This window comes from Pseudomonas sp. KCJK9000, from assembly GCF_046230725.1.
GTDB lineage: Bacteria > Pseudomonadota > Gammaproteobacteria > Pseudomonadales > Pseudomonadaceae > Aquipseudomonas > Aquipseudomonas promysalinigenes.
This window is the reverse complement of sequence record NZ_JBJJLN010000001.1, coordinates 115,344-173,014: the sequence shown is the minus strand read 5'-3', so window position 1 is coordinate 173,014 and position 57,671 is coordinate 115,344. Positions and strand designations below refer to the sequence as shown.

46 protein-coding genes and 1 riboswitch (2 of these 47 cut by a window edge) are annotated in these 57,671 nt (G+C 62.0%); of the genes, 20 read left to right on the top strand and 26 right to left on the bottom strand.

What is annotated here, in order from left to right; all coding sequences use genetic code 11:
* The 3 genes in view from ACK59H_RS00730 to asd are tightly spaced (at most 44 nt apart) and all read left to right on the top strand, a layout consistent with a single transcriptional unit that may run on beyond the window.
* Nucleotides 1-897, top strand: partial view of an HDOD domain-containing protein gene (locus tag ACK59H_RS00730; RefSeq protein WP_261744247.1) — the 3' portion only. Its footprint begins 639 nt before the window's first position; only the last 897 of its 1,536 coding nucleotides appear in the window; the start codon falls outside the window, past its left edge; its stop codon occupies nt 895-897.
* Between the two features lie 44 nt (nt 898-941).
* Complete coding sequence (locus ACK59H_RS00725; RefSeq protein WP_060479246.1) at nt 942-1,751, top strand: rhodanese-like domain-containing protein; 810 nt, start codon at nt 942-944, stop codon at nt 1,749-1,751.
* Between the two features lie 14 nt (nt 1,752-1,765).
* Complete coding sequence (asd, locus tag ACK59H_RS00720; RefSeq protein ID WP_060479247.1) at nt 1,766-2,629, top strand: archaetidylserine decarboxylase; 864 nt, start codon at nt 1,766-1,768, stop codon at nt 2,627-2,629.
* Nucleotides 2,630-2,679: 50 nt separating this feature from the next.
* Here asd and serB read toward each other — a convergent pair whose 3' ends face one another.
* On the bottom strand, nt 2,680-3,894 hold the full coding sequence (gene serB, locus ACK59H_RS00715) for a phosphoserine phosphatase SerB (RefSeq protein ID WP_060479281.1): 1,215 nt from the start codon (nt 3,892-3,894) through the stop codon (nt 2,680-2,682).
* A gap of 134 nt (nt 3,895-4,028) precedes the next feature.
* On the opposite strand from serB, the gene ACK59H_RS00710 reads away from it, so the two are divergent.
* The gene (locus tag ACK59H_RS00710) at nt 4,029-5,486 is read left to right on the top strand and encodes a hypothetical protein (RefSeq protein WP_060479248.1); all 1,458 of its coding nucleotides are present in this window, start codon (nt 4,029-4,031) and stop codon (nt 5,484-5,486) included.
* Between the two features lie 271 nt (nt 5,487-5,757).
* On the opposite strand, the gene ACK59H_RS00705 is transcribed toward ACK59H_RS00710, so the two are convergent.
* The 9 genes from ACK59H_RS00705 to ACK59H_RS00665 form a co-directional block, all read right to left on the bottom strand.
* On the bottom strand, nt 5,758-6,468 hold the full coding sequence (locus ACK59H_RS00705) for a membrane integrity-associated transporter subunit PqiC (RefSeq protein WP_060479249.1): 711 nt from the start codon (nt 6,466-6,468) through the stop codon (nt 5,758-5,760).
* Between the two features lie 175 nt (nt 6,469-6,643).
* Nucleotides 6,644-8,902, bottom strand: a complete 2,259-nt coding sequence (parC, locus tag ACK59H_RS00700) for a DNA topoisomerase IV subunit A (RefSeq protein WP_060479250.1) — start codon at nt 8,900-8,902, stop codon at nt 6,644-6,646.
* Nucleotides 8,903-8,912: 10 nt separating this feature from the next.
* Nucleotides 8,913-9,431, bottom strand: coding sequence for a TIGR02281 family clan AA aspartic protease (locus ACK59H_RS00695; protein WP_409264167.1), 519 nt, complete (start codon nt 9,429-9,431; stop codon nt 8,913-8,915).
* Nucleotides 9,428-10,414: an esterase-like activity of phytase family protein gene (locus ACK59H_RS00690; RefSeq protein ID WP_409264166.1), complete on the bottom strand. Its 987-nt coding sequence runs from the start codon at nt 10,412-10,414 to the stop codon at nt 9,428-9,430. The genes ACK59H_RS00695 and ACK59H_RS00690 overlap by 4 nt, the downstream gene beginning before the upstream one ends.
* The gene (parE, locus tag ACK59H_RS00685; RefSeq protein ID WP_060479253.1) at nt 10,411-12,315 is read right to left on the bottom strand and encodes a DNA topoisomerase IV subunit B; all 1,905 of its coding nucleotides are present in this window, start codon (nt 12,313-12,315) and stop codon (nt 10,411-10,413) included. Before parE ends, ACK59H_RS00690 begins: the two co-directional genes overlap by 4 nt.
* A gap of 35 nt (nt 12,316-12,350) precedes the next feature.
* A complete protein-coding gene (locus tag ACK59H_RS00680) occupies nt 12,351-12,959 on the bottom strand; it encodes a YqiA/YcfP family alpha/beta fold hydrolase (protein WP_060479282.1) in 609 nt (202 codons plus the stop codon).
* A gap of 145 nt (nt 12,960-13,104) precedes the next feature.
* Nucleotides 13,105-13,908 (bottom strand): 3',5'-cyclic-AMP phosphodiesterase, encoded by an 804-nt coding sequence (cpdA, locus tag ACK59H_RS00675; RefSeq protein ID WP_060479254.1) that lies wholly within the window; start codon nt 13,906-13,908, stop codon nt 13,105-13,107.
* 85 nt (nt 13,909-13,993) lie between these two features.
* Nucleotides 13,994-14,446 (bottom strand): DUF1249 domain-containing protein, encoded by a 453-nt coding sequence (locus ACK59H_RS00670; protein ID WP_060479255.1) that lies wholly within the window; start codon nt 14,444-14,446, stop codon nt 13,994-13,996.
* A complete protein-coding gene (locus ACK59H_RS00665; RefSeq protein ID WP_060479256.1) occupies nt 14,437-15,054 on the bottom strand; it encodes an NUDIX domain-containing protein in 618 nt (205 codons plus the stop codon). Before ACK59H_RS00665 ends, ACK59H_RS00670 begins: the two co-directional genes overlap by 10 nt.
* 186 nt (nt 15,055-15,240) lie before the next feature.
* Here ACK59H_RS00665 and ACK59H_RS00660 point away from each other — a divergent pair, with 186 nt between their 5' ends.
* Entirely contained in the window at nt 15,241-15,987 is a 747-nt protein-coding gene (locus tag ACK59H_RS00660) for an RsiV family protein (RefSeq protein WP_060479257.1), read from the top strand.
* On the opposite strand, the gene cytX is transcribed toward ACK59H_RS00660, so the two are convergent.
* Both cytX and thiC read right to left on the bottom strand, forming a co-directional pair.
* Nucleotides 15,956-17,239, bottom strand: a complete 1,284-nt coding sequence (cytX, locus tag ACK59H_RS00655) for a putative hydroxymethylpyrimidine transporter CytX (protein ID WP_060479258.1) — start codon at nt 17,237-17,239, stop codon at nt 15,956-15,958. The two genes, ACK59H_RS00660 and cytX, sit on opposite strands and share 32 nt — an antisense overlap.
* A gap of 102 nt (nt 17,240-17,341) precedes the next feature.
* Nucleotides 17,342-19,222, bottom strand: coding sequence for a phosphomethylpyrimidine synthase ThiC (gene thiC / locus ACK59H_RS00650; RefSeq protein ID WP_060479259.1), 1,881 nt, complete (start codon nt 19,220-19,222; stop codon nt 17,342-17,344).
* A gap of 155 nt (nt 19,223-19,377) precedes the next feature.
* Nucleotides 19,378-19,484, bottom strand: a riboswitch (TPP riboswitch).
* A 163-nt stretch (nt 19,485-19,647) separates the two neighbouring features.
* Here thiC and ACK59H_RS00645 point away from each other — a divergent pair.
* Together ACK59H_RS00645 and ACK59H_RS00640 are read left to right on the top strand one after the other, a co-directional pair.
* Entirely contained in the window at nt 19,648-21,090 is a 1,443-nt protein-coding gene (locus tag ACK59H_RS00645; protein ID WP_060479260.1) for a TolC family outer membrane protein, read from the top strand.
* A gap of 106 nt (nt 21,091-21,196) precedes the next feature.
* A complete protein-coding gene (locus ACK59H_RS00640) occupies nt 21,197-22,387 on the top strand; it encodes a delta-60 repeat domain-containing protein (RefSeq protein ID WP_060479261.1) in 1,191 nt (396 codons plus the stop codon).
* A 73-nt stretch (nt 22,388-22,460) separates the two neighbouring features.
* Here the strand turns inward: ACK59H_RS00640 and waaA are convergent, their stop codons facing one another.
* Both waaA and ACK59H_RS00630 read right to left on the bottom strand, forming a co-directional pair.
* The gene (waaA, locus tag ACK59H_RS00635) at nt 22,461-23,735 is read right to left on the bottom strand and encodes a lipid IV(A) 3-deoxy-D-manno-octulosonic acid transferase (RefSeq protein ID WP_409264164.1); all 1,275 of its coding nucleotides are present in this window, start codon (nt 23,733-23,735) and stop codon (nt 22,461-22,463) included.
* Between the two features lie 11 nt (nt 23,736-23,746).
* Nucleotides 23,747-24,637, bottom strand: a complete 891-nt coding sequence (locus ACK59H_RS00630) for a LysR family transcriptional regulator (protein WP_060479263.1) — start codon at nt 24,635-24,637, stop codon at nt 23,747-23,749.
* Between the two features lie 86 nt (nt 24,638-24,723).
* Between ACK59H_RS00630 and ACK59H_RS00625 the strand changes: the two genes are divergently transcribed.
* Genes ACK59H_RS00625 through ACK59H_RS00610 form a run of 4 tightly spaced genes read left to right on the top strand, consistent with a single transcriptional unit; the run spans nt 24,724 to nt 28,111 of the window.
* Nucleotides 24,724-25,056: a multidrug efflux SMR transporter gene (locus tag ACK59H_RS00625; RefSeq protein WP_060479264.1), complete on the top strand. Its 333-nt coding sequence runs from the start codon at nt 24,724-24,726 to the stop codon at nt 25,054-25,056.
* Nucleotides 25,057-25,102: 46 nt separating this feature from the next.
* Complete coding sequence (locus tag ACK59H_RS00620) at nt 25,103-26,278, top strand: FAD-dependent oxidoreductase (protein ID WP_060479265.1); 1,176 nt, start codon at nt 25,103-25,105, stop codon at nt 26,276-26,278.
* Nucleotides 26,275-27,087 carry an aldo/keto reductase gene (locus tag ACK59H_RS00615; RefSeq protein ID WP_060479266.1) on the top strand — a complete coding sequence of 271 codons (813 nt, stop codon included), beginning with the start codon at nt 26,275-26,277 and terminating at the stop codon, nt 27,085-27,087. The genes ACK59H_RS00620 and ACK59H_RS00615 overlap by 4 nt, the downstream gene beginning before the upstream one ends.
* Before the next feature lie 55 nt (nt 27,088-27,142).
* Nucleotides 27,143-28,111: a hypothetical protein gene (locus ACK59H_RS00610; protein ID WP_060479267.1), complete on the top strand. Its 969-nt coding sequence runs from the start codon at nt 27,143-27,145 to the stop codon at nt 28,109-28,111.
* Nucleotides 28,112-28,144: 33 nt separating this feature from the next.
* Here ACK59H_RS00610 and hldE read toward each other — a convergent pair whose 3' ends face one another.
* From hldE to ACK59H_RS00595, 3 genes are all read right to left on the bottom strand, one after another.
* Nucleotides 28,145-29,566: a bifunctional D-glycero-beta-D-manno-heptose-7-phosphate kinase/D-glycero-beta-D-manno-heptose 1-phosphate adenylyltransferase HldE gene (gene hldE / locus ACK59H_RS00605; protein ID WP_060479268.1), complete on the bottom strand. Its 1,422-nt coding sequence runs from the start codon at nt 29,564-29,566 to the stop codon at nt 28,145-28,147.
* Between the two features lie 129 nt (nt 29,567-29,695).
* A complete protein-coding gene (gene msbA / locus ACK59H_RS00600; RefSeq protein WP_060479283.1) occupies nt 29,696-31,504 on the bottom strand; it encodes a lipid A export permease/ATP-binding protein MsbA in 1,809 nt (602 codons plus the stop codon).
* A gap of 15 nt (nt 31,505-31,519) precedes the next feature.
* Nucleotides 31,520-32,701 carry an O-antigen ligase family protein gene (locus ACK59H_RS00595; RefSeq protein WP_060479269.1) on the bottom strand — a complete coding sequence of 394 codons (1,182 nt, stop codon included), beginning with the start codon at nt 32,699-32,701 and terminating at the stop codon, nt 31,520-31,522.
* A 99-nt stretch (nt 32,702-32,800) separates the two neighbouring features.
* Between ACK59H_RS00595 and ACK59H_RS00590 the strand changes: the two genes are divergently transcribed.
* Nucleotides 32,801-33,406, top strand: coding sequence for a hypothetical protein (locus ACK59H_RS00590; RefSeq protein ID WP_060479270.1), 606 nt, complete (start codon nt 32,801-32,803; stop codon nt 33,404-33,406).
* Between the two features lie 2 nt (nt 33,407-33,408).
* Here ACK59H_RS00590 and ACK59H_RS00585 read toward each other — a convergent pair whose 3' ends face one another.
* The 7 genes from ACK59H_RS00585 to ACK59H_RS00555 all read right to left on the bottom strand — a co-directional run bounded on the left by ACK59H_RS00585 (nt 33,409) and on the right by ACK59H_RS00555 (nt 41,780).
* The gene (locus ACK59H_RS00585; protein ID WP_060479271.1) at nt 33,409-34,500 is read right to left on the bottom strand and encodes a glycosyltransferase; all 1,092 of its coding nucleotides are present in this window, start codon (nt 34,498-34,500) and stop codon (nt 33,409-33,411) included.
* A 111-nt stretch (nt 34,501-34,611) separates the two neighbouring features.
* Nucleotides 34,612-35,568: a glycosyltransferase gene (locus ACK59H_RS00580; RefSeq protein ID WP_060479272.1), complete on the bottom strand. Its 957-nt coding sequence runs from the start codon at nt 35,566-35,568 to the stop codon at nt 34,612-34,614.
* 37 nt (nt 35,569-35,605) lie between these two features.
* A complete protein-coding gene (locus ACK59H_RS00575) occupies nt 35,606-37,009 on the bottom strand; it encodes a PIG-L deacetylase family protein (protein WP_060479273.1) in 1,404 nt (467 codons plus the stop codon).
* A complete protein-coding gene (locus ACK59H_RS00570; RefSeq protein ID WP_060479274.1) occupies nt 37,006-37,902 on the bottom strand; it encodes an antimicrobial resistance protein Mig-14 in 897 nt (298 codons plus the stop codon). The genes ACK59H_RS00575 and ACK59H_RS00570 overlap by 4 nt, the downstream gene beginning before the upstream one ends.
* Nucleotides 37,902-39,032, bottom strand: coding sequence for a glycosyltransferase (locus tag ACK59H_RS00565; protein ID WP_060479275.1), 1,131 nt, complete (start codon nt 39,030-39,032; stop codon nt 37,902-37,904). The genes ACK59H_RS00570 and ACK59H_RS00565 overlap by 1 nt, the downstream gene beginning before the upstream one ends.
* Nucleotides 39,016-40,773, bottom strand: a complete 1,758-nt coding sequence (locus ACK59H_RS00560) for a carbamoyltransferase (RefSeq protein WP_060479276.1) — start codon at nt 40,771-40,773, stop codon at nt 39,016-39,018. Before ACK59H_RS00560 ends, ACK59H_RS00565 begins: the two co-directional genes overlap by 17 nt.
* Nucleotides 40,774-40,943: 170 nt before the next feature.
* Nucleotides 40,944-41,780 (bottom strand): 23S rRNA (adenine(2030)-N(6))-methyltransferase RlmJ, encoded by an 837-nt coding sequence (locus ACK59H_RS00555; protein ID WP_060479277.1) that lies wholly within the window; start codon nt 41,778-41,780, stop codon nt 40,944-40,946.
* Between the two features lie 144 nt (nt 41,781-41,924).
* Here ACK59H_RS00555 and ACK59H_RS00550 point away from each other — a divergent pair, with 144 nt between their 5' ends.
* Nucleotides 41,925-42,191 (top strand): hypothetical protein, encoded by a 267-nt coding sequence (locus ACK59H_RS00550; RefSeq protein WP_060479278.1) that lies wholly within the window; start codon nt 41,925-41,927, stop codon nt 42,189-42,191.
* A 48-nt stretch (nt 42,192-42,239) separates the two neighbouring features.
* Here ACK59H_RS00550 and putP read toward each other — a convergent pair whose 3' ends face one another.
* Nucleotides 42,240-43,718 (bottom strand): sodium/proline symporter PutP, encoded by a 1,479-nt coding sequence (putP, locus tag ACK59H_RS00545; RefSeq protein WP_060479279.1) that lies wholly within the window; start codon nt 43,716-43,718, stop codon nt 42,240-42,242.
* 358 nt (nt 43,719-44,076) lie between these two features.
* On the opposite strand from putP, the gene putA reads away from it, so the two are divergent.
* Complete coding sequence (gene putA / locus ACK59H_RS00540; protein ID WP_060479280.1) at nt 44,077-48,030, top strand: trifunctional transcriptional regulator/proline dehydrogenase/L-glutamate gamma-semialdehyde dehydrogenase; 3,954 nt, start codon at nt 44,077-44,079, stop codon at nt 48,028-48,030.
* Nucleotides 48,031-48,480: 450 nt separating this feature from the next.
* Here putA and ACK59H_RS00535 read toward each other — a convergent pair whose 3' ends face one another.
* Nucleotides 48,481-49,164, bottom strand: coding sequence for a hypothetical protein (locus ACK59H_RS00535; RefSeq protein ID WP_155500262.1), 684 nt, complete (start codon nt 49,162-49,164; stop codon nt 48,481-48,483).
* Between the two features lie 434 nt (nt 49,165-49,598).
* Between ACK59H_RS00535 and ACK59H_RS00530 the strand changes: the two genes are divergently transcribed.
* The 6 genes from ACK59H_RS00530 to ACK59H_RS00505 all read left to right on the top strand — a co-directional run.
* Nucleotides 49,599-51,401, top strand: a complete 1,803-nt coding sequence (locus tag ACK59H_RS00530) for an acyl-CoA dehydrogenase (RefSeq protein ID WP_409264163.1) — start codon at nt 49,599-49,601, stop codon at nt 51,399-51,401.
* Between the two features lie 31 nt (nt 51,402-51,432).
* A complete protein-coding gene (locus ACK59H_RS00525) occupies nt 51,433-52,875 on the top strand; it encodes a TldD/PmbA family protein (protein WP_060478128.1) in 1,443 nt (480 codons plus the stop codon).
* Complete coding sequence (locus ACK59H_RS00520; RefSeq protein ID WP_060478129.1) at nt 52,875-54,194, top strand: TldD/PmbA family protein; 1,320 nt, start codon at nt 52,875-52,877, stop codon at nt 54,192-54,194. The genes ACK59H_RS00525 and ACK59H_RS00520 overlap by 1 nt, the downstream gene beginning before the upstream one ends.
* 88 nt (nt 54,195-54,282) lie before the next feature.
* Nucleotides 54,283-55,710, top strand: coding sequence for a multidrug transporter subunit MdtD (gene mdtD / locus ACK59H_RS00515; RefSeq protein ID WP_060478130.1), 1,428 nt, complete (start codon nt 54,283-54,285; stop codon nt 55,708-55,710).
* 112 nt (nt 55,711-55,822) lie between these two features.
* The gene (dbpA, locus tag ACK59H_RS00510) at nt 55,823-57,157 is read left to right on the top strand and encodes an ATP-dependent RNA helicase DbpA (RefSeq protein ID WP_230849756.1); all 1,335 of its coding nucleotides are present in this window, start codon (nt 55,823-55,825) and stop codon (nt 57,155-57,157) included.
* 119 nt (nt 57,158-57,276) lie between these two features.
* Nucleotides 57,277-57,671, top strand: the start of a protein-coding gene (locus ACK59H_RS00505) for an NAD(P)/FAD-dependent oxidoreductase (RefSeq protein WP_060478195.1). It continues 787 nt past the right edge of the window; 395 of the gene's 1,182 nt are visible here — the first part of the coding sequence; its start codon is at nt 57,277-57,279; its stop codon lies beyond the right edge, outside the window.

Here is a 57,671-nt window from a genome sequence, read left to right as displayed (position 1 = left end):
CGCCTGCTGCTCGAAGAGCGCGACCAGTTGGCCCTGGTGCTGAACATTGCCCGCGAGCAAGACCTGCTCACCCAGCAGCACCGCCTGGATGAGGCCCCTGGCCTGCGCCGCTGGTTCAACGAGCCGGCCAACACCGTGCTGCTGGCCAACAACCTGGCGCTGGCAGCGCAGGTTGGCTGGGACAACCCTCATCTGTTGCGCTGGCAACTGCTGACTGCACTTTACTTGCAGACATCGCTCGAAGATGTGCAACAGCAAGTGCACCAACAAGCTGCCGCCAGTGCCCGGCGTCACGCCAGTCACGCAGTGTTCCACCCTGCAGAAGCCTTGATCTGGCCATGGGACCAGCGCCGCCCGCACCCAGACATGCTGACGCCACCGCCCCCGTCCAGCGAGGACCTTGGCCGTTGGCGCAAGCTGTGCCAGCAACTGTTGGCACAACCAAGCCCATTCACCAATGCCGTTCACCTGGCCACCCACGCGCGCGAAGCCATGCTCGCCTGCGGCATGCAGCGGGTCATGCTGCTATCGCTGGACGGTGCCCGCGAAACCCTGCGCGTGCAACAGACTGCCGGCCTGCCTAAAGAGGCCGGGGCCATCAGCTTGCCGCTCGCGCAGCACAAGCTGCTGCACAAGCTCATGGCCAAGGCCGGCCAGCTGCGCCTGACACCCGCCAACCACGGCCAATTTTCGGCATTACTGCCAGCGCCGTTGCGGGCGCTGTTCCCCAGCGAGCACATGCTGCTGCGTTCCCTTGCGGTGGGTGACCAGGTCTTGATGCTGGTCGTTGCCGACCAAGGCGGCAAGCCGCTGGCCGATGTCAGCACGCAAGCCTTCGGTAAGACTTCGCAATGTATCGAGCGTGCTCTGGCGGTCTTCGGCAACCGCGGAGCCTGAGCCTTGCGCTACAATCGCTGCTCTTTCCACACTGGAGAACGTGGATGACTGACTTTTCCGGCTTGCCTTTGGTGATCGAGGCCGCTGACTTGCTACCGCGCCTGGACTCACCGCAGTTGATCCTGGTCGACCTGAGCAGTGCCAACCGCTATGTCAGCGGCCACATCCCCGGCGCCCGTTTCGTCGAAGGCAAGCGCACCCAGCTCGGCCAGCCCCCGGCCCCCGGCCTGCTGCCGACGCTGGCCGACCTGGAAAGGCTGTTCAGCGAGCTGGGCCACCGCGATGACGCAGTTTACGTGGTGTACGACGATGAGGGCGGTGGCTGGGCCGGCCGCTTCATCTGGCTGCTGGATGTGATCGGCCATCATCGCTACCACTACCTCAATGGCGGCATCCAGGCGTGGCCAGCAGACAAGCTGTCCACTGACCTGCCAGCTCCCGCCAGTACGCCCGTACACCTGCAATTGCACGCCGAACCTACTGCCACCCGCGAGTACCTGCAAAGCCGCCTGGGCGCTGATGACCTGGTTATCTGGGATGCCCGTGGCCCGCAGGAATTCTCCGGCGAAAAAGTCCTGGCCGCCAAGGCTGGGCATATTCCCGGCGCCATCAATTTCGAGTGGACTGCCGGCATGGACCTCAACGATCACCTGCGCATTCGCAAAGATATCGCTCAAGTGCTCGAGCAACTGGGCATCACCCCTGACAAGGAAGTGATCACCCACTGCCAGACCCACCGCCGCTCCGGTTTCACTTACCTGGTGGCCAAGGCCCTCGGTTATCCACGCATCAAGGCTTATGCCGGCTCGTGGAGCGAATGGGGCAACCACCCGGACACGCCTGTCGAAGTTTAAGGACATTCAACGCAATGAAATCCCGCCTGTTCATTCTCAGCCAGTACCTGTTACCGCACCATCTGCTGTCGCGCCTGGCTGGCTGCATCGCCGAGTGCCGCGTGCGCTGGTTCAAAAACGCCTTCACCGCTTGGTTCGCCAAGCGTTACCAGGTGAACATGAGCGAAGCGCTGGTCGAAGACCTGACCGCCTACGAGCACTTCAATGCCTTCTTCACCCGCGCTCTGAAGCCAGGCGCTCGCCCGCTGGATGAAACGCCGGGCGCAATTCTGTGCCCAGCCGACGGCGCCGTGAGCCAGTTAGGCCCGATCGAGCACGGCCGTATCTTCCAAGCCAAGGGCCACAGCTACAGTGCCCTGGAACTGTTGGGCGGCGACCCAGCCCTGGCCGCGCCATTCATGGGCGGCCAGTTTGCGACCATCTACCTGTCGCCCAAGGATTATCACCGCGTGCACATGCCACTGGCCGGTACCCTGCGCGAGATGGTGTATGTGCCAGGCCGGCTGTTCTCGGTCAACCAGACCACGGCCGAAAACGTGCCTGAACTGTTCGCCCGCAACGAGCGCGTGGTGTGCCTGTTCGACACCGAGCGCGGGCCGATGGCTGTTGTGCTGGTCGGCGCCATGATCGTGGCTTCGATCGAAACCGTTTGGGCCGGGCTGGTCACGCCACCCAAGCGTGAGCTGAAGACCTTGCGCTACGATGAAGGCGCCCGTGCGCCTATTCACCTGGAGAAGGGCGCCGAATTGGGTCGCTTCAAGCTGGGCTCGACCGCGATCGTGCTGTTCGGGCCAGAGCAGGTGGAATGGGCACAGACACTAGGTGCGGCATCGGCAGTACGCATGGGTGAGCTGCTGGCAACACCCGCCCAAGCCTGACCTGAAAGAAAAAGGCCCTGCAAATGCAGGGCCTTTTGTTTTGGCGTGTATCAGCCGCGGGCGTCGCGGTCGCGCAGGCCCAGCAAGTAAAGCACGCCATCGAGCCCCAAGGTGGAGATCGCCTGCTTGGCCGACTGGCGCACAAGCGGTTTGGCGCGGAAGGCAACGCCAAGCCCGGCCAATGCCAGCATTGGCAGGTCGTTGGCGCCATCGCCCACGGCGATGGTCTGTTCAAGTTGCAGGCCTTCTTCGTTGGCCAGTTGCTGCAACAGCTCAGCCTTGCGCTGGGCATCGACTATCGGCTCCACCGCAACCCCAGTGACCTTGCCGTCGACTACTTCCAGCTCGTTGGCAAAGACGTAATCGATGCCCAGGCGCGCCTGGACCTGCTTGGCGAAGTACGAGAAGCCACCAGAGAGAATCGCCGTTTTATAGCCCAGACGCTTGAGCTCGGCGAACAGGTTTTCGGCACCTTCGGTCAGGCGCAGCGAAGCGCCGATCTGGTCCAGCACACCCACATCCAGGCCCTTGAGCAGCGCCATGCGCTCCTTGAAGCTGGCGCGAAAATCCAGCTCGCCGCGCATCGCGCGCTCGGTGATCGCCGCAACCTGCTCGCCTACACCAGCCGCCTTGGCCAGCTCGTCGATGACTTCAGCCTCGATCAGCGTGGAGTCCATGTCGAACACAGCCAGACGGCGGTTGCGACGGAACAGGTCGTCTTGCTGGAACGCGATGTCGACCTGCAGCGTCTGGGCCAGGGTGAAAAAGTCGCTGCGCAGTGCTTGAGCATCGCTCGGGACGCCACGTACGGATATTTCAACGGCCGCTTTGCCCTTTTCGCTCGGTGCATCCAAAGCCACCCGTGCCGACAGGCGCTCGATGCGCTCGATGGTCAGGCCGTACTGACTGATGACGGCACTGACGCGGTTCAACTGCTCGGGGGTGATCTTGCGGCTGAGCAGAGTCACGATATGTCGCGCTTCACCCTGTGCATCGGCCCAGTGCTGATAGTCGGCCTCGGAAATCGGCGTATAGCGCGCCTGAAGGTTCAGCTCGTGGGCCTTGGACTGCACGCTTTGCAGCAGCGCCGTGGCCACTTCGTTGTCCGGAATATCGACCAGAATGCCGAAGGACAGGGTGCCATGCATGACCGCCAGGCCGATGTCGAGGATGTTCACACCGCCCTGGAGAAGGACGCCGGTAAGGGCGGCGGTAAGACCCGGACGGTCCTCACCGGTGATGTTGATCAGAACGATTTCGCGCACAACCTGGCTCCGACTTCGATGAAAAATGCGCATTCTACCGATTTTCCATGACCATCGGGCGCCAACTCTACTTTGCCGACAAAACACTGCTCGCTATACTGCCGACACTTTCATGCCATTAAGAGCCGAGCTCTGTGAACCGGCCCACGCCAGTCAAAACCGACAATTTCTTCATCATGATCTTCCGAGCCCTGCGCCAACGTCGCGTGCCTCTGGCACTGCGCATCGCCACCACGAACATATTCCTGGTGGCACTGGCACTGGTGATCTATGCCTGCGTGATGGGCCTGCAGTTCAAGCAGGCCATGCACGAACAGGCGGACGCCCTGGGCCAGAGCCTGACCATCCAGACGGCCACTTCGGCGACCGAACTGTTGGTGTCCAATGACATCCTCAGCCTCAACGTGCTGCTGGGCAACCTGGTGAAGAATCCGCTGGTGGCCCACGCGGCCATCTACAGCGTGGACAACCGCATCCTCGCCGAGGCAGGCCAGCGCCCACGTAATAGCTTGCTGGGCGAGGCCGAAGGCCTTTACCAGACGAAGATCACCTTCCAGGACGTCACCGCCGGGCAGCTGCGTATCAGCCTGGACATGAGCCAGTTCCAGCAGCCGATGCTGATCAGCTTGCAGAGCATGGGCATCCTCGCCGCCATCCTGCTGGCCCTGGCATTGAGCCTGAGCCTGCGGCAAGGCCGGCACATCACCCTGCCGTTGCTGCAACTGAGAGTCTGGCTGCGTGACCCGCATCCGTACACGCCGGCCATCGACCGTCAGGACGAGATTGGCGACATCGCCCGCCAGCTGCATGCCCGTCTGGCCCCGCCTCCACCACCGGAGCCAGAGCCTGAGGAAGAAGACGAAGATGCCTTCGAGCTGGATGAAGACGCCCCGCTGAAACCCGCGCAACGCGCCAAGGCTGTGGTCCAGGCAGATGAAGAGGACGACGAGGCGTTCGCCGGGCTACTCGATGACGACAAGCAACCTGCAGCCAACACGGCGGTAGTGGAGTCCGATGAGCCCCAGAATACCGCCGTGCTAGCCGTGCAACTGGGCTCGCAGGAGCAACTGCGCAGGCTGCCGCGCTCACGCCTGACCGAGCTGCTGGAACGCTATCGCGGTTGCCTTGAGCAGGCAGCTTCATTGTATGAAGGCGAAATCCACACATTGAACGATGGCAGCACCCTGGTGCTTTTCCACAGCCGCGACTGCGGCGAGGATTACCTGACCAATGCCATCTGTTGCGGCGAGCTGTTGCGCGCGCTGGGCCATGCTCTGCAAATCGAAGTGGCTGACAGCGGCATCACCTTGCAACTGCAACTGGGCCTAGCTCTGGGCGACGACTTGCAAGGGCTGGAGCAGGTCGACCTGCTGATGGCCGAAAAGGCTCAGGATGCCCTGGCGCTGTCTCAGCACAGCCGCAACCTGCTGCTGGTGGAGCGCCAGATCAGTGACGACGAGCTGATTCGCAAGCGCGCCCGCATTCGCCCCATCGCCAGCCCTGAAGGCGCATGCTGCGTAGAACGGCTGATGGAACCCTACCCATCGATGCTGGAACGTCAGCTGGCCCGAATGCACGAGCGCCGGGCCTGACTGCACGGCGGCATTACTGCGGTTGAGCTCGCCCACAGGGTGACTGCATCTTGTGCGCCCCCTCAGGCGGATTCAACCGCGAACATGGCAACGTCCTGATGGCACCGGTTGGTGCCAGTGTTCGCGGCTAAAGCCGCGCCCACAGGTTGGGCTGGTCTCTTGCCTTGTGCAGGCCTGTGAGGGATGCATGGTGCGAAGGGCCGCAAGCGGCCCCGGCATTCTCAAATGAACAGCACCACGCTAAATGGCGGGCATTGATGCGGGTGTTCGGTCAGAACCGATAGACTTCCATATCCGTACGGATCGGCGAAGCCATAGGGATCTTCGACTTTTCTGGTTCTTTCCTGACCTGTACCGGCGCGGCGGGCTTCTTTGGCGCTTCTTCAGCAATCGCTGGCTGATTGGCCAGCGGCTTAACCGCGGTGCTGAGCTGCTCGGCAAGCTTTTGCAGTAATTGCCCTTGGGCCTGGACCTGGGACGACTCACTGCCCTCGTGGGGCTGCTCCAAGTGGACGATGCGGTTGTCACGCACCCGGCCTCGGCGGTCCAGCAGACGCCATTGTGCATCGAGCACGGCAGGCTGGTTTTTGCCCGAATCCAGGCGGGTGATCGACAGCAGTACTTGCACGTCCGGGCTGAAGCCGCTGCTGGCCGGGGCCAGCACCACGCGCTGGCTGTCCAGGCGCCAGGCCAGCTGCCGCACCAGTAACTGGTCGATGTCCGACGAGAGGCTACCGGCCCAACGACCATCGGTCGCCGAACTCAGGCTGCCATCGGCCTGACGCTGCAAGAAGGTTTCGCGCTGAAGGTAATCGGCCACCGACACGGGGCCGAGCACAACGGCCATGCCCGCACTTTGCGTGGGCTGGCCAGGATCACCGCTGTCGAGTTGGTACAGGGCGACTGGCTGGTGCACGCTGCACCCGGCCAGCCCCAGTAAACCCGTCATCAACAGCGCAAATGGAAGGCGCAGGAATTTCATTCAACCCATCCAGGCGGTCGCCACCAGGCAAACCGCAGTGATACTGATAGAGATTCGTCAGGGCACACGGCGACGCCGGCCCCACAGGGGCACTATCATCCGCGAAATATCCGTTCGACTCCAGCGTTTCTGCCCGCAACGGCGCTGAAAATGCCGTTCCAGACATTGCCAAGCGCTATCCCAGCATCTCCACCTGAAGGCTGTCGACCCGCTGGAAGCCACGTGGCAATTTGCTACCGCGCCGACCACGCTCACCTTTGTAGTGCTCAAGGTCGTCCGGCTTGAGCGAAAGCGTACGCTTGCCGGCTTGCAATACAAGGGTCGCACCCTCTGCAATCACTGCCAGATCGGTGACGAACTCTTCACGGCTGGCAACTCGATCGCCCGGCACACCAATGATCTTGTTGCCCTTACCTTTGCCCAGTTGTGGCAAGTCGGAAACCTTGAACACCAGAAGCCGCCCCTCAGTGGTCACCGCCGCAAGCCAGTCCTGCTCTCGATCGGCCACCGGGCGCGGGCTCATGACCTTGGCGCCGTTGGGCAGGCTAAGCAGCCCTTTGCCAGCCTTGTTCTTGGCCTGCAAGTCCTCACCCTTGACCACGAAGCCGTAACCGGCGTCGGATGCCACCACGTACAAGGCGTCATCCTCCGGCAACAGCACGCATTCGAAGGTCGCCCCTGGCGGTGGCGTCAGGCGGCCGGTCAGCGGCTCGCCCTGGCCACGTGCCGATGGCAGGCTATGGGCCGGCAGCGAATAACTGCGCCCCGTAGAGTCGATCAACACCGCGAACTGATTGGAGCGCCCGGCGGCGGCAGCCTTGAAACCGTCGCCAGCTTTGTAGGACAACCCGGTAGCGTCGATATCATGGCCTTTGGCACAACGCACCCAGCCCTTTTCCGACAGCACTACGGTCACAGGCTCAGTCGGCATCAGTTCGTTTTCCGAAAGCGCCTTGGCTTCGGCGCGCTCGACGATCGGCGAGCGGCGGTCATCACCGTAAGTCTCGGCGTCCTTGATCAGCTCGCTACGCACCAGCTTGCGCAGCTTGGCATCGCTGCCCAGCAGGGCTTGCAGCTTGGCCTGTTCTTTGAGCAGTTCATCCTGTTCGCCACGGATTTTCATCTCTTCCAGGCGCGCCAATTGCCGCAGACGCGTCTCGAGTATGTAGTCGGCCTGGATTTCCGTTAGCTGGAAGCGCTCGATCAGAGCCTGTTTGGGATGCTCCTCGGTACGGATGATGTGGATCACTTCATCCAGGTTTAAGAACGCAGTGAGCAAGCCTTCCAACAGGTGCAGCCGCTTCTGCACTTTGTCCAGGCGGTGCTGGAGGCGGCGGCGCACGGTGTTGGTACGGAACTCCAGCCACTCCAGCAGCAGCGCACGCAGGTTCTTGAGCTGCGGGCGGCCGTCGAGGCCAATGATATTGACGTTGACCCGATAGCTGTTTTCCAGGTCAGTGGTGGCGAACAGGTGCTGCATCAATTCGGTGGCATCGACGCGATTGGAGCGCGGAATGATGACAATACGGCAGGGGTTCTCATGGTCCGACTCGTCACGCAGGTCGGCCACCATCGGCAGTTTCTTGGCCTGCATCTGCGCAGCGATCTGCTCCAGCACTTTGGCCCCGGAAACCTGGTGCGGCAGCGCCGTCACGACGATATCACCGTCCTCGACCCGGTAAACGGCTCGCATGCGAATGGAGCCACGGCCGCTTTCGTAAATCTTCTGGATTTCCGCGCGGGGGGTGACGATCTCAGCCTCGGTCGGGTAGTCAGGGCCTTGGATGTGCTCGCACAGCTGCTCGATGGTGGCCTTGGGCTCATCGAGCAGGCGCACACAGGCGCTGGCCACTTCCCGCAAGTTGTGCGGCGGCACGTCGGTGGCCATGCCCACCGCGATACCGGTGGTGCCATTGAGCAGGATGTTGGGCAGGCGCGCCGGCAGAACAGCAGGCTCCTGCAGGGTGCCGTCGAAGTTTGGCGCCCAGTCGACGGTACCCTGCCCCACTTCACTGAGCAGCACTTGCGAATAGCGCGACAGACGCGCCTCGGTGTAGCGCATGGCCGCGAAGGATTTAGGGTCATCCGGCGCACCCCAGTTGCCCTGGCCATCGACCAGGGTGTACCGGTAACTGAATGGCTGTGCCATCAGCACCATGGCTTCGTAGCAGGCCGAGTCGCCGTGAGGGTGGAACTTGCCGAGCACGTCGCCGACGGTTCGGGCGGATTTCTTGTGCTTGGCGTCGGCATCGAGCCCCAACTCGCTCATGGCGTAGACGATGCGCCGCTGCACCGGCTTGAGGCCGTCGCCGATATGCGGCAAGGCCCGGTCCATGATCACGTACATGGAATAGTTGAGGTAGGCCTGTTCGGTGTAGTCAGCCAGCGAGCGGCGTTCGACGCCATCCAGGCTGAGTTCCAATGGGTCGCTCATGCGGGCCTCGTCATTTCAGGTTCTGGCGCAGCAGCATGGTGCCGCCGCGCTGGGTAAATTCAAGTTGTTTGAGGGCGCTCATGCCCAGCAGCACGGTCTCCCCGTCCAGGGCAGGCACTACCAGGGCGCGCACATCGTGCAGCCGGATATCCCCCAACTGCAGGCTGTTCAGGCGCGTTCGATAGCCTTCGGTACGGCCGTTGGCGGTGCTCAGCACCACAGAGCTGCCACGCTGCAGGCCAAGGCCCTGGGCCAATGACTCTGGAATCGCCACATCGGTGGCGCCGGTATCGAGCATGAAATGCACGCTTTGGCCGTTGATCGCACCATCGGCCACGAAATGCCCCTGGCCGTTGCCAACCAGGCGTATTTCGATGAAACCGTCACCGTGCTCGGATTGCACCTGAGCGTTCGGGTTGCGCTGGTGGTCTTCCCACTGCCCGAAAAAGCGCGTGGCCAGGAACAGGCCCGCCGCCCAGGCGAGGATCAACAGTATCTTGCCGGCACGCTTGCCCGCTGGCTGACTCATGGCGTAGCGCTCCAGCCACCTGGTGGTGCGTGGAAGCGCCAGACGATCGGCCGGTTTTCGCCATCGGCACGGTCACCGTTGTTGTTGTCCAGGCCGATCCACGCGCCTTTGGCATCGATCACCAACGCTTCGGCCAGGCCGAACGGCTGATCATAGAGGCGCTGGGGCACCAAGGCCTCGGCTGCGAACGACCAGCAACGCTCGACCTTGCCATCATTGGCATCACGACGGCATACCCGGTAGGCGTTTCGCTCGAGGGTGAACAGCTTGCCTTCGAACCAGGCAAGGTCGGCAAAGTCTCGCGACAGCGCACGGGGGTTGGGCATCTGCGCTGGCTGCATTTCGACGCCGGCTTCGCTGAGCAGCACACAACTGCGCCCGCACGTCCAAACCGACTGCTGGCGCTCGATGGCCACCAGCCCCCGGCGTTCACGCTCGGCTGCAAGCCACAAACGGTCACCTGCCGGACTGATGGCCAAACCCTCGAACAACGCATTGAAATTGAGCAGCATGCCACTGGCACGGGCCTGACGCACCATTGCCGGGTCGATCCTCAACCAGCTCGGCTCACCCTCGGTCGGCAGTTGCAGCACCGCGGCGTGGGCTTCGCTGACCAGATAGAGGTTGCCCGCCTGGTCACAGGTGATGCCTTCATAATCCAGTTCGCCACCCCGGATGTAGGACGCCGCCCAGTTTCGCGACTTCAACCCCCACGGCAGGCCGCTTTCGGGCACCGGCGGTGGCGTGAATGTCAGCGGCTGGGCGCGCCAGACGGCATTCTGCTGGTCAAAGCGGTAGATGCGATCGTCATCACGATCGGAAACACCCCAAAGCCCACCACGGCATGCGGCCAGGCCTGACAAGTTGCCCCCGCGCATACCCTCGATAGGGTGCTCGGAGGCCAACTTGAGTTCAGGCCAGTTGGCAGCCAGGCTCGGCAAGGCCACCAGCGTTAGACAGGCCGCGACCAGCAGACGGATCAAACCTGTACCTCAGCAAGATTGCCTTTGGTTTCCAGCCAGCTCTTGCGGTCGCCTGCGCGCTTCTTGGCCAGCAGCATATCCATGATTTCGGTGGTGCTCTGTACATCGTCCAAGGTCAGCTGGACCAGGCGCCGGGTGTTCGGGTCCATGGTCGTTTCACGCAGCTGCGGCGGGTTCATCTCACCCAGGCCCTTGAAGCGGGTAACCTGCGGTTTGCCGCGCTTCTTCTCGGCCACCAGGCGGTCGAGGATACCGTCTCGCTCGGCTTCATCCAGGGCGTAGTAGATTTCCTTGCCCAAGTCGATGCGATACAGCGGCGGCATGGCCACGTAGATGTGGCCGGCCTCGATCAACGGGCGGAAGTGCTGGACAAACAGGGCGCATAGCAAGGTAGCGATGTGCAAGCCGTCGGAGTCGGCGTCGGCGAGGATGCAGATCTTGCCGTAACGCAGCTGCGACAGATCGGCCGCCCCAGGGTCTACACCGATCGCCACGGCGATGTTATGCACTTCCTGGCTGGCCAGCACCTCGCCGCCGTCCACCTCCCAGGTGTTGAGGATCTTGCCGCGCAGCGGCAGGATGGCCTGGAACTCCTTGTCACGCGCCTGCTTGGCCGAACCACCGGCCGAATCACCCTCCACCAGGAACAGCTCGGCACGCATTGGGTCCTGCCCTGCGCAATCGGCCAGCTTGCCAGGCAACGCCGGGCCTTGGGTGATGCGCTTGCGCTCGACCTTCTTGCTGGCCTTCAAGCGCCGGCCGGCGTTGCTGATGGCAAGTTCCGCCAGCTGCATGCCAAGCTCAGGGTGGGCGTTGAGCCACAGGCTGAAAGCGTCCTTGACCACACCGGAGACGAACGCTGCAGCCTCGCGGGATGACAGACGCTCCTTGGTCTGGCCAGAGAACTGGGGCTCCTGCATCTTCATCGAGAGCACAAAGGTGATGCGCTCCCAGACGTCTTCAGGCGCCAGCTTCACCCCGCGCGGCAGCAAGTTGCGGAACTCGCAGAATTCGCGCATGGCATCGAGCAAGCCTTGGCGCAGACCGTTGACGTGGGTACCGCCCTGGGCGGTGGGAATCAGGTTGACATAGCTTTCCTGAACGCTGTCACCGCCCTCGGGCAGCCACAGCAGCGCCCAGTCCACGGCCTCCTTGTTACCTGCCAGGCTGCCGCAGAATGGCTCGTCAGGCAGGCGCTGGAACTCGCTGACAGAATCGACCAGGTAAGAGCGCAGGCCGTCTTCGTAATGCCACTCGACCTTTTCACCGCTGGCTTTGTCTTCGAAGCTGACCAGCAGGCCTGGGCACAGTACGGCCTTGGCCTTGAGTACATGCTTGAGCCGGCTGATGGAGAACTTCGCGGAATCGAAGTACTTCGGGTCGGGGCTGAAATACACACTGGTACCGGTGTTGCGCTTGCCGACCGTGCCGACCACTTCCAGCTCACTGGCCTTGAAGCCGTCGGCAAAGGTCATCTGGTATTCGTTGCCGTCGCGTTTGACACGCACGCGCACTTGGGTCGAAAGGGCATTGACCACCGAAATACCCACGCCATGCAGGCCGCCGGAGAACTGGTAGTTCTTGTTGGAGAACTTGCCACCAGCATGCAGCTTGGTGAGGATCAGTTCGACCCCTGACACACCCTCCTCAGGGTGGATATCCACCGGCATGCCACGGCCGTCGTCGCTGACCTCCAAGGAATGATCAGCGTGCAGGATGACCTGCACCGAACGGGCGTGACCGGCCAGGGCTTCGTCGACACTGTTGTCGATGACTTCCTGGGCCAGGTGGTTGGGCCGGCTGGTATCGGTATACATACCCGGGCGTTTACGCACCGGGTCGAGGCCGGAGAGGACTTCGATGGCGTCTGCGTTATAAGCGCTAGCGCTGGGATTGGCCATGGGTTCTCGTCGTCAGTCTGGTGAATGCAAAAAGATCAAAATACAGAAAAATCGAGCGCCGCATACTGCTGCCGGGCAATGCCAGCGAAAGCCAGCAGCCCTGGCAACTGCTCAGCGAAGCCTTGGTAACTGTGGTCGCCACCGGCCTGAATGCGCAGGGCGCACGCCCGGTAGTACTGCTGGGCATGGCGGTAGTCCAGGGTTTCGTCGGCGGTCTGCAACCACACCTGATAGCGGCCTGGCTCGGTCGGAGCCGGCACTTCGAGCTCGGCCAACGCCTGCACATGGTCCAGGGTCAGCTCCCAGGCCTGGCCCGTGTAATGGTTGCGCTGGGTACCCAGGTAACCGTCAAACCGGGTGTGGGGAGTGACCGCCGGATTGACCAGCAGCGCCTTGAGCCCATGGCGCTCGGCCAGGTGCGTGGCATAGTAGCCGCCGAGCGAACTGCCTACCAGCAGGGGCGCCCCGAGTTCGGCGAGGGCAGCTTCGAGCTGGATCATGGCCTGGCGCGGGTGGTGGTGCAGGTCCGGGATGCGCAGCTGCTGCGACAGGCCCATCTGCTGCATGACAGCCGCCAGCTGGCGCGCCTTGGTGGACTGTGCCGAACTGTTGAAGCCATGGATATAGAGGATGGAACCCGACATGCTGCCCCCGAAATCTGCGGCTTCGCGCCCATTGATACGGGCGCAGGGACGCGCAGTGTAGCGTGTTCGCCGGGTTTTGGCGCTGGATGGCCTATTTCGCAACACTTTCATCCGGCAGCCGGCGCGATTGCTCGCCCCCAATGTATCAATAGCCTGGGCTGTCGAAATCCAGCTGCACGGTAAAGTCAGTGGCCCGTTGCACGCCGGTTTCCAACCGCCCATCGGCATGCAGGCGCAGCCAGCGATACCCCGGTTGCTCTTCGCTGACCTTGAAAGCCTCACTGCCCGCCGCAAACTGGATGCAGGTCGACGGCGTAGCCAGCAAGCGCAAGCCGTCACGCCGTTCATCCCACGGCTGATGGATATGCCCCCAGAGCAAGGCCTTTACCTGTGGGTGGCTGCGCAGGCGCTGCAACAGTTGATCGGCATTGCGCAACCCAATCGGGGCTATCCAGGCGCAACCCACATCTACCGGCTGATGGTGGCAGCACACCAGGCAATAGCGCTCGCCGGCCGTGGCCAGCGCGTCATCGAGGATCGACAGCTGGTCCTGGGCAAGCAAACCGTGGGTGGCCCCTGGCACCGCCGAGTTCAGCATCACCACCCGCCAACGGCCAATATCGGTGACCGATTGCACGAGCTCTGGCGCCACTTCGGCCATGAGCCTGGCTTCGTCGTGGTTTCCCGCAAGCCACCGGGTAGGCGCGGCGATTTCCCCGGTCAATTGGCGAAAGGCTTCATACGACGCCACACTGCCGTCCTGGGACAGGTCGCCCGTACAGAGCAACAGGTCGACGCACGGCTGTTCCCTGCGGACCTGTGCAACCACATGGCGCAGGCTCTCACGGGTATTGAGACCGAGCATCGTGCCCGCCGGGCTGGCGAACAAATGGGCGTCGGTCAGTTGCACCACGTGCACGGGTGCTGGGCAGGGGTCTGGGTGCGGCAACGGCCGTCTCCTCCAACAGGTACTGCACCAATTATGAGCCCGCGCTGGCGGCGAGCAAACACTCGCTGGCGAAGCGAATCACATTTCAGCGCACACTTGCCAGTTCATGGCCGCAGGCCAGGCAGTGGCTGAGCCATTCACCCAGAAACAGATTGAGCTGCGCCTTTTCGTCCGGCTGGTGCATGGCCTTGTTGGGGTAGGGGTAGATGCTGCGCAGGCGCCGGGTATGCTCGGCGCTGATCACCTCGGCCATGCGCGCATCGTGATACACCTGCACCTCCAGCTGAGGCACCGGCAGCCATGGCAGGCTGTGCTCCTGGCGCACGCGCACGGTGGTGGTGTAAGGGCAAGCCAACAGCACATCGAGCACCAGCACGCCCAGCATCTGGTCACCCTGGGTCATGCCAATGCGCCGGGAACTCTGCGTTGTACGCATATCGGGCAGCAGGCGCATGAGCCTGGCATAGTTGGCCTCGCAGGCTGCCTGCAGCCCGGCCAGATCGACCCGATAGCGCTCACGCAAAAGGTTCACTTCCACATACCTCGAACTTCATCTTTGTTCAGCGCCAGCCACTGCAGGCCGATGATGGTCGCCGCGTTGCAGATGCGCCCGTCACGCACTGCCTGTAGCGCATCCTCGAACGACCAGACCCGCACGCGAATGTCCTCGCCCTCTTCTTCGAGCCCATGCAGGCCCCCGGCGCTTTCGCTGCTGCAACGCCCCAGAAACAGGTGGACGTACTCATCGCTACCACCAGGAGAGGGGAAGTAGCGAGTCATGGGCCACAAGGCGCTGAAACTCAGCCCCGCCTCTTCTTCGGCTTCGCGATGGGCGACTTCTTCTGGTTGCTCGTCCTTGTCGATCAGCCCGGCGACCATTTCGATCAGCCAAGGGTTATCGATTTTTTCCAGAGCGCCCACGCGAAACTGCTCGATCAACACCACTTCATCGCGCAGCGGGTCGTAGGGCAGCACGCACACTGCGTCGTGGCGCACGAACAGTTCACGGCTGATCTCGCGGCCCATGCCGCCAGCGAACAGTTCGTGGCGCAGCTGCACTTTGTCGAGTTTGTAAAAGCCCTTGAAACAGTTGGCCCGGTTGACGATCTCGACCGCCTTGGGCACCGAATTCAACGTATCTGTCATTGCAACCCCCATCTACCTCGAATACCGCATCGCGCCATCCTACTCTGCACGCTTGCGCGTTTCACCCCTTTCCGGCAACCGTTCGCACACTCGGGACAGTACGTCTTCACTCTGTTAGCTTAGTGGCGAACCGAAGGCCGCGCAGACGGTCATAGTCCGACTTTTCCCTGTTCTGCAAGGATCATCATGACACTCGTCAAACTGACTTCCGTGGCCGTGCTGGCACTCGCTCTGGGCGCCTGCCAGAGCCTGTTCGCGCCCAACTACCGGACCCCGCTGGAGGTCAAGCGTGATGCCTGGGAGCACGTCAAGCCCGGCTGCAGCGCCAGCGACTGCCCGCTGGTGAACATCGACACCGTTCATTTCCCGGCCCAGCCCAAGCTCGACGCCATTGTCGAAAAACGCCTGCTGCAACTGACCGAAGACAATCAGCATGGCACCGCGCCAAGCTCCCTGCAGGCCTACGAGCAGCAATACCTGGCCAGTGCCGACAAACGCAACAGCAGCTACTTGCAAGCCAAGGTACGCGAGCAGCATGACGGGCTGGTGATCATCGAGCTGTCCAGCTACCTGGACAGTGGCGGCGCCCACGGTATGCCGGGGCGCGGTTTCATCAACTACTCGCGCAAGCTGGACAAGGTCCTGACCCTGCAGGACATGCTGGTGCCAGGCCAGGAGCAAGCCTTCTGGAAGACCGTCGAGGAGTCCCACCGCGCCTGGCTGATCAGCGTTGGCATGGACAAGGACGCCGAGTTCGTCAAGACCTGGCCATTCAAGCGCTCGCCACACATCGCCCTGACCTACGGCGCAGTCGTGGTGAAGTACGAGGTGTATGCCATTGCGCCCTATTCCATGGGCCACGTAGAACTGAAAATCCCCTATCCGCGCCTGAACGGCATCCTCAAGCCCGAGCTGTTTCCCGGCCGCGGCTGAAGCTCAGCAGCCCGTGCAAGCCACCTGCCAGCAACAGTGCTGGCAGGGTAGCGCCCAGCTCCGGCGCCTTGGCGGCGATCAGGTGATAGGCCACCACGCCCACAACCCAAGCCACCAGCGCCTGCCAGTGCAACCCCTCGACCTGGGCGGGCAGGCGCCGCCGACGGATCACGTAGTGGTCCATCAGCACCACGCCGAACAACGGTGCGAACACCGAGCCGATCAACAGCAGGAAGTTCTCGTACTGGGCCAATGGCGCCAGCAGGGCGATCAAGGTGCACAGCACGCCGATAGCCAACGCCAGGTGCTCTACCTTGAGCGGCAGCAACACACCAGTTGAAACAGCCGCCGAGTGAATGTCGGCGAAGGCTTTTTCCGACTCGTCCAGCAAAATCAGCAGCAGCGGTATACCCATGCCCGCGCCTGCCAGGGCAAGCAGCAGCGCATTGACCTCACCACTGGCGGCAAATGCCAGGGTGTAGGCCACGCCCAGGCTCATCAGCCAGGTGTTGCCGATGAAATAGCCAACCACGGTGCCACCGAACACATGCTTGCCGTTGCGCGCGAAGCGCGAGTAGTCAGCAATCAGCGGCAACCACGAAAGCGGCATGGCGATGGCGATGTCGAAGCCTACGGCCAGGGACATCGAACCGTCCCCGGCGCGGTTCCACAATTGCCCAAGGTCGGCCTTGGCGAACAGGTTCCAGGTCAGCCACAGGCACGCCCCCAGCAACAGCCAGATCCCCCAGGCGCGCAACACCTTGCGCACGAACGCCAAGGGCCCGCTGACCGCCAACAAGGTGGCCAAGGCGCCGAAGCACAGGGTCCAGAGCATCGGGCTGTTCCAAGCACTGTCTTCACCGAATGCCCGCGCGCCCAGCAGGCTGGCGGCATCGCGCATGACGATGATCTCGAAGGCTCCCCAACCCACCAATTGCAGCAGGTTGAGCAGAGCCGGAAGGCGTGCGCCGTGGCGGCCCAGGCTCAGTTTCAGGGTACCCATGGCCGACAGGCCGGTGTCGCTGCCGATGACACCGGCAGCCCCCAGCAGCAGCACCCCGACACCGGTGCCCAAGGCAATGGCCAGCACCGCGCCGGCAAGGCCCAGCCCCGGCGCCAGCATGGCACCGACCTGTAGCACCATCAGGCCGATGCCCAGGGAGAACCATAGCGAGAAAAGGTCACGGGCACCGAAGATGCGTTGGTGGGTGGGGACCGGGTGGTCGGGGGAAAATTGGCTTGGGGTGGTCATTGTTGTGATCGCCGAAAGTGTTGAGGTATTTGCTGAGCCGGCAGGCCTGTTCGCGGGGTCACCCACGAAGAGCCGGCCGGTTCTAGGCCGCTATAAAGCCAGTTACACCTTGTGATAAAGCTGGCTGCCTTCCTGGCGGAACCGCTCGGCCTGCTCACGCATGCCTTGCTCGACCGTCACATCGACGGTTTCGATCTTGGCGGCGTATTCACGCACTTCCTGGGTGATTTTCATCGAACAGAACTTAGGCCCGCACATCGAGCAGAAGTGGGCGACCTTGGCCGACTCCTTTGGCAGGGTTTCGTCGTGGAAAGCTCGCGCGGTGTCTGGGTCAAGGCCCAGGTTGAACTGGTCTTCCCAGCGGAACTCGAAACGCGCCTTGGACAAAGCGTTGTCGCGGATCTGCGCACCAGGGTGGCCTTTGGCGAGATCCGCGGCGTGGGCGGCGATCTTGTAAGTGATGATGCCGGTCTTCACATCATCCTTGTTCGGCAGGCCCAGGTGCTCTTTAGGGGTGACATAGCAGAGCATGGCACAGCCAAACCAGCCGATCATGGCCGCACCAATGCCCGAGGTGATGTGGTCATAACCGGGTGCGATGTCGGTGGTCAGTGGGCCAAGGGTGTAGAACGGCGCCTCGTCGCAGCATTCGAGCTGCTTGTCCATGTTTTCCTTGATCAGTTGCATTGGCACATGGCCAGGGCCTTCGATCATGCATTGCACATCGTGTTTCCAGGCGATCTTGGTCAGCTCGCCCAGGGTTTCCAGCTCACCGAACTGGGCCGCATCGTTGGCGTCAGCGATCGAACCCGGGCGCAGGCCGTCGCCAAGGGAGAAGCTGACGTCGTAGGCCTTCATGATTTCGCAGATCTCGTCGAAGTGCGTGTACAGGAAGTTTTCCTTGTGATGGGCCAGGCACCACTTGGCCATGATCGAGCCGCCGCGGCTGACGATGCCGGTGACGCGCTTGGCGGTCAGCGGTACATAGCGCAGCAGCACCCCGGCGTGGATGGTGAAGTAATCGACCCCCTGCTCGGCCTGTTCGATCAACGTGTCGCGGAACAGCTCCCAGGTCAGGTCCTCGGCCACGCCGTTGACCTTTTCCAGTGCTTGGTAGATTGGCACGGTGCCGATCGGTACCGGCGAATTGCGGATGATCCACTCACGGGTTTCATGAATGTGCTTGCCGGTGGACAAGTCCATGACGGTGTCCGAGCCCCAGCGAATGCCCCAGGTCAGCTTGGCCACTTCTTCTTCGATCGAGGAGCCCAGGGCGCTGTTGCCGATGTTGCCATTGATCTTCACCAGGAAGTTGCGGCCAATGATCATCGGCTCCAGCTCCGGGTGGTTGATGTTGGCCGGGATAATCGCACGGCCGCGGGCGACTTCCTGGCGAACGAACTCCGGGGTGATCTCTTTGGGAATGTTGGCCCCGAAGCTGTGGCCTGCGTGCTGCTCGTTGAGCAGACCGGCGGCGCGCGCCTCTTGCAGCTTCATGTTCTCGCGGATGGCCACGTACTCCATCTCGGCGGTGATAATGCCCTGGCGAGCGTAGTGCATCTGTGAAACATTGGCGCCGGGCTTGGCCCGGCGCGGGTTGCGCACATGGGCGAAGCGCAGCTTGGCCAATTGCGCATCGTTCAGCCGCTGCTGCCCGAATTCGGAGCTCAGGCCATCCAGTCGCTCGGTGTCGCCACGGGCCTCGATCCAGGCTGAACGCACGTCGGCCAGGCCCTTGCGCACGTCGATGATGACGTTGGGATCGGTATAGGGGCCGGAGGTGTCATAGACCAGCACGGGGGCATTGGTTTCGCCGCCGAAGTCGGTCGGTGTGTCGTCCAGGCTGATTTCACGCATGGGTACGCGGATGTCCGGGCGCGAGCCTTCGACATAAACCTTGCGCGAACGTGGGAAGGGTTGCACGGATTGCTGATCGACTTGCGCCGACTCGCTGAGGTTGATCGTTTTTTCTTGTTGGCTCATCACAGGCTCTCCAGACGGCTTCCTAGCAGTGGAATGTCGGGGTGAACCTGAACGGCATGGACGCACTCTTGATCAGTGCAGTGCCAGATAATGGGGGTGCCTGAAGCTGCATGCAGCTGCGACATTCCCGGACCTGGCACAAGAGGCTCCCCGGGAAGGCGAGCAATCTTGTTCCCTACGCAGGCGCTAACCTGATCAGGTTCAACGGGATCCGCACCTCTGCGATCTCAGCCTTTGCTTCAAGGCACCCCGACAAGAACCTGCGCAGTCTAGACTGGTGTGGCCGGTAAAGCCAAGCGGGTAAATGGCCAGGGGGATGAAAGGCAGAGCCTGTGATTGTTGGCAGATGCGCATGGCACTACACTGGCCCATCGTTCGATACTCAACAGTTCAGTAATTAAATTTTTCGTACAAGGATTGCCTCTATGCTGCGCAAACTTTCACTGGCAATAGCCGTGTCTTGTGCGTCCAATACAGGGGTCTGGGCAGCTGACATGCCCACGACGGTAAAGACCGACCTGGTGAGTGTTTACCAGGAAGCTGTCGACAACAACGCCGATCTTGCTGCCGCACGTGCCGATTACGGCGCGCAGAAAGAAGTCGTACCGCAGGCCAGGGCTGGCCTGCTGCCCAACCTTTCGGCCGGCGCCGAGATGCTCAACACCCGCACCAAAATCGACCAGCCTTCGGCTACGGCCAACCGCAGCGGCAACACGTGGAGCGCTACCCTGGCGCAACCGATCTTCCGCGCCGATCGCTGGTTCCAGCTTCAGGCTGCTGAAGCGGTCGATGAACAGGCGGCGCTGCAATTGTCGGCCACCGAACAGAACCTGATTCTGCAAACGGCCCAAAACTACTTCTCCGTATTGCGTGCCCAGGACAATCTTGCTGCGACCAAGGCCGAGGAAGCAGCCCTCAAGCGCCAGCTGGACCAATCCAACGAACGCTTCGATGTCGGCCTTTCCGACAAGACCGACGTGTTGCAGTCCCAGGCCAGCTACGACACCGCCCGCGCCAACCGGATCATCGCCGAGCGCCAGGTACAGGATGCCTTCGAGGCGTTGGTCACGCTGACCAACCGCGAATACAGCTCGATCCAGGGCGTGGTGCACACGCTACCGGTCAGGGTGCCGACCCCTAACGACGCCAAAGCCTGGGTGGAAACCGCTGGCCGGCAGAACCTCAACCTGCTGGCCACCAACTACGCCGTGGCCGCCGCCGAGCAAACCCTGCGCCAGCGCAAGGCCGGCCATGCGCCGACCCTCGATGCCGTGGCCAAATACCAGAAAGGCGACAACGATAACCTGGGCTTCAACAACCCATCACCGTTCGGCCAGCGCTACAGCGGCGATGTGGAGCAGACCAGCGTCGGCCTGCAGCTGAACATCCCGATCTATAGCGGTGGCTTGACCAGCTCGCAGGTCCGTGAGGCCTACGCCCGCCTGACCCAGAGCGAGCAGCAGCGCGAAAGTCTGCGCCGCCAGGTAGTCGAGAACACCCGCAACCTGCATCGCGCGGTGAATACCGACGTGGAACAGGTGCAGGCCCGCAAGCAGTCGATCATCTCCAACCAGAGCGCGCTGGAGGCCACCGAGATCGGCTACCAGGTTGGCACACGCAACATCGTCGACGTGCTCGACGCACAGCGCCAGCTGTACACATCGGTGCGTGACTACAACAACAGCCGCTATGACTACATTCTGGATAACCTGAGCCTGAAACAGGCAGCCGGCACGCTGAGCCCGCAGGATCTGCAAGACCTCAGGCAGTACCTGAAACCGGACTACAACCCGGACAAGGACTTCCTACCACCGGACCTGGCGGCGGCGGCGGCGAAAAACTTCGAGCGCAGGCCCTCGACGCCTTGAAAGGCATCACCCAGGCCAACCCTCCTGACTAGTATTTCTGTCAGTTTCGCGTACTGGCCTTTTCTCATAGCGTAGTGGCTGACCCACCGCTTGGAGAGAGGCCAGCATGCACAACAATCCTCAGACTACGCCGCGCGCGCCCCGGTTAATACAGTACAACTTCACCGAATGGTTGGGCGCCCTTTGCCCTGCAGCTGAAGGCAAGCTGCTGGTGGTGGGCAACTCTGCGCAGGAAGATGGCAAATTCACTCTGGCTCGCCTGCTGCCCGATGGTGAGCTCGATACTTCTTTCAATGAAAGCGGCTTGATCGAGCATGCCTTCGACGAGCAGGCGATTTTCTACGCACTGTCTGTGCATCTAGAGCCATCCAACGCCCAAGAGCACGCGAAGATCTTTATAAGCGGCGTACTTTTCGCTGAGCAGGGCATCTATCCAGCGGCTGCCCGCTGCTTGGCTTCTGGAAGCCTGGACGGCAGCTTTGCCGACCAGGGACTGTTCATTTTCAATGATTCACGCTACACGGCGTCACCGGCGAACCATAAGGCCGCATCTTGCCGTCAGCGCATTGCCTCTGTCGGCATGACGGGTGCTGGTGCCGCCACCCTAGCCGATGGTGGCTATCTACTCTCCCCGGCCGAAACAGGTCTCGTACTGAAACTGACATCGGCAGGCACACTGGACACCTCGTTCGCCAAAGACGGCGTGCTCGAACCGTCTAACTTCGAAGCTACCAGCGCCATTGTGCTGGGCAAGCGCCTTTACCTCACTGGTCAGCATCGGCAAGGTGGCACGGTGGCGGCCTACACGCCGCAGGGTGAACTGGACGAAAGCTTTGGTGAAGGTGGCATGGTGAGCATCGCGACCAAGCTGCTAGCGCTTGCGCCAGGTGAAGATGGTCAGTCGCTGAACGTAGTCGGGGTAACCGACACCGACGGCAACAATCGTGGATGCCTGGCTCGCCTCAAAACCAACGGTAGTCTGCTGCTCAAGCCAGTGGTGATAGCGCCGGCAAACCGCGAAGCCGACTTGAGGTATGTCATGTCCCGCACAGACCAAAGCGCACAGCAGCGCATCTATGGTCTGGGGCAAACGACCGAGCAGAATCGTGACGCTCGCTACTACATCGCCTCCCGCCATGCCGATGGCACGGTTGCCGATGATTTCCCCGGCGGCCTAGTGGTAGCGCAAGTGAACTCAACCGTACTGGGGTGCGACCTGGTTGGCTCCAACGAGTTAGCACTCTGCGGGTATGTCGGTAGCCAAGGCTTCGTCGCCTGGTATCCGCTGGCCGAATGAAAGCCCACCCCCTGAGCATCTGCGTGAGGGCCCACGCCCAGCCTTTTGGCGCAAGCCCTACGCAGAAGCCGGGTCAGTCGCGCAGCAAACGGGCAAGGCCCTCCAGCAGACGCTGCAAGGCGCCTTGGTTGGCCCTCATCACCGCCCGGCCCGCCTCACCCATGCGCTGTGCATCCTGCGGCAGCTCGATCAAGCGCCGCACGGCTTCTGCCAGCCCATCGGCATTATCGACCTGCTGCAAAGCGCCGGCTTCGCGCAACATCGCGCTGATTTCAAGGAAATTGAACACGTGGGGCCCCATCAGCACCGGCAACGCCAACGCGGCGGGCTCCAGTGGGTTATGCCCCCCCGTAGCGACCAGGCTGCCCCCCACGAATGCAATGTCGGCGAGCGCGTAGAGGAACAGCAACTCACCCATGGTGTCGCCCAACAGCACCTGGGCCTGGGCCGTTACCGCTGCGCCACTGGAGCGGCGTACCGTGGCGAACTGCGCAGCGCACAAGGCATGCACGGCATTGAAGCGTTCAGGATGGCGCGGCACCAGGATCAGCAGCGCATCCCCATGCACCTGCAACAATTGCCGGTGGGCCTGCAAAATCAGGGCATCTTCGCCTTCGTGGGTGCTGGCGGCGATCCATACCGGGCGCTGGGTGGCGCCCCATCGCTCGCGCAGGGCTCTGGCCTGGGGCACCAATTGCTCATCGAGCTTGAGGTCGAACTTGATCGAGCCAGTCACCTGCACGCATTCAGCCCGCGCCCCCAGGTCAAGAAAGCGCTGCGCCTCAGCCTCTGTCTGCACTGCGATGAAGCTCATTTCGGCAAGCATTGGCCGGGTCAGCTTGGCAAAACGCGCATATCCACGTGCCGAACGCTCTGACAAGCGGGCGTTGGCCAGGGCCACGGGGATGCCACGCTTTGCGCACTGATGGATGTGGTTGGGCCACAGTTCGGTTTCCATGATGATGCCCAACCGCGGACGCACGTGGTCCAGGAACCGCCCGGCCGCCCACGGCAAGTCATAGGGCAGGTAACAATGCTGGATGCGCGGTTCATCGGCGAACATGGCGCGAATACGCTCGGACCCGGTCGGGGTCATGCAGGTGAGCGTGATCGATGAATCCGGGTATGCCTTGAGCAGCGCACGCACCAACGGTGCAGCAGCGATGCTTTCACCGACCGATACGGCGTGCACCCAAATGCCACCCTGGTGCATGACCGGCAGATCAAGGGCAAAGCGCTCAGCGATGCGCTGGCCGTAGGCAGGCGCCTTGCGCGCGCGCAGGTACAGGCGCAGCGCAACCAGCGGCAGGCCCAGGTGAAACAGCAAGGTATAGAGTGTTCTGTTCATGGCGGCGCAGTTTACCCGATCGCACGCAGGTGCACTGCAAAGCGCTCGGCCAACCATTGCGCGGCTGGCCCGAGCGGCTCGTCGCGGCGCCAGGCCATTTCTACCACCAGCGCCGGCGGGCGCCATTCGCTGGCGAGTTCGACCATGTGCGCCTGGTAGGTCGGGTACTGCACCACATGGCGTGGCAGCCACGCCCAGCCCAGGCCACGCATCAGCAGCTCGGCCATGGCGTAGAAACTATCGGCCCGCCACACCTGCGGGCTGATTGCTTCACCACCGGGGTAGCCACTTTGTTGTGGGGTAATCAGCAGTTGCCGATGGCGGGCCAATTGCTGGCGGTTGACCCGGCGTTCACCGGCCAGCGGGTGCCCCGCCGCACATACCGTGACCATCTCCACGCTGCCCAGCGCACGCCGCTCCAGAGCGGCTGGAATACGCTCATGGTGAAAAAACAACCCCAGGTCTGCCCGCCGCTCGGCGAGCTTGCGCGCCACATCGCCTTGGGCGCCGCTGGCCAGTTGCACCTCAAGGTAAGGAAAACGGCTCGCCAGTTCATCCAGGCTGTCGATCACCGGCTGATACGGCATGGCTTCATCCTGGGCCACCCGAAGCAGCGCTTCTTGGCCACGCATCAGGGCCAAGGCGCGGCCATCCAGGTGCTCGCACTGGCGCAGCAGTTCACGTGCATCCTCCAGCAACGCCATACCGTTTTCGGTCAGTTTCGGTTGCCGACCGCTGCTGCGCTCGAACAACGTTACACCAAGATCAGCCTCTAGCAGAGCAATTGCATTGCTGATGGCCGATTGAGCCTTGCGCTGCTCACGCGCCACGGCGGAAAACGAACGCAGTTCAGCGACTCTTAAAAAGGTACGCAGTTGCTCAAGACTCCAACGCTCGGCCATTAAGCCATCTCCAAAACAGATAGGTAATGACTTTACCGCATCTGGGCTAGCGCTAGAATGCCCAGCAGTAGCCGGAGGATCCTGTCATGAATGCCTACACCTATCTCGCCATCGCGATCGTTGCCGAAGTGATTGCCACCGCTTCGATGAAAGCAGTCAAAGGGCTGAGCACGCCACTGCCACTGCTGCTGATGGTGGTCGGCTACGGGATCGCGTTCTGGATGCTGACCCTGGTGGTACGCAGCATTCCGGTGGGAATTGCCTACGCCCTGTGGTCCGGGCTGGGCATTGTGCTGATCAGCGTGGCAGCCTTGGTGGTGTACGGGCAGAAGCTGGATGTGCCAGCCATGCTGGGCATGGCCATGATCGTCGGCGGCGTGGTGGTGATTCAGCTGTTCTCCAAGACTGCCGGGCACTGAGGCAGCCTGTATACTTGGCAGCTGTCCCAGTCTTCGAGGTACCGCCATGCCATCTGCCATTTCCACTGACGTGCTGATCGTCGGCGCCGGGGTCGCAGGCCTGTGGCTCAACGCCCGCCTGCAGCGCCTGGGTTACTCGACAGTGCTGGTGGAGCGCGCCAGCCTCGGTGGCGAGCAGACCATCAAGTCCCAAGGCATCATTCACGGTGGCACCAAGTACGCACTGCACGGTGCCTTGACCGGCGCCTCCGAAGCCATCGCCGACATGCCACGACGCTGGCGTGAGGCGCTGGCTGGCAGTGGCGAGCTGGACCTGAGCCACACGCGCTTGCTGTCCGAAGCCCACTACCTGTGGTCGCCAGGCACCCTGGCCGGCAACCTGACCAGCTTCTTCGCCAGCAAAGCGGTGCGTGGCCGTGTCGATCAGGTCAAAGGCGAACAATTGCCGCCAGCGCTGCAGGACCGTGGTTTCAAGGGCAAGGTCTACCGCTTGGCAGAATTGGTTGTCGACGTCCCTAGCCTGCTGGCGAACCTGGCCGAGCTGGCAGGTGACAGCCTGCTCGCTGGCAAGCAGCTCGAACCCTTGCACGAGGGCGACGAACTGGTGGGCCTGCGCGTCGACGACCGCGAAATCCGCGCCCAGCGTATCGTACTCAGCGCCGGCGCAGGCACCGAAGGCCTGCTGCACGCGCTGGGCCTCGAGCAGCCGGCCATGCAGACTCGACCGCTGCACATGGTGATCGCCAAGGGGCCTAACCTCAAGCCGCTGTATGCGCACTGCCTGGGCGGCGGGCCGAAGCCGCGAGTGACCGTCACCACTCACCCGGCCGCCGATGGCCAATGGGTCTGGTACCTGGGTGGCGATATCGCCGAAGCCGACGGCGTTGCCCGCGACACTGCGGCACAGATCGCCGCCGCGCAGCAGGAAATCGCCAGCCTGCTGCCTTGGGTCGATCAGCGCCAAGTGCGCTGGGCGACCCTGCGCGTCGATCGTGCCGAACCCGCACAATCCGGGCTGGTGCGCCCAGACAACGCCTTCCTGGCCGAGCAGCAGCGCCTGCTGGTGGGCTGGCCGACCAAACTGGCCTTGGCACCGGACTTCAGCGACCGCGTACTGGCAAGCCTCGATCGCGATGGTGTGCGCCCTGCTGCCACGCCCGACCTGTCCGGCCTGCCCCGCCCTGCCCTGGGTGTACCAGCCTGGGAGCAACTGCTGCCATGACCTTGCCCACCCTGCACGGCCTTCATCGCCCCTTGGGCAGTACCGGCTTCATGGTTTCGCCGCTGGGCCTGGGCACGGTGAAGTTGGGCCGCGATCAAGGCGTCAAATACCCCAACGGCTTCACCATCCCAAGTGATGACGAAGCCCGCCTGCTCTTGGGCCAGGCCCGCGGGTTGGGCATCAACCTGATCGACACCGCTCCGGCTTATGGCCTTAGCGAAGAGCGCCTGGGGCCATTGCTGCGCGGCCAGCGTGATGACTGGGTCATCGTCAGCAAGGTGGGTGAAGAGTTCGAGAACGGGCAGTCCAGTTTCGATTTCAGCGCAACCCATACCCGCCGCTCGGTCGAACGCAGCCTTCAGCGCCTGCAGACCGACCGTATCGAACTGGTGCTGGTGCATTCGGATGGCAACGACCTGGCCATTCTTGAACAGCAGGAGGTCTATCAGACCCTGGCCGCGCTCAAGCAGGAGGGTAAGATTCTTGGCTACGGCCTGTCCGGCAAGACCGTTGCCGGCGGCCTGAAGGCCTTGGAACAGGGCGACTGTGCAATGGTCACCTATAACCTGAACGAACAGGCAGAACGCCCAGTGCTGGACTACGCTGCCGAACACGGCAAGGCCATTTTGGTGAAAAAGGCACTGGCCAGTGGGCATATCTGCCTTGCCCCTGGGGTCGACCCGGTACAGGCCAGCTTCGAACTGCTGTTCGCCCACCCTGGTGTCAGCAGTGCTATCGTCGGCACTATCAATCCGTTGCATCTGGCCCATAACGTGGCCACGGTCGCCCGCATCCTGGGCGAGCATTGAGTTGCCACCCAGCCACAGCTGGGCCTGGAACTGACCCGACGCAAGGAGGAGCCTCGTGGCGCGTACGCTGATCCGCAAGAACCCGAGCAACTTCAAAACGCTGCCCCTACATGTCGAAGCCACCGCCGAAGGCCTGGTCTACCAGAGCATCGGCATGCCCCTGAACTTTGCCCAGACCCAACAGCGGCGGCGAGCCATCCAGCTTGCCGACAAGCAGCGCTTCGTGGTGGAGCTGGCCAACCTGGGGGTGTCCGTGCGCCTGACGTTGCACTGGCAACATCGTGACTACTGGGTGTTGGTGAGGCAACGCCGCCAGGATCGCGGCGATGTGGTGCTGAAATTGATTTCCGGATATGTCCCGGCCCAGGAACTCAACCTGCCACTGCACACCGCCGTGCAGGAGGTGGCTGAAGAGTGCCTGCTGGAAACCCCGGAAGGTTGGCTCAGCGGGCGCTTCAACGACACTTGGCTCCCCGCCCCTTATGCCGCAGCGCTGCATTATCGCGAAGCCTTGCCATTCACACTGACGCCAGAGTCGGGCGCTGCACGGCCAGTGCACTGCGCCAGCCAGATATTGCTCGAACGGCCACGGGCCTATGTGCACCTGCCCACGGCCTCGCTCCAGCTGATTTACGACATGCGTCTGCAGGTGCCAAGGGACGCCAAGAAACTCAGCCTGTTCCATGTCGATGAGCGGTTGGAGGGCGACCAACTGGTGGCGCGACTCAATCGCAAGCGGCCGGATCTTTACCTGATGCCGGTGCAGGACGGGCAGCCATTGGCCGAGCTGTACACCTTGAAAAAGGATGAACTGGTACCAGCCAGCACACGCGGGCTGTACTTGGCCGAGAGCTTCGCCCAGCAGGAAGGCTGGGTAGTGGCCGACGAGAGAATTCGCTGGAAGGACTGGGTAAAGCAGCAGGGCCTGGTAGAGCAAAAGGCAAAGCCGGCGTCACATCTGCAGCGTTTTGGCGACAAGGCGCGGGCACTGCTGCGACGCGCCCGTACCTCACTGCACAAATAGCCTGTGGGGCTGCCGTGCAGCCCCGCGTCTCGGTCAGTTCTTGCGGATTTTCTCGACGATGGCCGTGGTGGAGCTGTTCTCCACCAGCCCCAACACTTTCACGGTGCCGCCATAGCCCTTGACGATATCGGCACCTACCACCTGATCGATGCCATAATCCCCGCCCTTGACCAACACATCAGGCTTGACCTCGCTGAGCAGGTTTTCCGGCGTGCCTTCAGGGAAGCTGATGACCCAGTCGACTGCGCCCAGGCCAGCCAGCACGGCCATACGCCGGTCAACGCTGTTGATCGGCCGACCCGGGCCCTTGAGGCGACTGACCGAGGCATCGTCGTTGACTGCGACGATCAGGCGATCACCCTGCGCGCGGGCCTGCTCCAGGTAGGTGACATGGCCGGCATGCAGAATATCGAAGCAGCCGTTGGTGAAGACGATTTTCTCGTTGTGCGCCCGCGCGTCGTCGATGGCCAGCAGCAGTTGTTCCAGGCCCAGTACACCGCGCTCGGAGCCTTCTTCACGCTGGATGGCACGGCGCAGCTCCGGAGCACTGATAGCCGCGGTACCCAGCTTGCCGACCACGATACCGGCCGCCAGGTTGGCCAGGGCGACGGCGTGCGGGAGGTCTTCACCTGCGGCAATCGCAGCGGCCAGGGTAGAGATCACGGTGTCACCGGCACCGGTCACATCGAACACTTCGCGGGCCCGGGCTGGCAAGTGCAGCGGCGGGTGGCCGGTACGCAGCAGGGTCATGCCGTGCTCGCCACGGGTTACCAACAGCGCGCCGAGGTCCAGGTCCAGCAGCAGTTGCAGGCCTTTGGCGACCAGCTCGGCTTCATCAGCGCAACGGCCGACGATGGTTTCGAATTCGCTGAGGTTGGGGGTGATCAGGCTGGCCCCACGGTAAATCGAGAAATCCTTGCCCTTGGGGTCGGCCAGCACAGGAATAGCCTTGGCACGAGCAGCCTGAATCAATTGCTGATGGTTCTTCAGCGCACCCTTGCCATAATCGGAAAGGACCAGCACCTTGACGCCTTCAAGCAACGCGTCGACCTCTGCGCCCAGCGTGAGCGGGTCGGTGGCGAACGGTTCTTCGAAATCGATGCGCAGCAATTGCTGGTGACGGCTCATCACCCGCAACTTGACGATGGTCGGCTGATGCGCAATGCGCTGGAACACCGAGCGCACGCCAGCGGCCTGCAGACTATTGGCCAGACTGTCGGCGGCTTCGTCCTGGCCAGTGACACCGATCAGCGAGGCAGGGGCGCCGAGTGCGGCGATGTTCAAGGCAACGTTGGCCGCGCCGCCGGGGCGGTCTTCGATCTGATCGACCTTGACCACTGGCACTGGCGCTTCAGGCGAAATCCGCGAAGTACCGCCATGCCAGTAGCGATCGAGCATGACATCGCCGACCACCAGTACCGGAGCTTGATCGAAACGCGGCAGGGACAACTTCATGGACAACCCATATGGAAATAATGAACAGGGGCAGGATATTAGCACAGGGCGGGCGGCGGCTTTACGGCCAGATGCAACCTGGAAAATTCCCGTGACAATCGGGGCCGATGTGGCCCCGATCAAGGCGGGTCAGGTGATATCGGCCTTGGCCGGCTCATCCAGCCCCATGGCATGCAAGCGGGCATAATGGCCATTAGCCGCGAGCAGCTCGGCATGGGTGCCACGCTCGACCAGGCGGCCCTGTTCCATCACCAGGATCTGGTCAGCCTTCTCGATGGTCGACAGGCGGTGGGCGATCACCAGCGTGGTACGGCCTTGCATCACATGGTCCAGTGCCGCCTGGATATGCCGCTCGGACTCGGTATCCAGTGCCGAAGTGGCTTCGTCGAGGATCAGCAACGGCGCGTTTTTCAACAGTGCCCGAGCAATCGCCAGGCGCTGGCGCTGGCCGCCGGAAAGCAGCACACCATTTTCACCGACCTCGGTATCGAAGCCGTTCGGCAGGCGATCGACGAATTCCTTGGCGTAGGCGTCAGCGGCGGCGGCCTCGATATCGGCACGCGGGGCACCTGCCAGGTCGCCGTAGGCGATGTTGTTGGCCACGGTATCGTTGAACAGGGTGACATGCTGGGTCACCTGGGAAACGTGGCGGCGCAGGTTGCGCAGGCGGTAGTTTTCGATTTCCACGCCATCGAGCAGGATTTGCCCTTGGTCGTGGTGGTAGAAGCGCGGGATCAGTGCCGCCAAGGTGGACTTGCCACTGCCTGAGCGCCCAACCAAAGCGATCATCTGGCCAGGCTCGGCGACGAAACTGATGTCGCTCAGCACTTCACGCTCGGTCCCGGGGTAGGTGAAGCTCAGGTTGCGCACTTCGAGGCGGCCCTCTACACGCGCCATCTCTACAGTGCCGGTGTCGACCTCTGGGGCTTCGTCCAGTTGCTCGAAGATGCTTTCGGCGCCGGCCAGGCCTTTTTGAATGGTCGAGCTGACTTCCGACAGCTGGCGGATCGGCTTGGGCAGCAGCCCCGCGGCGGTGATGTAGGCAACCAGGTCACCCGCTGTGGAGTCACCCCGCAGGAACAGCACCAGGAACATCAGCGCCGCCATGGCGGTGTAGATCACCAACTGCAGCAACGGCGTGTACAACGCGCCGGTCTTGGTCATGTGCAGTTGCTTGTCGGTGTTGCTCTGGCTGGCGTTTTCAAAGCGGCGCTGTTCGTAGGCTTCACCGCCAAAGCTGCGCACCACGCGATAGCCCTGGATGGTCTCGGAGGCGACATGGGTCACATCGCCCATCGCGGACTGGATCTTCTTGCTCTGCTTGCGGAATTTCTTGCTGGCAACACTGACCATCACCGCGATCACCGGCAGGATGGCCACCATTACCAACGTCAGGTGCCAGTTCATCCACAGCAGGTAGCCGAACAGGAACACCACGGTCAGGCCTTCACGGATGACGACCTTGATGGCATCGGTGGCGGCGCCGGTCACCATGGTCACGTTGAAAGTGATCCGCGAAATCAGGTGACCTGAATTGTGATTGTCGAAATAGCGGTTGGGCAGCACCAACAGCTTATTGAACAGCTGTATCCGCAAATCATGCACAAGGCTCAGGGAAACCTTGGCCAGGAAGTAGTTACCCAGAAACGAACCCAAACCCTGCCAGGCGGCAATCAGAATGATCAGCAGCGGCACGGCCTGCAGCAATTGCAGGTCGCGAAGGTAAGGGACATTGGGGAACAGCACGGCCTGCGGGTTGCTCAACCCGTCGACGAAATATTTGAGAATCCCCGCCAACATGGGCTGGGTCGAAGCAAAAATCACGAAACCGACGATACTCAGCAGGAAAATGCCGATATAGGGTTTCACGTAGCTCAGCAGCCGGAAGTAGATCTTCAGGCTGGAAGTATGCTCCGCCGGTCGCGGTGTTTCGGCCATCATCGAGCTCGCTGTTCAGGTTGAACCGCGAATTTTACCACAGGCGTCATTTTCGGCACGCACCCATGGCAACAACATGACCAGCCCTACCGTCAGCCAACTGATGAACCATTCCGCACGGGGGGTTGCGGTAAGGCTGGCGGCGTCGAATTGCATCGCCAACGTCGAGAACACCCAAAGGCCGAGCAGAATCTTGCCAAGCAGGATGTGCCGTGCGCGAACGATCTCCCCCAGGGCGAACAGCCAGACGCAGATCCACAGCAGCATCCCCGGCAGCCCCAGCTCAACGGCCACATGGGTGAACATGTTGTGAGTATGGTCGAAGCGCATGCCCAAAGCAGGCACCTGCACGTCGTAGGCCGCTCCAATCCCAAGGCCGGTCCAAGGGTGCTCGGCGATCATCCTGACGGCCTGCTCGAAAATCTCCGGGCGGTAGGAGGAGCCTCGGAGGGTGATCAGATCGTACATCACATAGAACGCCAATGCCGTGGCGAGCACCGCCGCCACCGCCAGCACCCGACTATGGCGGTCTCTTAGCCACAACGGCGCGATCAGCACGGTAATGAGCAGCGCCAGAGCAGCACCCCGGCTCTGGCTCATGATCACGAAACAACCCAAGCAGGCCAACGCAAGCACCCAGCCGAGCTGCAAGCTACGCTTACGGGGCATCTGATAGAGCAGCAGCACAGCCGCTGCACCCACCACATAGGCCCCCAGAATTGGATGGGAGATTTCACCGATACCAGCCAGGCGGGCCTGCAGCGGCTGGGCCTGCAAGCCATAGAAATGCACGATGGAAACGAGCGCAGCGATTGCCAGCAAGCCGCAACCCAGCTGCAGCAGGTTGCGAATACGGTCTTGCCCACCTTGCGCCACCAGCGGGAAGGCCAACAAGAACACCAGGATGTATATCAGACGTTTGGCCTCCCGTGAGGGGTCGGGAGCCGTTGTCCAGGCAAGGCTCAAACAGCACCAGGCCATCAGCACCAGCACGCTCGCCCAGAGCGCCGGCTGCCGCCGCCAGGCCTCGGCCAGCACGCCACGCCCCGACCATGCCAACAGCAGGGTGGGCAGCCACAGGAATGCGACAAGCCCTTGCTGGTAGACTTTGTTGGAAGGTGCCAAGGCTATCGCCCCGAAAAACCAAATGAGCCCCAAGCCTAACCAGGCGCGCGCCCAGCTTTGTTGATACAACATCCTTACCCCTGTTGAATCCACGCACCATCGATGGTGCTCACGCTTTATTTTCGGCATTATTGCCGGTCATTTTGTTGCCCAAACGACAAGGCTTATCTCATGCAATGCTCTCGGCTCACCCAGGTCGACTTCGATCAGCTGATTCTTGGCGCCCAGGTATTGGAGTCAGACAGCCATGGCGCCAAAGTCTACCTGCTTGGCGATGGTAATATCCTTAAGGTATTTCGTCGTAAGCGACTTATTTCATCTGCGCTGCTGCGGCCTTACTCACAGCGCTTCGTCGACAACGCTGTGCGCCTTGCGCAATTGGGTATCCCGACGCTTGAAGTGATAAGCCAACACAAGCTCGACGTGCCGGGCAGAACAGCCGTGCTGTATCGCCCACTGCCAGGCCGGACGCTGCTGCAGATGTCGCGCGAAAACGACTTCAGTTGGGACCACTACCTGCCCAGGCTGATCGATCTGATTCGCCATCTACACCGCAGCGGCATCTATTTTCGCTCGCTGCACCTGGGCAATGTGGTCGTCACCCCCGACCAGCGCCTGGGCTTGATCGACGTGGCAGACATGCGCTTCCTGCGCCCACCGCTTTCTGCTCGCATGATCCGCCGCAATGTTCAGCACATGGTGCGCTACATCGAGCGAGAGAACCTGGGCGATCGCTTCCCCCTCGCAGATTTCGAGGCGGCCTTGCTGGCGCGCTGAGCTCAGCCGCGCAGCAGGCTGTGGGCACCGTCACAGAAAGCCTGCCACGCCACCTCCGGCGCGAGCGCCCGGCGCTGCTGGCCAGCCACAACTAGCGCGCGGGCAGCATCGCAGCGCGCCATCTCCTGGGCCCAGGCCTGGGTATCGTCAACCGGGAGGTAGCGCGCCGAGTCTTGCAACTGCTCGCGAAATACCGGCAAGTCGGTGCACACGACCGGTACATCCGCTATCACAGCTTCCTGCACCACCAGGCCCAGGCCTTCAGCGCGGGAAGGCACCATCAGCCAGTCGAAAGCCCGGTACAGGCGCTCCAGGTCGTCATGATGCCCGCACAGATGCACGGTGGCGGTCAGGCCCAGCGAGTCGATGCGTGCCTGCAGGCTGGCACGCAGCGGCCCGTCACCGACGATTGCCAACTGTATGCCCGGCTGTTGGGCCACGGCGCTGGCAAAGGCCTCGATAAGCATGTCGAAGCCTTTGCTTTCCACCAGCCGCCCCACCGCACCGAACAACACACCTTCGGTTGCCGGCAATGCCAGCACGTGGCGCGCCTGCTCACGGCCTAGCAGTGACGCGGTAAAGGCCAGCGGGTCGAACGCCATGCGCAGTGCCTGTACAGGGCGGCCAATACCCCGCTGCAGCGCGCGCGCCAGGGTGTCCGAGACAGCCGCAACACATACTTGCTCGGCAGGCAGCCTGCTCAGCAGGCTCACGTCGCTGGGGGTCAAACGGGTCATGCCGTGGAACAACACTTTTGCGCGCACCTCGGGCATATGCTTGAGCACCGGCAACACCAGCCGCGCAACACCTATACCGTCGAGCAGAATGACCTGCGCCCCCGCCTCTTTCAACGCCTTGCGCAAGCGCAGGCGTAACCAGGGCCGCAACAGCCGCCATAGGTTTTTGCCCTTGAGCGCACGCTGCGGCATATGCCAAGCACGGGTGTTTTGATCGCTGTGGCAAAGCTCACCGCCAAGCAGCAGCCAGTGGCTGATACGTGCGTCGGCACCCGCGTGCGAGAGCACGTGTTGATGGACTTTATGGATGGACAGGTACGGCGAACCGCCTGCCCACATCACATTGAGGATTTTCATGGAGATTGCGCCGCTCTCCCGTGCAAGCCAAGTGGGACTGCAACGTCTTTGACAGAACATGATCGCATGCCTGGAAAACTAGTTCCTCCAGCATAGGCTGGAATGTTCAGCTCAGAAGCCAAGGTTGAGCCGCAGGCGCTGCCATGCAGACAACGGCGGGTGGGGCCTCAAGGCCGGGCGCATGTGTTCGACGATGCTCTGGCCGACAGCGGCGAAACTGAAGCGTGAAACAGCCAGTTCGCGCCCGTTAATGGCTATCTGCCGGGCCAGCTCAGGATCGTCGCGCAATACGCGCAGCTTGGCTTGCAGCGTCGGAATGTCGCGATAGAAAACGACGTTGTGCATGTCTTGCAGGCCCAGTGCCCGGTTCTCGTCCTCGCCCTGGTCATACGCCAGCAGCACGCAGCCACAGGCCATGGCTTCAAAGTTCTTGATCATATACTCGCCCATGCCGACATCGGCACTGACGAAGAATCGAATACGATTCAAGGTGTTACAGTAGTCTTCACCTGACTTGGTGCGAGTCACCACCAACTGTTCGACCTGCCCCAACTCGTCCAGAAGCGCCTTGCGGCCGCTGTAGGCGACGCTGTTGGTACTACCGACGAATGCCAACTCGATATCGCGCTCGCGGCCTTGGTCGGCGAGCAGCTGCTCGTCGTAACCCTTGGGTACGAAGACCGCATCGAAGCCCTCCTGACGCAGCCGCTCACTGACCATGAAGCCAGAGCTGATCACCCGTGCCCACGGCAGCTTGCGGTAGTGCGCACTGAACTTGCCGGTGTACTTGCACGGGATGTAGTTCTGATAGGCGTCGTGCTCGAGAATGACCAGGTTCGGCACCGTACGGATGAAAGCTGCCTGGCGGATCTCCTGCTTGAAACGCAGGAAGAACACAATGCGGTCATAGCGCTCGACCTGCACTTCACGCTTGAAATAACGGCGCAAGTTGCGCTGATCTTCACTGGTCAGCCAGCGCAGGTCGCAGTCGCAGTTGGCTGCGACGCCGTCGTACAGACGATCGAGGATCGCGCGCTGCTCTTTCTGTACCAGAAATAGAACTTTCATTGCTTTCCTTGGGCGCTTTGCGCCATCTCGGTCAACTTTACAGCTCTCGCCGCCAGAACAACTCATGCCGACGAACTGCCTTACGGAAGAATTCATTTTCCCCGTAAGGCGAAGCTCGGCGCCCGGCTAGCCAACGCTGCAGCCAGCGGCGCAGGCGGCGCTTGAACGGCAGCCGCGGCTGCAAGTCATGCATCATGCCCAAGGCCATGGCCTTGTCACGCTGGGTGGCGGTATCCAGTAGCACGGCGCATGGTGCCCATGCCTGGTCTGCGTCAAATTGCGGCGGTAAAGCGATGCCATCCCCGCTGTCACCCATGGGCCAGCGGTCGTTGTCATGCAGGTGGTTGGCGTAGCAGAGCAGGGTCTGTGGCTGCCAGGCCAGCCCCTCAAGCGCCTGCATGACGGCCGCCTGGGCACACACATGATCCGGATGTGGGTCGAGTTGAGGATGCGGCATCACCAACACCTGGGGCTTAGCCAGCTCCAGCAACGCGCGCAGGTCGGCCAGCAGGTTGTGCCAGGTTGGCGCGCCATTGCTGTCGGCCGGCAAAGGAAATGAATTGAACTGGCGAAACGGACGGACATCGGCCATGTCCGCTTCGCGCGACGCAGCAGGCTGATCAGGGGCAGCCTGCATGGCGGGCAACTGCAAGCAGAAATAGCCCAGTTGCACGCAGCGCGATTCAGGCACGCCCGCCCAACGTGGCACGGCAATGCTGTCCCAAGCGCGCAGGCGCCCTTTCAAGCGGGCCGCTTCCACTTCACCCAGCCCCATTTGCTGATAGTGCTCAGCCTCGATCTCGCCGGCGGTCAAGGTGACCACCCAGGTTTCATCGGCTTGACTGTACACACCATAGGCAGCCAGCTCGGCATCGTCGGCGTGGGGCGCGATCACCATGACCCGACGGCGCTGCAACTCGACACTAGGGGTTATCCACAGGCGCGGCTGACCCAGCAACCGGCAATATTTGCCAACCACGTGTAGCGTGCCAGCCTGCAACGGCTCGGCCAAACCGGTCAGGTTCAGATAGCGCACGCCATCCACACCGCGCTCGAAAGTTTGCCGATCGCCCAGCTCGCCGCCGCGCATCACGACGTACGGATCGAGCAAGCGCCCCAGCCAGCCGCTTTTCACCCGCGCCTCGAGTATCAGGGTTTCGTCGCCTTGCAATGCCTCGCCCACCTTGAGCAGGCCATCGCTCAGCATCACGGGTGCTTCATGGCTCAGCTCACCGAAACGGTAGGCGTAGTCCTCGCTCGGCGCGTAGAACAGGTGGTCGGCGAACCAGGCTTCGTGAGCGGCCCACAGCAGCGGCAACAGCAGTAGCGGTAGCCACCACCAGGTGAAAAAACCCAGCGCTACCAGCAGTACCAGGCAGGCGAGCAGCCCCAGACGCTTGTTGCGCCGATGGCGCTTGAGCAACTGCTGCTTGCGGCTCACGTGTGCAATACCGGTACGGGGTTGCACCAACGCTCTTTGTACTCGCGGTCGGCCCGACCGAACGAGAAGCGCAGGGGCTTGTTGCGTGCACGAGCATCCTCCCAGGCTGCCTGAGTATTGAGGAAGCTCAATACGCTACCTGGGCTGAAGGCCTTGGTCTGCGGGTCGACACCGCCATTGACGTACTCGACACTGATCCACTCGGGCGCCTCGACGCGGTACACCAACTGGATCGCGATCGGCTTGTCATCCAGCATCAACACCGAGCCGATCAGCAGTTCGCGCAGGCGCTCCAGCACCTGGGCCATATGCTCGGCGCCGGTGGCCGGAAAACCCCAGCGACGCGCGAACAAGTCGCAGTACATGGCAGCGACCTGCTGCGCGCTGAATTCGCTGATCGGGCGCACCACACCGCCCGCTTCTTCCAGCAGACGCAATTCGCGACGTTGGTTGTAGCGAAATTTCTTGGACAGCTCTTCCGGGGTGCGCGCCATCGCCAACTGCTCCTTCTGCACCTTCAGGCCCGTGAATCGGCCCTGGTTCAGTTCCGACAGGTAACGGGCGCTGTGGCGCAATGGCGCACCGGCATCAGCAGCTGCCGGCAGGATGATCTCGGCGTTGCCGAGGTCGAACAGGGCCTTTTTGCCGGTGCGCTTGAGCACGTCCTTGGACAATGCCAAGTGACGGCCCCAAGTCGGGATGGCGGCGCTCAGCGCGCCAGCCTGGTACCAACCCAGGTAGCGCACGGGGATTTGCGCCAGGCCTGCCAGTTGCTCGACCACCAGAGGGTGTGTCGCCACGCTGCCGCCAAAACGCGCCCAGGCCTGGGCGTAGCTGGCCGCATCGATGACTTGCCAGCCGCGCTCGCGCAAGGCTTGAACATGATTGAACATCAAGCCTTCCCCACCACTGCACGAACCTGAGGCAACTGCCAGAACGCCTCACGCACTGCCTGGTCAGAAAACCGTTCGCGCAAACGCTGCAGCATATGACCAGCGCAGGCCTGCAGTTGCTGGTCATCCAGCCCCCCCATGTGCTGCAACGCCTGCGCCAGCTGCGCGGCATCGCCCAACGGGAACAGCACGCCAACACCTTCGACCACTTCGCGCGCGCCGCCACAAGCCGTAGCCAATACCGGCACCCCGGCCGCCATCGCTTCGAGCAGGACCATACCGAACGGCTCGTGGTCGGAGCTCAGGGCGAATACGTCAAAGGCCTGGAAATAACGGCGCGCATCGGGTATCTGGCCAAGAAAGTCCACCTGCCCCGCAATACCCAGCTCGGCAGCCTGCGCCTTGAGCTCAGCCTCCAGCCGGCCCTTGCCGAGAATGGCCAGCCGCGCGCCAGCTGGCAGGCCCGGCAGCGCCTGGGCAAAGCCACGTAGCAAGGTCGCCTGATCCTTGTCGGGGTGCAGGCGCCCGACATTGCCGACCACCCAAGCCTGGGCGTCCAGGCCCAACGCCGCGCGGGCCTCGGCACGAGGTACGAGGGCTGCTTGCAGGGCGTCGATATCGATACGATTGTAGAGCGTCTGGATACGCTGAGCCGGCCACTTCGCCAGGCAACGCCGCATGTCGTCACGCACCGCATCCGATACGCCAAGCAGGCTCAGGCGCTTGCTGAACAGGTTGGCAAAAAAGCGTCGCCCCTTGCGCTGATAGTCACCGAAGGCATGGTGCACACCGATCACCGGCAAGCTCGTAGCCAGCAGCGCTACATAGATGGGCTTGAAACGGTGGGCGATGCAAAAGCTGAAATTGCGCTCGGCGGCGATGCGCCGCAGTGCCCCAATCGCTCCGAGCTTCAGGCCACGTATGGCTTTGGAGCTGAATTCGAGAAACAACACTTCGTCCGACGCGCAGCCCGCAGCAACCTGCGGGTCGGCAGCGCCGGTGAGGAACACGGTGGTGACCTTGTAGCCGCTGCCCTGGAACAGGCTGGCGTACTGACGGGCACAGTCTAGAAACGGCCCGTCGTAGCCATGGCAGAACTGCAGGACCCGCGCTTCAGAGCGGCTGGTCATAGGCGGCTGCGCCGTCCTTGACGACCAGGATGTCTTCCATGATCAAGTACTGCAGGTCAGACCCGAAGAACATGTTCAGCGCATCGGTCGGCGAGCAGATCATCGGCTCGCCACGGCGATTGAGCGATGTGTTCAGCGATACGCCATTGCCGGTGAGGTCTTCCAGGGCCTTCATCATGTCGTAATAGCGCGGGTTGTATTCGCGCTTGAGCACCTGGGCGCGGGAAGTACCGTCTTCGTGGACCACTTCCGGTACACGGGTCTTCCACTCTTCAGCCACTTCGAAAGTGAAAGTCATGAACGGCGCTGGATGGTCGACCTTGATCATCTGCGGTGCGACGGTGTCGAGCATCGACGGGCAGAACGGTCTCCAGCGCTCGCGGAACTTGATCTGCTCGTTGATGCGATCGGCTACGCCCGGCACGCTCGGGCAACCAATGATCGAACGACCACCCAAGGCCCGCGGGCCAAACTCCATGCGGCCCTGGAACCAAGCCACCGGGTTGCCATCGACCATGATCTTGGCGATACGCTGGGGCATGTCATCGAGCTTGCGCCATTTTGGCGCGTTCGGGTGGCGAGCGCAGGCGGCGATCACGTCTTCGTTGGAGTACGAAGGGCCGAGGTAGACATGCTCCATCTTCTCGACCGGCACACCGCGGGCGTGGGATACGTAAGCCGCCGCACCCACAGCGGTGCCGGCATCGCCGGAAGCCGGCTGGACGAACAGCTCCTTGACGTCGGAACGAGCGATGATCTTCTGGTTGAGCTTGACGTTCAGCGCGCAGCCGCCAGCGAAGGCCAGCTTGCCGGTTTCACGCAAGGTATCGCCCAGGTAGTGATCGATCATCTGCAGGGCGATCTTTTCGAACAGCGCCTGCATGCTGGCCGCGTAGTGGATGTACGGCTCGTCGGCGATGTCGCCTTCGCGCTTGGGGCCTAGCCACTCGATCAGCTTGGGCGAGAAGTAGAAGCCTTTGCCCTTCTCTTTATGGCGGCGCAAGCCGATGACGTTGGCGTAATCGGTATTGATCACCAATTCGCCGTTTTCGAAGCTGGCCAGACGTGAGAAGTCGTACTTGCTGGCATCGCCGTACGGCGCCATGCCCATCACCTTGAATTCGCCGTCGAGCATTTCGAAGCCAAGGAATTCGGTGATCGCGCCGTACAGGCCACCCAGCGAGTCCGGGTCGAAGAATTCCTTGATCTTGTGGATCTTGCCGTTTTCGCCGTAGCCGAAGAAGGTGGTGGCGTACTCACCCTTGCCATCGATGCCAAGGATTGCGGTCTTTTCCTTGAAGCCCGAGCAGTGGTAGGCGCTGGAAGCGTGGGCCAGGTGGTGCTCGACCGGTTCGATCTTGACCTTTTTCGGGTCGAAGCCCAGCTGCTCCAGGCACCAGACGATCTTCTTGCGGTAGCGCTTGTAGCGGCGGTTGCCCATCAAAATGGCGTCCAGGGCGCGATCCGGGGCGTACCAGTAGCGCTTGGCGTAGTGCCAACGCGCCTTGCCGAACAGGCTGATGGGAGCGAAGGGGATGGCTACCACATCGACGTCGGACGGTTTGATGCCGGCTTGCTCCAGGCAGAATTTCGCCGACTCGTAGGGCATGCGGTTCTTCGCATGTTTGTCACGCACGAAGCGCTCTTCTTCGGCGGCGGCAACCAGCTTGCCGTCAATGTACAAGGCCGCGGAAGGGTCATGGCTAAGGGCGCCGGACAGGCCAAGAATCGTCAATGCCAAGGGATTAGCCTCTTCATTCGGTAGAGATGCGCCAGCGGCCTCATGGGCGGGTGGCGGCTAAAGGGCGAGATTATAACGCAAACAATGCGCGAGACACTGCATAACCTGCGCCAGCAGGCTGGCCCTGGGCGGCAGGCGCCGCAAGGCGAGCTTGCTGGCCAAGTGCCGGATTATTCGGCGATCAGCCAGTCCATGCGCCAGCTACCGGCAGTCTGCGCCAGCTCTTTGGCCAGCCAGGGCAGCAGCTCGCTCAGCTCTTGCTCGAGCCCCCAAGGCGGGTTGGCGATGGCCAGGCCCGAGCCATTGAGGCCCTGGGGGCTGTCCTGATGGTGCACGTACAGCTCCACCCGCAGCAGCTTGGGCGCGCCGGTGCTGGTCAAGTCCTGATAGAAGCGGGTCAGCGAGCGCTGATCCTTGATCGGGTACCAGATAGCCGCGACGGTCTGGCGCATGCGGCCAATCGCCTCTTTCATCGCAGTGGTGCAGCGTTTGAGCTCGTCAGCCTGCTCGAATGGCGGGTCGATCAACATGATCGCGCGCTTTTCCTGCACCGGTAGCAGCGCCCGTGGCACATGCCAGCCCTCGCCCAGGTGCACCACCACGCGCGGGTCCTTTTTCATGTTCTCTTTGAGCAGCGGCCCATCTTCGGGGTGCTTTTCGTTGAGTAGCGCCCGGTCCTGCTGGCGCATCAGCCGCCGAGCCAACTCGGGCGACCCTGGGTAGTAGCGCAACTGGCCATCGGCGTTGAGGCGCTTGATGATGCGCAAGTAGTCCGTCGCCATGGCCGGCAGATCATCACGGCCCCATAGGCGAGCCACCCCTTCAAGGTACTCGCCGGTGCGGGTCGCTTGATCACCTTGCAAATCGTAAAGGCCGAGGCCGGCGTGGGTATCGATGTAGGCGAACGGTTGTTCTTTGCGCGACATCAGGGCGATGAGGCGGGTCAGCACGATGTGCTTGAGAACGTCGGCGTGATTGCCGGCGTGGAAGGCGTGACGATAGTTCATGGCAACTCCTGCGCGGACGGCAAGTTTACCCGTTCACGGTGACGGCGTCAGGTGCTCCCCGTCCTGACCGGGACCCAATTCCAGCTCCGACCGCCGACCAGCGCTGCTGATACTCAAGCCTCCTACCAACCAGGAGTACCTGAAATGAAAGCCTCCATCAAAGCAGACGTGAGTGGCACTGAAGTTAAACTCCACGGTGTACTGGGTATCACCAATGCCCCGTACACAGCAGTCGTGGAACTGACCAGGCCAGGCAACGTCATCGAAAACCGAGTGGTCTCCAGCTCCGGCGACACCACCTGGCAACTGACCCTGCAGGGCTGTGAGCCCGGCGAATACAGGGCATTGATCCGCCCTCGCGAGGAAAAGGCGTTCGAAGCAACACTGTGCAAGTTCACCGTTGCCAACTGAGCACTCTAAAGCAGCCGACGGCATTGACTGCCGCCGGCTGCAATCACATCACTTCTCGGCGTGGTACGCAGCATCCGCTGCTGCGAAACGCGCAGCCATGGCTTTCGAAGGACTACCCAGCTTGCTCACCACAACGATAGCGATACTGGCGAACAGGAAGCCCGGGATGATTTCGTAGAGGCCTAGGGTGTCGAAATTCTTCCACAGGATCACGGTCAGCGCGCCAACCACGATACCTGCCAGCGCACCGTTTCGAGTCATACCTTTCCACAGGACCGAGATCAGTACCACTGGGCCGAACGCTGCGCCGAAGCCGGCCCAAGCGTATGCAACCAGACCCAGCACGCGGTTTTCCGGGTTAGCAGCCATGGCGATGGCGATCAGAGCAACGGCGAGCACCATGAAGCGGCCTACCCAGACCAGCTCACGCTGGGATGCACCCTTGCGCAGGAAGGCTTTGTAGAAGTCCTCGGTCAATGCACTGGAGCAAACCAGCAACTGGCAGCTGAGGGTACTCATCACCGCCGCCAGGATGGCCGACAGCAGCACACCAGCGATCCATGGGTTGAACAGGATTTTGGCAAGTTCGATGAACACCCGCTCATGGTTTTCGGTGACCGGGCCTGCCTGGTCTGGATGGGCAGAGAAGTAGGCGATACCGAAGAAGCCCACGGCGCAGGTGCCAGCCAGGCAAAGGATCATCCAGGTCATGGAGATACGGCGAGCCTTGGCGATGGATTTCACCGAGTCGGCAGCCATGAAACGCGCCAGGATGTGCGGTTGGCCAAAGTAGCCCAGACCCCAGCCCAACAGCGAGATGATGCCGATGAAGGTGGCGCCTTTGAACATATCGAAGTTGGCCGGGTTCTGTGCTTCGATGGCCATGAAGGTGGTATCGAAACCACCGGTAGAGATCAGCACGATCACCGGAGTGAGGATCAACGCAAAGATCATCAACGATGCCTGCACGGTGTCGGTCCAGCTTACTGCAAGGAAACCACCGATGAAGGTATAGGCGATGGTGGCTGCGGCCCCTGCCCACAGAGCGGTTTCGTACGACATGCCGAAAGTGCTCTCGAACAGACGAGCGCCAGCAACGATGCCAGAAGCACAGTAAATGGTGAAGAACACCAGAATCACGATGGCCGAGATGATCCGCAGCAAGCCACTGGCATCTTCAAACCGGCTGGAGAAGTAATCCGGTAGGGTCAGCGCATCACCATTGTGCTCGGTCTGCACGCGCAGACGGCCGGCGACGAACAACCAGTTCAGGTAGGCACCAACGGTCAGGCCGATGGCAATCCAGGCCTCGGAAAGGCCGGCGAAGTAGATGGCACCCGGCAGGCCCATCAGCAGCCAACCGCTCATGTCGGAAGCGCCGGCCGAGAGTGCGGTAACCACACTGCCCAGGCTGCGTCCGCCAAGAATGTAATCGGAAAGGTTCTTTGTGGACCGATAAGCGGCGAAACCGATCAGTACCATAACCGCGATATAGACCACGAAAGTGATCGTTAGTGGATTGCCCATGCGTGTGCCCTGGCGTTTGTTTTTATGTCATGCGCAACCTTCGCGAAGTCGGTTGCACCCAGGCCGCGAATCCTATGCAACAACGCAAACCCGGTGCAACCCTTTTTCATTTGACAGTTGCACCCGGCCGTACCCTTTAGGAAAAATCCTGTTTCTTGCTTCTTTTTGGAGCAAAAGAGCGCCTACATAGAAGAAAACGCACCATAAAGGATTCTTTTCACACGGTAGGAAATCGCCTCAGACGAGTTGCACCTTTTCTTGTGAAAAAACGGGTTGCACCTGGTTGCACCCGAAATCTCCTACAGATAATCTTGATGCCAGCTTAAGCCACAGCCGTGGCAATAATGAGGATAAGAAATTGGCGACGACCACCCTTGGGGTCAAACTCGATGACCCGACCCGTGAACGACTCAAAGCAGCTGCGCAATCGATCGATCGCACGCCGCATTGGTTGATCAAGCAAGCGATCTTCAATTATCTGGAGAAGCTAGAGGGTGGTGCCACTTTGACCGAGCTGAACGGCCATGCAAACAGCTTGGTTGACGATGCCGGGGAAGTCCAGCCAGACCACGCCCACCAGTGCTTCCTCGAATTTGCCGAAAGCATTCTGCCGCAGTCGGTATTGCGCTCGGCGATCACCGCCGCTTATCGCCGCCCTGAGCAGGAGGTGGTGCCGATGCTTCTTGAGCAGGCGCGCCTGAGCACTGCACAGGCGGAAGCGACCAACAAGCTGGCCGCAAGCATTGCCGAGAAACTGCGCAATCAGAAGAGCGCTGGCGGCCGTGCTGGCATCGTCCAGGGCCTGCTGCAAGAGTTCTCGCTGTCGTCTCAGGAAGGCGTGGCGCTGATGTGCCTGGCCGAGGCGCTGCTGCGCATCCCTGACAAGGGCACCCGCGACGCCCTTATTCGCGACAAGATCAGTAACGGCAACTGGCAGCCACACCTGGGCAACAGCCCGTCGCTATTCGTCAACGCCGCCACCTGGGGCCTGCTGCTGACCGGCAAACTGGTTTCCACCCACAACGAAACGGGCCTGAGCTCCTCGCTGACGCGCATCATCGGTAAAAGTGGCGAGCCGATGATCCGTAAGGGTGTCGACATGGCGATGCGCCTGATGGGCGAGCAGTTCGTCACCGGTGAAACCATCGCCGAAGCCCTGGCCAATGCCAGCCGCTTCGAGGCCAAGGGCTTCCGCTACTCCTACGACATGCTTGGCGAAGCCGCACTGACCGAGCACGACGCGCAGAAATATCTGGCCTCTTATGAGCAGGCGATCCATTCGATCGGCAAAGCGTCCCATGGCCGCGGCATCTATGAAGGCCCAGGCATCTCCATCAAGCTTTCGGCACTGCACCCGCGCTACAGCCGCGCCCAGTACGAGCGCGTGATGGAAGAGTTGTACCCACGCCTGCTGTCGCTGACCCTGCTGGCCAAGCAATACGACATTGGCCTTAACATCGACGCCGAAGAAGCCGACCGCCTGGAGCTGTCCCTGGACCTGCTCGAGCGCCTGTGCTTCGAGCCAAGCCTGGCAGGCTGGAATGGTATCGGCTTCGTGATCCAGGCTTACCAGAAGCGCTGCCCGTATGTGATCGACTACGTCATCGACCTGGCCAAGCGCAGCCGTCATCGCCTGATGATCCGCCTGGTAAAAGGCGCGTACTGGGACAGCGAAATCAAGCGTGCACAGGTCGAAGGCCTGGAAGGCTACCCGGTCTACACCCGCAAGGTGTACACCGACGTTTCTTACGTCGCCTGCGCTCGCAAGCTGCTGGCCGTGCCGGAAGCGATCTACCCACAGTTCGCGACCCACAACGCCCATACCCTATCGGCGATCTACCATATCGCTGGGCAGAACTACTACCCAGGCCAATATGAGTTCCAGTGCTTGCACGGCATGGGTGAGCCCCTCTACGAGCAAGTTGTAGGCAAGGTGGCAGATGGCAAGCTGAACCGCCCTTGCCGGGTATACGCACCGGTCGGCACCCACGAAACCCTGCTGGCCTACCTGGTTCGTCGCCTGCTGGAAAACGGCGCCAACACCTCGTTCGTCAACCGCATCGCCGACCATTCCATCTCCATCCAGGAATTGGTCGCCGACCCAGTTGCCAGCATCGAGCGCATGGGGACTCAGGAGGGCGGCATCGGCCTGCCGCACCCGCGCATTGCGCTGCCGCGCGAGCTCTACGGCACCGACCGCGCCAACTCCGCCGGCATCGACATGGCCAACGAACATCGCCTGGCATCGCTGTCCTGCGCCATGCTGGCCACCGCTCAGAACGACTGGAAAGCCACTCCGATGCTGGCCTGCGCCGCCAGCGAAACAGCTGCCGTCGCCGTGTTGAACCCTGCAGACCACCGCGACGTGGTGGGCCACGTGCAGGAAGCCACCGTCGCCGACGTCGACAATGCCATCCAGTGCGCACTGAACGCCGCGCCGATTTGGCAGGCCACGCCCCCGGCCGAGCGCGCAGCCATCTTGGAGCGCACTGCCGACCTGATGGAGGCTGAAATACAGCCGTTGATGGGCCTGCTCATCCGCGAAGCGGGCAAAACGTTCGCCAACGCCATCGCCGAAGTGCGTGAAGCCGTAGATTTCCTGCGCTACTACGCGGTGCAGGCCCGTAATGACTTCAGCAACGACGCCCACCGCCCGCTGGGCCCGGTGGTGTGCATCAGCCCGTGGAACTTCCCACTGGCCATCTTCACCGGCCAAGTGGCTGCAGCATTGGCTGCCGGCAACCCGGTACTGGCCAAGCCTGCCGAGCAGACTCCGCTGATCGCCGCCCAGGCTGTGCGCCTGCTGCTCGAGGCAGGCATCCCGGAAGGCGTGCTGCAATTGCTCCCAGGGCGTGGCGAAACCGTCGGTGCCGGCCTGGTCGGTGACGAGCGCGTCAAAGGTGTGATGTTCACCGGCTCCACCGAAGTGGCCCGGCTGCTGCAGCGCAATGTTGCCGGCCGCCTGGACAACCAAGGCCGTCCGATCCCGCTGATTGCCGAAACCGGTGGCCAGAACGCGATGATCGTCGACTCGTCGGCGCTGACCGAACAGGTGGTGATCGACGTGGTGTCTTCGGCCTTCGACAGCGCCGGCCAGCGCTGCTCGGCGCTGCGGGTGCTGTGCCTGCAGGAAGACTCCGCCGACCGCGTGATCGAAATGCTCAAGGGCGCCATGGCCGAGAGCCGTCTGGGTTGCCCAGACCGCCTGGCCGTGGACATTGGCCCGGTAATCGACGCCGAAGCCAAGGCTGGTATCGAGAAGCACATCCAAGGCATGCGCGATAAAGGCCGCGCGGTATATCAGGTGGCGATCGCCGATGCTGCCGAAATCAAACGCGGCACCTTCGTGATGCCGACCCTGATCGAATTGGAAAGCTTCGATGAGCTCAAGCGTGAAATCTTCGGCCCTGTCCTGCACGTGGTGCGTTACAACCGCCGCAACCTCGATCAACTGATCGAGCAGATCAACGCATCCGGCTATGGCCTGACCCTCGGTGTTCATACCCGCATCGACGAAACCATCGCCAAGGTGGTTGAGACTGCCAATGCCGGCAACATGTACGTCAACCGCAACATCGTTGGCGCCGTGGTCGGCGTGCAGCCCTTCGGTGGCGAAGGCCTGTCCGGCACCGGCCCGAAAGCCGGCGGCCCGCTGTACCTGTACCGCCTGCTGTCGACCCGCCCGGCCGACGCGGTTGGCCGGCATTTCCAGCAGGCCGATGGCCAAGGCCAGCCAGACCGCGCCTTGCACGAGCAGTTGGTCAAGCCGCTGCACAGCCTGAAGGCATGGGCGCAGAGCAACCAAAACGCTGACCTGGCTACGCTGTGCGAACAGTTCGCCAGCCAATCGCAGAGCGGTATCGCCCGTCTCTTGCCAGGCCCTACCGGCGAGCGCAACAGCTACACCATCCTGCCGCGCGAACATGTGCTGTGCCTGGCAGACAACGAGGCCGACCTGCTGGCGCAGTTGGCTGCCGTGCTGGCTGTGGGCAGCTCGGCGGTATGGGTGGACGGCGAGCCAGGCAAGGCCCTGCGCGGCCGCCTGCCGAAGGAGCTGCAGGCCAAGGTCAAGCTGGTGAGCGACTGGAGCAAGGATGAAGTGGCATTCGACGCTGTCATCCACCACGGCGACTCGGACCAACTGCGCGGCGTGTGCCAGCAAGTGGCCAAGCGTGCCGGGGCGATCGTGGGTGTGCATGGGCTGTCCAGTGGCGACCACCAGATTGCCCTGGAGCGCCTGGTGATCGAGCGAGCGGTGAGTGTGAATACAGCGGCGGCAGGCGGTAACGCCAGTTTGATGACCATTGGCTGACGGCTGGGGTTATTGATGAACGAGGAGAGCTTCGGCTCTCCTTTTTTTTCGTCTTGAGTTTTTCTGCGCCTGCGAGATCGAGCGCCGCCCCCCATATCCAATTATTGATTTCAGCAATAATCATCGGCAGAACCAAGACTATTGAAACAGATGGAACAATAAAAAAATATCTAAATGGTATTTGCAGCATCGCCAAGTACACAGCCCACTTTTTACCTGCGTAAATTCCGATACACGAGACGACCACCGACCCCTGTAAAACCAAGCCAGCCCAGATCAAAACTTCCGGTCCACCCCAACTACGTATCACTTCAAGGCCACTTTCAAAGTCCGACCAGAACGGCACATCTCCACGGGCAGCGCTACGCAGACAATACAAACAAATGTAAAACGCATCCATGCCGGCCCAGAACAGATATAAGAAATGCCGCAGCCTAACGCTTGAATCAGTCAATGTGCACCTTCCCGAAACTCGTATACCTCATCGGCCACTACAGGGCGCCAATGCCAAGATTGGCCAGTTATCGCCCACTCGTCACTAGCCTCGACAAAATATTGCGTTATTTTCCGCACAGCCCCATAGCGATGCAATGCTGACAACCTGGCAAAATCACGTTCGCTGTCTTTTAGCGGCATCCACCTCTGACTCACAACACGCCTAGTATTGGCATAGTCTCTGCCTTCGCTTGCGAAAAGACGTCCTTCATCTCCGCGTGAGGTTAAAAAGTTTGCCGCGAAGGCAACACTGGACCAGAGCGAGTCTAAATCAATGCTAAAAGTGCTCCACTTACCAGGCCCTTCCGCCTGTGCATATGCACTTCCATACAGGTGATGATCCATTTTTGATGGCGCCCACCTCAATGTGGGATAACACGACACATCAATCGGAGAGCGTACATGCTCGCGAACAACAAACCATTTTCCCTCACGCACCAATGTCAAAGCTCGCTCTATTTCATCGCCGAGCAATGCTCGCCCCACAGGCAAATTACAAGCACCAATAAATTCACCCAACCCGCGCAGATGAATACTTCTGCGCAGTGCGTCTCGGACGACGGACTGGGCAAAGAAAGGATCTTCGACCCTGGAAATTTCTTCTTTCCAAACATTGCGCCAATGGCAAACTCTATCCACAAAACTTCCTCACTAGCAAAGAACGACATCTACCTCTTTTTTCATTGCTATGGTTGTAGGAGCTTTCCGCAAGATGCGTAAGCACCCCCTGCATTTCGTGGAAGCTTGCGAGCCTTACCGGCATTCTCCTTTTTCATGGGCGTATGTCTTGAGATGGTTGCCGACGGTAAGATCTTGGCAAGATATCGCGTCGTACCCACAAGGCGGTCGCGCGCGCCTGTCACAGGCGTTACTGGCCCGAAACAAACGTAGGAGCGAGCGCAGCTCGCGATGCGCCGCGCGGGCGGCGCTCGATCTCACCGGCAACGAAACAATCAAGGCAAGCACCAGCCCACCCTCACCCGTTCTAAACCCATATCACCCAAACCTATTAACCTCCCCCCTTCCAGTACCACCGCTTAGACTCGGCACATGCCCGCTCAAGGACCGCTGCCATGCCCGAGACCCTGCTCAGTTCCCGCAACTTGGCCTTCGAACTCTACGAAGTGCTCGACGCCCAAGCCCTGGCCCAACGCCCGCGTTTCGCCGAGCACAGCCGCGAAACCTTCGACGCGGCCCTGGCCACCGCCCGCACCATCGCCGAAAAACTCTTCGCCCCGCACAACCGCAAGGCCGACGAGAACGAGCCGCGCTACATCAACGGCCGCGCCGAGCTGATCCCCGAGGTAAAGCCCGCCGTCGACGCCTTCCTCGAAGCCGGCTTCCTCAACGCCAATCGCGACTACGACGCGGGCGGGATGCAACTGCCCAGCCTGGTCTCGCAGGCCTGCTTCGCCCACTTCCAGGCAGCCAACGCCGGCACCACGGCCTACCCGTTCCTGACCATGGGCGCAGCCAACCTCATCGAGAGCTTCGGCAACGACGAACAAAAGCGTCTGTACCTGCAACCGATGATCGAAGGCCGCTACTTCGGCACCATGGCCCTGACCGAACCCCACGCAGGCTCTTCGCTGGCCGATATCCGCACCCGCGCCGAACCCGCCGGCGAAGGCACTTACCGACTCAAGGGCAACAAGATCTTCATCTCCGGCGGCGACCACGAGCTGTCGGAAAACATCGTGCACATGGTGCTGGCAAAGCTGCCGGATGCACCGCCCGGCGTTAAGGGCATTTCGCTGTTCATCGTGCCCAAGTACCTGGTCAACGACGATGGCAGCCGTGGCTCGCGCAACGATGTGTCGCTGGCGGGGTTGTTCCACAAGATGGGCTGGCGCGGCACCACCTCCACCGCACTGAACTTCGGTGACCAAGGCCAGTGCGTTGGGTATCTGGTCGGCCAGCCCCACCAGGGACTGGCGTGCATGTTCCAGATGATGAACGAGGCGCGCATCGGCGTCGGCATGGGTGCGGTGATGCTCGGCTACGCCGGCTACCTGTATTCCTTGGAGTACGCCCGTCAGCGTCCACAGGGCCGTATGCCGGACAACAAAGACCCGCACAGCCCAGCCGTGCCAATCATCAGCCACACCGACGTCAAGCGCATGTTGCTGACGCAGAAAGCTTATGTCGAAGGCGCCTTCGACCTTGGCCTGTACGCTGCGCGGCTATACGACGATACCCACACGACCCAAGATCAGCTTCAGCGCGACCAGGCTCAGCAGTTACTCGACCTGCTGACCCCTATCGTGAAATCCTGGCCTTCGACCTTTTGCCTCAAAGCCAACGAACTGGCCATCCAGATACTCGGCGGCCACGGCTACACCCGCGAGTACCCCGTAGAGCAGTACTACCGCGACAACCGCCTGAACCCGATCCACGAAGGTACCGAGGGCATCCAGTCCCTGGACTTGCTAGGGCGCAAGCTTGCGCAGAACAACGGCGCTGGGCTCAAGCAACTGATCCGCCAGATCGCTGCAACGGCTGAACGGGCCAGCCATCACGCCAACCTGGACGCGATGCGCCAGCCCCTGGAGCACTTGGTCAACCGCCTGCAGGCGGTGACGCTATCCCTGCTTGGCGATCTTGCCCAATCCAAGGTTGCCAGCGCCTTGGCCAACTCCGCTCTGTACCTGAAGGTATTCGGCCACTGCGTGGTCGGCTGGCGCTGGCTGGAACAGGCCATTCATGCCGAACTTGGCCTGCTCAACGGTACAGCTGCCGACCGCGACTTCTACCAGGGTAAGCTGCAAGCCGCACGTTATTTCCTGACTTGGGAAATTCCTGGCTGCCATAATGAGCTGGCATTGCTCGAGGCGCGCGACGACACGTGTCTTACCATGCAAGAAGGGTGGTTCTAGGGGGAGCCACCGTGAAAACGGAGGCTTGCACATGTTCGATTCCAGCGCCCTGCTGCGCCAGCGCTTTGCCGCGCTGCGCAGCACCGCCGAAATGTTTTCCCTACGCCATGTGAAACAGGCGCATCAGGCGCTTTCGGTGCGCCGCAATGTGGCCGAACCGCCGCATTTCAGCCAGGACGAAGGCGCCATGCTGACAGTGCGGGTCAATGGCGTTGAGGCCTACGCGGCCACTGCAGATCTGTCGCAAGCTGGCCTGCAACAGGCACTGGAACAGGCTGAAAAACTGGCACGGCAGATCGCCAAGCACAGCCTGCTCGATCTGCGCGAGCAACCGGTGACCAGCGCCTGTCACGACCACCTTTCGCCCAACTTCGACCAGCCGGTGCCCAATCTGGCCGACTGCCTGGGCCTGCTGGCCGCCGAATCGGCCAGCGTGCCGAAAGACAGCCGCCTGGTGGACTGGCAGGCCAGCCTGGGCATAAGCGTCGTCGAACAGACCTACCTGAACTCGGCTGGCGCACAGCTGCGCCATGCACAGCGCTTCATTTTCCCAGGCTTGAGCGTCACCGCCAGCGACGGACAGGACAGTCAGTGCCGCAGCCTGGGCCGCGAAAATTTCGGCCAACAGGGCGGGTTCGAGATCATCGAGCGCTGTGGTTTGGTCGGTGCTGGTCGGCATGTGGCCGACCAGGCGCTGCAATTGCTGCTGGCGCCTAACACACCCAGTGGCCCGCGCGACCTGCTGCTGATGCCCGACCAGATGATGCTGCAAATCCATGAGTCGATCGGCCACCCACTGGAAATGGACAGGATCCTTGGCGATGAGCGCAACTACGCGGGCACCAGCTTCGTCACATCCCGCGACTTCGGCCAGTTGCAATACGGCTCCAGCCTGCTGAACGTGACCTTCGACCCCACCATAGGCGAAGAGCTGGCCAGCTACAGCTTCGATGATGACGGTAGCGCTGCCAGTAAGCAGTTCCTAATTCGCGACGGCCTGCTGCTGCGCCCGCTGGGCGGTGCGCTGTCGCAATTTCGTTCGGGCCTGGACGGCGTGGCCAACAGCCGCGCCTGCGGCTGGAACCGTGCGCCGATCGACCGTATGGCCAACCTCAACATCGAGCCCGGTGATCAATCCCTCGAACAACTGGTGCAGGGCATCGAGTCCGGCATCTTGATGCGCACCAACCGCTCCTGGTCCATCGACGATGCGCGCAACAAATTCCAATTCGGTTGCGAATGGGGCCAATTGATCAAAGACGGCGAGCTCAAAGGCGTGGTCAAGAACCCGAATTACCGCGGCATCTCGGCGCAGTTCTGGCGTAATCTCGCGGCCGTCGGTGATCGCAGCACCTTCCAGGTGCTGGGTACGCCCAACTGTGGCAAAGGCGAACCCAACCAGGTGGTCAGGGTCGGGCATGCCTCGCCCGCCTGCGTGTTCCGCCAGATCGACGTGTTCGGAGGTGATGCCTGATGAAACCGCTTTTCCAGACCTTGGTCGCCTCCGTGCAGGCGGCCCTGCAAACAGGCGAGCACTTCACTTGCGGCTTCAGCGCCGAGCAGTCGCAGTTCGTGCGTTTCAATCACGCCAAGGTGCGCCAGGCCGGGGAGGTGAGCCAGGCCAGCGCGCAGTTACGGCTGATCCGTGACGGGCGCCAGGCAGAGCAGCAGGTGACCCTCAGTGGCGACCCTGCAATCGACCAGCAACGCCTGGGCCAGGCGTTGCAGCAGCTACGTCAGACCTTGCCGCTGCTGGCCGTCGACCCCTACCTGCGCCTGGACGACAGTGCCTGGCACAAGCTCGACCAGCAGGACCAGCCGCTGCCCGACATCGACCAGCTACTGGCGCTGCTTGAAGAGCAAACGAGTGACCTGGACCTGGTCGGCATCTATGCCGCAGGGCCGATCTACCGTGGTTTTGCCAGCTCGTTCGGGGCGTTTGGCTGGCACCAGGCCAACAGCTTCAACTTCGACTGGAGCTTGTTTCACAGCAATGGCCAGGCGGTGAAAGCCAACTATGCCGGCCAACATTGGAATGAGCAGTCGTTCACCACACGTCTGCGCCAGGCGCGGGAACAGTTGGGCTTTCTAGGGCGCCCCGCCATCACCCTCGAACCTGGGAGCTATCGCGCCTACCTGGCGCCGGCGGCGATGGACGAGATCGCCGGTATGCTCTGTTGGGGTGGCTTCTCGGCCCAAGCCCTGGCTACTGGCAACAGTGCCTTGCAGCGCCTCTACAACGGCGATGCGCAACTGCACCCACAAGTGACCCTCAGCGAGCAGATCAGCGGCTCGCTCAGCCCGGCCTTCTCCGATGAGGGCTCGCCGCGCCTGGACGTGCCGCTGATCGCTCACGGCAAAGCCTTGCAGCGGCTGGTCAGCGCTCGCAGCGCGGCAGAATTCGGGTTGCTGGCCAATGGTGCCGACAGCTACGAGTCGCCTTGCGCCCTCAGCCTGGCGCCGGGCAGTTTGCCCAGCGCGCAGATCCTCGAACGGCTGGGCACCGGGCTTTACATCAGCAACCTGTGGTACCTCAACTACTCCGACCTACCCGCCGCACGCATGACGGGCTTGACCCGTTTCGCCACACTTTGGGTGGAAAACGGCGAGATTCAGGGGCCGGTGAATACCATGCGCTTCGATGACAGCTTGTACAGCCTGCTCGGCAGCCAGCTCGAAGACCTGACCCAAGAGCGGGAGATGATCCTATCGACCAGCACTTATGGGCAGCGCAGTACCGGGTCGAGTCATCTGCCTGGGGCGCTGGTCAAAGGGTTGACCCTGACATTGTGATTGGATTGGCTGGCCTTTTCGCACCTCAAGCTGTGATCACCGAGATTGCACAGCCGCGAAAAGGTCGGCACTGACAAACGAGGAAGTCATGCCCGAACGTCCACCGCTTGACCCGATCACCGCCCGCTGGCTGCCCTGGGTGGTGGCCATCGCCTTCTTCATGCAGTCGCTGGACGGCACCATCCTCAACACGGCATTGCCGGCGATGGCCCGCTCGCTGGCCGAAGACCCGCTGCGCATGCAGGGGGTGATCATCGCCTACATGCTTACCGTAGCGCTGTTGATTCCGGCCTCCGGGTGGATCGCCGACCGCTTCGGTACCAAGCGCATCTTTTTCAGTGCCATCCTGCTGTTCAGTTTCGGCTCGCTGCTTTGCGCCATGGCCAACAGCCTGGGCTTTCTGATCTTCGCCCGCGTCGTGCAGGGCCTGGGGGGCGCCCTGATGCTGCCGGTTGGGCGGCTTGTGGTACTGCGCGCCTACCCGCGCACCGAGCTGGTGCGAATCATGAGCTTCATCACCATACCCGGCCTGCTCGGCCCGCTGCTCGGCCCGACCTTGGGCGGGTGGCTGGTGGAAATCCTCAGTTGGCACTGGATCTTCTTGCTCAACCTGCCAGTCGGGGCGCTAGGCTGCTACGCGGTCTGGAAGTTCATCCCTGACCTGCGCGGTGCCGAGCGCACCACCTTCGACGGCCCAGGCTTTGTGCTGTTCGGTGCGGCAATGGTGCTGATCACCATCGCCATGGAAGGCCTCGGTGAGCTGCACCTGCCGCACCTGCGCGTCATGCTGTTGCTGTTCGCCGGCATGGCCTGCCTGGCAGCCTACTGGCTGCGCGCCGGTCGCGACCCGGAGCCGCTGTTCTCACCCAGCCTGTTCCGCGTGCGCACCTTCGCCATCGGGATTCTCGGCAACCTGTTCTCTCGCCTGGGCAGCGGCGCGCTGCCATTTCTGGTGCCGCTGCTGCTGCAGGTGGCGCTGGGCTATTCGCCAGCTCAGGCCGGCATGAGCATGATCCCCCTGGCGGCATCGGCCATGCTGGCCAAGTCGGTCGCCCGGCCCTTGATCGAGCGCCTGGGCTATCGCATCGTGCTGACCAGCAACACGTTGCTGCTGGGCATCCTGCTGGCCAGCCTTGGCCTGGTCGACGAGCAGACCCCTTATGCCATGCTGCTGGTGCAACTGGCACTGCTGGGTGCGGTCAACTCGATGCAGTTCACAGCGATGAATACCGTCACCCTGATCGACCTGGACGACGCCAGCGCCAGCAGCGGCAACAGCCTGCTGTCAGTTGTCGCACAGTTGTCGTTGAGCCTCGGCGTGGCCTGCGCTGGCGCCCTGCTCGGCGGGTTCACTGCCGCCGGTAATGCCGATGGCGTGGAAACCACGCTGGGTGCCTTCCAGCTGACCTTCGTCACCATCGGCATCATGGCGATGCTCGCCGCGGCCATCTTCCTGCAACTGGCGCCCACGGACGGAAGGCGTGCCCGTCGTCCGGAACAAGACATCGAGTCGTAGGGCGAATGGCCACGAGGCTGGTAGACTGTGCAGCATTTTTCGCTTCGCAACGCAGGCCCGCCTCGTGACCACCGAAACTACCGCCTTTGCCACCCTGCCGCTGTCCGCCGCCATGCTGGCCAACCTGGACGCCCTGGGCTATGCCTCGATGACGCCGATCCAGGCCCAGAGCCTACCCGTCATCCTCAAGGGCCAGGACCTGATCGCCCAGGCCAAGACAGGTAGCGGCAAGACCGCCGCCTTCGGTATCGGCCTGCTCAACCCGATCAACCCACGCTACTTCGGCTGCCAGGCGCTGGTGCTGTGCCCTACCCGCGAGCTGGCCGACCAGGTGGCCAAGGAGCTGCGCCGACTTGCCCGCGCCGAGGACAACATCAAGATCCTCACGCTGTGCGGTGGCGTGTCGCTGGGCCCGCAGATCGCTTCGCTGGAACATGGCGCGCACATCATCGTCGGTACCCCCGGGCGCATCCAGCAGCACTTGGACAAAGGCACCCTGGTGCTCGACGGCCTCAATACCCTGGTGCTGGACGAAGCCGATCGCATGCTCGACATGGGCTTTTTCGACGCCATCGCCAGCATCATCGGCAAGACGCCAGCGCGCCGCCAGACCCTGCTGTTCTCGGCTACCTACCCGGCCGGCATCGAGCAATTGGCCGCCGATTTCATGCGCAAGCCGCAGCAGGTGAAAGTCGAAAGCCTGCATGCCGACAACCAGATCGAGCAGCGCTTCATCGAGATCGACCCGCAGCAGCGCCTGGAGGCCGTCACCCGTGTACTGGGCCACTACCGCCCACAGTCGTGCGTGGCGTTCTGCTTCACCAAGCAGCAATGCGAGGACGTGGTGGCTCACCTGACCGCCAAGGGCATCGTCGCCCAGGCGCTGCACGGCGATCTGGAGCAGCGTGACCGTGATCAGGTGCTGACGATGTTTGCCAACCGCAGCAGCTCGGTGCTGGTAGCCACTGACGTGGCAGCGCGGGGCCTGGACATCGACGGGCTGGACATGGTCATCAACGTCGAATTGGCCCGGGATGCCGAAATCCATGTGCACCGGGTGGGCCGCACTGGCCGCGCAGGCGAGAAAGGCATCGCGGTGAGCCTTGTAGCGCCGGCCGAAGGCCACCGCGCCCAGGCCATCGAAACACTGCAGAAAACCCCGCTGCGCTGGGACCAGCTCGACAGCCTGAAGAACAAGGGCGAACCCTTGTTGCCGTTGATGAGCACGCTGTGCATCGGCGCCGGGCGCAAGGACAAGCTGCGTCCGGGTGACATCCTTGGTGCATTGACCGGAGATGCCGGCATCCCAGGCAAGCAAGTGGGCAAGATCGCGATCTTCGACTTCCAGGCTTATGTGGCGGTAGAGCGGCCACTGGCCAAACAGGCCATGCAGCGCCTGAACAGCGGCAAGATCAAAGGCCGAGCCCTTAAAGTTCGTATCGTCTAAAGCCTGGCAAGGTCCTGGTAGAAGCGGGTTTACCCGCGAAGGTGACGGTGGGCTCACCACCGTCTACGCGGGTGAACCGCTTGCACAGGGTTCAGCGTTTTTTCAAGAAGGTTTACACCGTGCATTCCACCGACGTGATCATCCTCGGCGCCGGCGCCGCCGGCCTGATGTGCGCCCAGCTCAGCGCGCGCCGCGGCCGCCGGGTATTGTTGCTCGACCACGCCAACAAACCCGGCAAGAAGATCCTCATGTCCGGCGGCGGGCGCTGCAACTTCACCAACCTCTACACCGAGCCGAGCAATTTCCTCTCGCATAACGCGCACTTCTGCAAATCGGCGCTGGCCCGCTACACCCAGTGGGACTTCATCGAGCTGGTTGCCAAGCATGCAGTGCCGTACCACGAAAAGAAGCTCGGCCAGCTGTTCTGCGACAACAAGGCCAGCGACATCCTCGATATGCTCCTGGCCGAATGCGATGAGGCAGGCGCCGAGATCCGCATGCACACCAGTATCGA

Coding starts and splice junctions, on each gene's coding strand:
- ACK59H_RS00725 (WP_060479246.1), top strand. CDS start 942: ATGACTGACTTTTCCGGCTTGCCTTTGGTGATCGAGGCCGCTGACTTG.
- asd (WP_060479247.1), top strand. CDS start 1,766: ATGAAATCCCGCCTGTTCATTCTCAGCCAGTACCTGTTACCGCACCAT.
- ACK59H_RS00705 (WP_060479249.1), bottom strand. CDS start 6,468: ATGAAATTCCTGCGCCTTCCATTTGCGCTGTTGATGACGGGTTTACTG.
- parC (WP_060479250.1), bottom strand. CDS start 8,902: ATGAGCGACCCATTGGAACTCAGCCTGGATGGCGTCGAACGCCGCTCG.
- ACK59H_RS00695 (WP_409264167.1), bottom strand. CDS start 9,431: ATGAGTCAGCCAGCGGGCAAGCGTGCCGGCAAGATACTGTTGATCCTC.
- parE (WP_060479253.1), bottom strand. CDS start 12,315: ATGGCCAATCCCAGCGCTAGCGCTTATAACGCAGACGCCATCGAAGTC.
- ACK59H_RS00680 (WP_060479282.1), bottom strand. CDS start 12,959: ATGTCGGGTTCCATCCTCTATATCCATGGCTTCAACAGTTCGGCACAG.
- ACK59H_RS00665 (WP_060479256.1), bottom strand. CDS start 15,054: ATGACAGATACGTTGAATTCGGTGCCCAAGGCGGTCGAGATCGTCAAC.
- ACK59H_RS00660 (WP_060479257.1), top strand. CDS start 15,241: ATGACACTCGTCAAACTGACTTCCGTGGCCGTGCTGGCACTCGCTCTG.
- cytX (WP_060479258.1), bottom strand. CDS start 17,239: ATGACCACCCCAAGCCAATTTTCCCCCGACCACCCGGTCCCCACCCAC.
- thiC (WP_060479259.1), bottom strand. CDS start 19,222: ATGAGCCAACAAGAAAAAACGATCAACCTCAGCGAGTCGGCGCAAGTC.
- ACK59H_RS00645 (WP_060479260.1), top strand. CDS start 19,648: ATGCTGCGCAAACTTTCACTGGCAATAGCCGTGTCTTGTGCGTCCAAT.
- ACK59H_RS00640 (WP_060479261.1), top strand. CDS start 21,197: ATGCACAACAATCCTCAGACTACGCCGCGCGCGCCCCGGTTAATACAG.
- waaA (WP_409264164.1), bottom strand. CDS start 23,735: ATGAACAGAACACTCTATACCTTGCTGTTTCACCTGGGCCTGCCGCTG.
- ACK59H_RS00630 (WP_060479263.1), bottom strand. CDS start 24,637: ATGGCCGAGCGTTGGAGTCTTGAGCAACTGCGTACCTTTTTAAGAGTC.
- ACK59H_RS00625 (WP_060479264.1), top strand. CDS start 24,724: ATGAATGCCTACACCTATCTCGCCATCGCGATCGTTGCCGAAGTGATT.
- ACK59H_RS00620 (WP_060479265.1), top strand. CDS start 25,103: ATGCCATCTGCCATTTCCACTGACGTGCTGATCGTCGGCGCCGGGGTC.
- ACK59H_RS00615 (WP_060479266.1), top strand. CDS start 26,275: ATGACCTTGCCCACCCTGCACGGCCTTCATCGCCCCTTGGGCAGTACC.
- hldE (WP_060479268.1), bottom strand. CDS start 29,566: ATGAAGTTGTCCCTGCCGCGTTTCGATCAAGCTCCGGTACTGGTGGTC.
- msbA (WP_060479283.1), bottom strand. CDS start 31,504: ATGGCCGAAACACCGCGACCGGCGGAGCATACTTCCAGCCTGAAGATC.
- ACK59H_RS00595 (WP_060479269.1), bottom strand. CDS start 32,701: ATGTTGTATCAACAAAGCTGGGCGCGCGCCTGGTTAGGCTTGGGGCTC.
- ACK59H_RS00590 (WP_060479270.1), top strand. CDS start 32,801: ATGCAATGCTCTCGGCTCACCCAGGTCGACTTCGATCAGCTGATTCTT.
- ACK59H_RS00585 (WP_060479271.1), bottom strand. CDS start 34,500: ATGAAAATCCTCAATGTGATGTGGGCAGGCGGTTCGCCGTACCTGTCC.
- ACK59H_RS00580 (WP_060479272.1), bottom strand. CDS start 35,568: ATGAAAGTTCTATTTCTGGTACAGAAAGAGCAGCGCGCGATCCTCGAT.
- ACK59H_RS00570 (WP_060479274.1), bottom strand. CDS start 37,902: ATGTTCAATCATGTTCAAGCCTTGCGCGAGCGCGGCTGGCAAGTCATC.
- ACK59H_RS00565 (WP_060479275.1), bottom strand. CDS start 39,032: ATGACCAGCCGCTCTGAAGCGCGGGTCCTGCAGTTCTGCCATGGCTAC.
- ACK59H_RS00555 (WP_060479277.1), bottom strand. CDS start 41,780: ATGAACTATCGTCACGCCTTCCACGCCGGCAATCACGCCGACGTTCTC.
- ACK59H_RS00550 (WP_060479278.1), top strand. CDS start 41,925: ATGAAAGCCTCCATCAAAGCAGACGTGAGTGGCACTGAAGTTAAACTC.
- putP (WP_060479279.1), bottom strand. CDS start 43,718: ATGGGCAATCCACTAACGATCACTTTCGTGGTCTATATCGCGGTTATG.
- ACK59H_RS00530 (WP_409264163.1), top strand. CDS start 49,599: ATGCCCGAGACCCTGCTCAGTTCCCGCAACTTGGCCTTCGAACTCTAC.
- ACK59H_RS00525 (WP_060478128.1), top strand. CDS start 51,433: ATGTTCGATTCCAGCGCCCTGCTGCGCCAGCGCTTTGCCGCGCTGCGC.
- ACK59H_RS00520 (WP_060478129.1), top strand. CDS start 52,875: ATGAAACCGCTTTTCCAGACCTTGGTCGCCTCCGTGCAGGCGGCCCTG.
- mdtD (WP_060478130.1), top strand. CDS start 54,283: ATGCCCGAACGTCCACCGCTTGACCCGATCACCGCCCGCTGGCTGCCC.
- dbpA (WP_230849756.1), top strand. CDS start 55,823: ATGCTGGCCAACCTGGACGCCCTGGGCTATGCCTCGATGACGCCGATC.